Source organism: Leptolyngbya sp. FACHB-541, assembly GCF_014695875.1.
GTDB lineage: Bacteria > Cyanobacteriota > Cyanobacteriia > Elainellales > Elainellaceae > JAAUTN01.
In genome coordinates, this window is the sequence record NZ_JACJPC010000110.1 from 1 (window position 1) to 57671 (window position 57671).

Consider the following 57671-nt stretch of genomic DNA (forward strand, 5'->3'; position numbering starts at 1 on the left):
GAGGTCTAATCTACGTACAGGCTTGGTTATCCCTAGGGGCGAATCAGAGTACTTCACTCCTGACAGGGTCTATCAGCAGTCTCGCTGATGCTGGCGCTTACATACAAGGGGCGTAGCATTCGGTCACAAACTCTGCAACTTAATCACAATCCTCCTGCCGAATGCTTCGCCCGTACACCAAATAGTGCTTCTTTACAAAACCGATTCCGTGTTAGCTCAAGCAAGCTATGCCAGCATACTCACCATCTGCGTGATGACAGAGCTAAACTACCAAAGTTTGTAGTATGCTGTAGTTTGATGTAGCTCACGCCGTTAATTGGGGGTTCATAGGAGAATGCAAATTAAACCATATGCCCCTAATCAACTTGATGCGGTTATTCAGCTTTCGCTCCGAGCATAGGAGCCAGTCTTTGATTCGATTCAAAATGCTTTGGATTTTGATGTAGCTCACGCCGTTAATTGGGGGTTCATAGGAGAATGCAAATTGAACCATATGCCCCTAATCAACTTGATGCGGTTATTCAGCTTTCGCTTCGAGCGTGGGAGCCAGTCTTTGATTCGATTCAAAACGCTTTGGATGCTGAGGTGTACCAAGCGTTTTATCCCGTTGGTTGGGGTGTAAGTCAGCAAAAGGCTGTCGAGGATGTTTGCGCTGCCGAAGACACAAACGTGTGGGTTGCGGTCGATGCCGATTCCACTGTAGGTTTCGTAGCTGTGAAACTACACTCAGAGAACAACATGGGTGAAATCTACATGATTGCTGTCGATCCAGACTTTCAAAGTCAAGGCATTGGCACTGCTCTCATAGAATTTGCTCTTGCCTGGATGAAAGACGCTGGAATGGCGATCGACATGGTCGAAACGGGAGGCGATCCGGGTCATGCTCCAGCCCGTCACACCTACGAGAAAGTCGGCTTTAGGCAGTTACCGATCGCCAGATACTTCAAGAAGCTTTAGCCGGTAGATTAGGTGAAGCTTTCTACATGAGGCTAGATATTTTGAAAGGTGCCCCGTGTTCGCGGGGCACCTTTCAAAATATCTAGATTTAAAGATTGGTATTAGAAGAAAGCAGGCTGATGGCGGATCAGGCTGAGGAACTCTTCACGGGTTTTGTGATCATCCTGGAATACGCCAACCATTGCGCTGGTAACTGTCCAGGAACCTGGTTTTTGCACGCCGCGCATCACCATGCACATGTGGCTAGCTTCCATTACAACCGCTACGCCGCGTGGCTCCAGAATGATTTGAATGGCTTCAGCAATCTGCCGAGTCAAACGCTCCTGTACCTGCAAGCGGCGAGCATACATTTCGACAATTCGGGCAAGTTTACTCAAGCCCACAACCTTTTCGTTGGGAATGTAGGCGACATGAGCTTTCCCCATAAAAGGCAGCATGTGGTGTTCGCACAGGCTAAACACGTTGATGTCTCGCACCAACACCATTTCATTGTGCCCTTCATCAAAAATGGCACCATTGACCAATTCTTCTAAAGATTGATGGTAGCCACCAGTGAGAAACTGCATCGCTTCTGCAACCCGTTTGGGCGTCTTCAGCAGCCCTTCCCGCTCTGGATCTTCGCCTACACCTATCAACAAGTCCCGCACCGCTGACATCATTTGCTCTTGGGTGTCTGGCGCTGGCGGTTGGGGTTTAACCGTTTGCCCCCTGGCAGTGTTGCGGTCAGGACGAATTGGCAGCCGAGAGGCTGTATCTGCATCAGTTGAGGAATCGGGCTCGATCGGAGCGTCGTTACTGGTGTAACCGTTAGAAGAAACGATAGTCATAGTGGTTTGAGATGATCTTGGATGAACTGTAAATCAAGCAGTAGAGTCACTGTAGAAGGGGACTACAGCGCTCCAGCACTGGGCATCAGTGTCAGCTCTTCGATGACTGCCTGGGTAGGTAGCAAAACTGTGTGCAAAATAGACTCGGCGACCGTTTCAGGGGTGAGCATTTTGGAACGATCGAAATCAGCATGAACGAAGTCGGTATCCCACAGGGCAGTGTTGACTGCACCGGGGGAAACGGTGACTACTCGAATGCCATTCGATCGCTCTTCAGCCGCCAAGGTCTTAGAGAGAGCAAGCAATCCTGCCTTGCTGACGTTGTACGCACCCCAGTTGGGAAAAGCCTGATAGGCGGCAATTGAGGCAACGTTAACGATCGTTCCTGAGTGGCGATCGTGCATCCCTGGCAGAACCGCCTGAATGCACTGCAAAACGCTGGTTAAATTCAGCGTTAAGACCTGCTGCCAGTCTTCCAGGGAAGTTTCTAAAATGCCGCCGGTATAGCCTACTCCGGCGCTGTTGATCAAAATGTTGATTGGGCCATGGCGCTCTGCAATGCGGCTAATTTCGGCTTTGACCTGGGCGATCGCCGCCAAGTCCACAGGACAAACCTGTACCTCTACGCCTATCTGCCTCGCTTCTACGGCGACCGCGTCTAGCCTAGACTGATTGCGGCTGACCAAAACTAGATCGATTCCAGCTTTTGCAAAGGACAGGGCAGTAGCTTTGCCAATTCCACTGCTTGCCCCAGTAATTAGGGCACGGTGTTTTAGATCAAGAGTCATGAAATTTCCAAAATTCTCAGCCGATTGAGCCAGTGCGCCGACCTACGGGACTGATGGGACTGTTTGATGTCCCAAAGCAGTAAGGTGAAGGATTGGCGATCGCGTTAAAACCAACGCTACAAAGTTGAAACTAATACTAAAAACAAAAGGTTAAAGACAACAAGGCTGACCAAACAGCGTCAACTCTCTCCAAATCGTCGCCGAATCGGCACGTTTGAAGCGGCTACCTGCGGTTTCAACAGGGGAGCATACGCAAAAGAGCATAAGGTTAAAAAACCAATAACAACCAGTTCAAGCCCCAAGCAATCTAACGCTCTAAGCAGCGCAGCGATCGCCTGATGCAGTAAATGTGAACAAATGTTTCTTAAGAGATTATAACACTAGCGATCCCAGCAGGAGCGATCGCCTTCACCTCTATGCTGGAATCTCGGTAAACATACCGATACTGCGGAACTTTTGATAGCGTAAGTCTCGCCGCTGCTGTGGAGTCATCTGGCTTAGCTCCGCCAAATGACTGAGCAATGCTTGCTTGAGCGTTTCGGTAGTCTTCAATGGGTCGGCATGAGCTCCGCCAATAGGTTCTGGCAACAGCTCATCTAGAATGCCCAGATTCTTTAAGTCCAGTGCAGTGATTCGCAGTGCTTCAGCCGCTTGAGGCGCTTTTGCGGCATCTTTCCACAAAATTGCAGCGCACGCTTCGGGACTGGCAACGGTGTAAACAGAATGCTCAAACATCAGCAGGCGATCGCCCACACCCACACCCAATGCACCACCAGAACCACCTTCGCCAATCACTGTGCAGAGAATCGGCACATCTAAACGGAACATTTCCCGTAAGTTGTAGGCGATCGCTTCTCCCTGCCCCAGTCTTTCTCCCTCGGGTCCAGGAAATGCTCCGGGGGTGTCAATAAAGGTGATAATCGGCATCCCAAATCGGTTTGCGTGATTCATCAGCCGCATTGCCTTGCGGTAGCCACCCGGAGAAGCCATGCCAAAGTTTCGCATGACGTTGTCTTTGGTGTCTCTGCCCTTCTGATGCCCCAACATCACCACAGGACGACCATCTAGCCGAGCAACACCACCTACCAGAGCCGGATCATCTGTGCCTGTCAGGCGATCGCCATGCAACTCCAGCCAGTCATCGCTCATCGCTTGAATGTAGTCCAACGTACTGGGACGGCGAGGATGGCGAGCGACCTGAAGCCGCTGCGCTGGAGACAAACTATTAAAAATTTCTTGACGAAGCTGCACGGCACGGGACTCAAGCAGACGAATTTGATCAGAGAGATCGACGTTATTTTCCTCTGCTAGTTCACGCACACGGATAATATCTGCCTCTAACTTCACCAGAGGCTTCTCAAAATCAAGCAGGACAGGTCTACGTTCAGGAGTTGCCATAAGGGGGTTAGGAGTTAGGAACTGGGGGATTAGAGGTGAAGGGGCTGGGGACTGGGGTTAGGGGTTTGTTCCATCCCCAGTTTCCGGTTTGCTCGTTTTGCTCGTTCCCAAGCTAGAGCTAGGGAAACAAGAGGACATCCAAGAGGAAAAATTACTTTCCTACTTACCAACTTCCCCTTGCCCCTTGCCCCAACCCCTAGCCCCTCAAACTAGCAGAGGACGAAATCCGTGCTTGACCGATACCTGACCGATCAAGTCCATCTTTTCTAGCGTAATCTGATTGCGGCCCCAGGAGAAATTGGTATAGAGCTTTTCAAATTCCAGCAGCATAGATTCAGCAAAGCAGGCAAAGAGTTGGCGAGCCGGCACGTCCATGTTGACGATGCTCATGATTCGCCAGTCGATGTCCAGGGAGTGTTCGACGATGCCGCCATTCAAGACGTGTACGCCGGGATGCTGGAGCAAGTTTGCCAGGTTTTTGGGATAACCGCCGTCAATCAGCAAGCAAGGCTGCTTTAGCGTGGTGGGATCAATCTCCACGCCTTTGGGCATGCTGGCAACCCAAACGACAATGTCCGCCTGGGGCAACGCTTCATCCAGACTCATGATCTTGCCGCGCCCCAACTCTTCTTGAAGAACCTGTAATCGTTCCTGGTTGCGGGCGACTAACAGCAGCTCGGCTACGTCAGTACGGGCATCGAGCCAGCGGCAGATGGCGCTGCCGATGTCTCCTGTTGCCCCGCAAACCGCAACCGTTGCTTTGGAAAGTTCAATTCCTAGCTTTTGGGAAGCTTGCTCGACCTGACGGCAAATGATGTAGGCCGTGTGAGTGTTTCCGGTAGTAAAACGTTCAAACTCTAGCTTGACATTTCGCACCTGGCGAATCTGCTGGAGGTTGAAATTCTCGAAGATGATTGAGGAAAAGCCGCCCAGAGCCGTGATGTTGATGCCGTGCTTTTGGGCATGAGCCATCGCGTTGACGATTTTGCGAGTGGCGGCTTTGATGCGTCGAGTCGCTAGCATTTCTGGTAAAAAGCAGGATTCGACGTATCGACCTTCAATTTGTTGACCTGTGACGCTAGTGACTTTGATGGTGTCAACGATTTGAGGTGGGGCGCTGCACCAAAAATCTAATCCCTGGTCGGCATATTCGGGATATCCAAGTTCTCTAGCGACGGATTGGGCGTGTTCTAGGCTGGTGAGGTGACCGATTAAACCAAACATGAATGGCTCTACGCTATGCCTGCTATTTAGGCGAAATGGGGGATATGAAGGCGAAAACAGAAGTAAACACTCTTAAAAATACTACATGAAGCCATGAACCAGAAGAAAAACTTGCTGGCGATCGTCGATAGAACTTGAGCGAGTGTTAACCCAGTATTGCAATCCTATCGGAATCGTCTGTGGATTGCCATCAGACCGCCGAACTATCGAGACAATAAGGGCGCAGCCGCGAGGAGGGTTTTGGTGTAGGGGTGTTGAGGGTTAGAAAAGATTTTTGCAGTGGCTCCCAGTTCTACGATCTGCCCTGCGTTCATTACGGCGATGCGATCGCACAAAAACCTTGCCACCCAAAGGTCATGGGTAATGAACAGGTAGGTCAGGTCAAATTCGCGCTTAAGTTCTAGCATCAGTTCCAGCACCTGCGCCTGTACGCTGGCATCGAGCATACTCACGGGTTCATCGCAAATCAGCAGTTTGGGCTGGGTGATTAGGGCACGGGCGATCGCCACCCGCTGCTGTTGTCCGCCCGAAAGATCCCCCGGATAGCGATTGTAGAATTCTGTCGCTGGCGTTAACCCCACCCGCTCCAGCATTTGCAAAACTTTTTCCCTTGCAGCGGTGGCATCTGCCAAGCGGTGAATCAGGAGTGGATCAGCAATGCTCTGCCCCACAGTCATAGAAGGATTCAGGCAGGCGTGAGGGTCTTGAAAGATCATTTGAATCTGTCGTCGCTGCTGCCGCATAGAAGCACCAGAAAAAGCAGTCAAATCCTTTCCCAGGAACTCTACCCGCCCATCGGTCGGGCGAATCAGTTGCAGAATGGTGCGAGACAGCGTGCTTTTGCCACAGCCGGATTCCCCAACCAACCCTAAAATCTCACCCGGATAAAGCTCCAGATTGACCCCATCAACCGCTTTAATCGTGCGGTCTTCAGCCGGGAAGAACAGCTTGGCAACAAAATTTTGCTCAAGCGTGTAGTACTGCTTCAAATCCTGCAACCGCAGTAGCGGCTCACCTGACTTTGTTGCATTAGAGTGCTCCTTCTTACTCCCCAATTCCGCTATCCCCCCACTCCCCTCCGCCGGAACTGCCTGAACATGCAGCGCTGCCTTCAGCAACATCTGCGTGTACTCATGCTGAGGATTTTGCAAAACCGCTCGAGCGGCTCCGGTTTCGACAACCTTGCCTCGATACATCACGGCGATGCGATCGCAATATTCGCCAATCATCGCCAAGTCATGGGAAATCAGCAGCAGCCCCATCTGCCGTTCCTGACAAAGCCGGGTAAGTTCGCGCAAAATTTGAGCAGAAACGGTTACATCCAGACTGGTGGTCGGTTCATCCGCGACGATCAGTTTGGGGTTGAGCAACAGGGCCAGGGCGATCGCCACCCGCTGTCTCATGCCGCCGCTAAACTCGTGCGGATACTGATTCCAACGGCTTGCGGGAATTTTTACAGCTTCGAGGGTGGCGATCGCCTCTGCCTTTGCTGCCTGCTGGGAAAGTTGGGGACGATGGGCGCGGAGTGTTTCAACACAGTGATCGCCAATCGTCATCAGCGGATCAAGGCGAGTCATCGGGTCTTGGAAAATTAGCGCGACCGCTTCGCCTCGAAATCGCCGCAGTTCTTCCGGGGAAAAGTTGAAGAGCGATCGCCCCTCAAACGTAACTTTGCCCTCTATGCGAGTCGAGGCGGACAGCAGCCGCATTGCCGCTCGTCCCAAGGTTGACTTGCCACAGCCCGATTCACCCACCAAGCCCAGCCGCTCTCCCGGTTGAATCGTTAGCGACACGTCATCAACCGCCCAAGGGGTTGAGGAATAGTCTGGGGTACGCTCCGAAGTGGAATCTTGATCCGTCGCTGCTGCACCGTTTCCACTGCGATGACTGGGATAGGCAACTCGCAGATTTTCAATGCGGAATAGGGCTTCGGTCATGTTTAAAGGGCAGCGTCGCGGCTCTGACGTTTGATCGCTATTATCCTACAGCCGTTCTTGGTTAGCTGAGAGAATGCTTAAGGCTAACTCAGCTTACGAATTCACGAATCAGGTAAGTCATATTGCCCCACAATTTGCTTGGCGTAATCTGGGACGTGTGCCTCCAATTTCTCTGGGTGATTGCGCTTGACGTACAGGTAATTGCGGGTGAAGTGAGAGTCGATTGAGAAGCGGGCGTATTCCAATCCTTTTGGTCCGACTTTCTCGATTACGACACCCATCAGTTTGGCAGCCCACATTGGCAGGGTGACTCCCTTATCGTAGGCAGGAATGCTTTGCTGAACAGCATTGTGGCGATCGCCCTGACTCATCACAGGCTGCGTCTCGATTTGATCCCAAACCAGATCGAGCATCGTCTGTCCGCGATCGTTTCGCACAACAATCCACTGCCAACCAAAAGGTGCGCCCATGTAGCCAACCACTAAATCCGCCAACGAATTGACGTAATCAAAACAGCTCATACAGGACGGAGCAAACACATCCTTAAGCTGATTGGTTTTCAGTCCAAAAAAGGGCACCGTTTCGACCGAGCCATCTTCGTGCCTGAAATGCACCCGAAAGTCCTGCATGAATTCGTAATGCACAACAGTTTCGGGCGATCGGCTCGTCGTCTCCAGGAATTTCTGCAATCCGGCACGATTGACGTTATCCACGCAAGGTGTGCCCAACACATAAAGCTTTTCTAAGCCCAATTCTTTCTCAACTGCCCGGAGTGCTTGAATTTGACAGCCTACCCCAATTACCAGGAGTCGCTTCATCCCAGACTGCTCAATTTGCTCCAGTACCGATAGATTGGGCGACAGCGTCGGCTTATTTACCCGTGCTGCTAAAATCTCTTCTGGCGTTCGGGCAATTACGGGCATCGGCTGAAAGCGGTCTTCTTTCGTGTTTTGCACACAAACTACGCCTTCGACCATGCCCCGATTCAGCATTTGAATCGCGATCGAACTCACAATTCCCGTCCACTGCGCGCCTTCGATTGGCTCAGTTTTTCGCGCTGCCATCATGCCCTGACTTACGCCAAAGTACCAGTCATCAGGATTGTCGAGATCGCGCGATCGCCCGTGGGTCTGTTCTTCCAACTCGCCAATCTGCTGATTGAGAAAAGCGCAGGCTTCTTTTACATGCTGAATGTAGTAGGTATCACATAGCCCACACTCGCTACAAAGTTCTTTGGCAGGACGGATACTACTCGGCTTGAGGGCTTTGGCTTTGCGCTTTTGGGAATCTGTCAGCGTCATCGTAAATGCGGTTCATCAAACACAGCTTTTCTTAAAATACCGCCATGGCAGCGGATGTGGATGCGATCGCCCTACTCATGACACATTAATTATGGTTTCGCTTTCCTGCTGGGGCGATCGCCCAACTAATTCCCAATTCATTCAACGCGCCAAAACAGTTAGAGTTACGCAAGCGCTAGAAGAATTTGAAAAATCAATCAGGGCATGATGTCATTCAGGCTGAGATTTATCTCAGGCAAGAGGGGTGAGGCGATCGCTTGGCCTAAACGATATTGCTGTTGTTGATACTCACCATTCACCAACTGGCAGACTGTAAAAGTAGGCTGTTTTGGCTTTCTGATAAACGCAAGTCCACTTTTGGGAATCGTCCACTTCAAATTCAAGCGTAAAATCTCGGCAAATAACCTCCCAGCTAGTTTTCCTGAAGTGGATTCGTGAGGACCAGTTGGTTCCATGTCTCGGAGTTCGCCATCAATTAATTCGTAGCGCGGATCATTTCCGTATTAACTCCAGAATTCTTCAAAGGAAAGGAGTTTAGAGGGGGTATAGGTCATCATTCGCCTCTTTCCGCTTGACTCGGTTCACTTTACAATATTCGTAGCTAAAGTCTAACCGCAGCAGATTAGTGCTTTGAAAACAGAAACTGATCAGACTCAGATTGAACACATCATTCAAACGCTCAAGCAAGATTTGCCAATATTGTTTGAGCGTGATATTTCATACGATATTTATTCTCAAGATATTCTTTTCAAAGATCCGATTAGTCGATTTAAGGGAAAGTTTAACTATCGAATTATCTTTTGGACGCTGCGATTTCACGGTCAGCTATTTTTTACAGAGCTGTATTTTGATTTGCATGATGTGTATCAGTCTGAAGAAAACATCATCTTGGCAGATTGGACAGTACGCGGAACGCTACGACTGCCCTGGAAAGCAAAAATTTTCTTTAACGGTCAATCGTGCTATCGGCTAACTGAGGAAAAGCTGATTTACGAACATATTGATACCTGGGATCGCAAACCAAGTGAAATTCTGCGCCAGTTTTTTCGCAAGGGCATGTAGGGGCGTAGCATTCGGGTAAAAATCTCTGGTCTATTCCAGGAACTATCTGCCGAATGCTACGCTCTACGGGAGATTCGGCAGAGATACTATCTATATAGTTCCGGCAGGTAGATTTATGGCGGTCGCCCTTCTCAAGCGCTTCACCCTATCTGAATATCATCGCCTAACCGAGTTAGGGTTCTTTCAAGAAGATGACCGGGTTGAACTCATTCGAGGTCAAATTATTCAAATGGCGGCCAAAGGCACAGCCCACGAAGTTTGTTTAACTCGACTATTAAGAGAACTGCCAAAACTCCTACTTGAACAGGCACTTTTGCGATGCCAATCGCCTATCACTTTGATTGACGATAGTGAACCGGAACCTGATTTCTCGATTGTTCGTAACCGGGAAGATGACTATCTATCTGCTCATCCAAGTGCAGCTGATGTATTGCTCGTAATCGAAATCTCAGGTTCGTCACTAAGTTACGACCAAGAAACGAAATTACCGCTTTATGCTGAATCTGAAATTCCTGATTACTGGATATTAAACTTGCCTGAGAACTGTTTGGAAGCTTATAGCGAACCCTATCAAAAGCCAACAGGTGAGTTTGGCTATCGAGTGAAGCGGATTGTGTTAGCGGGAGAGGCGATCGCCCTTCCCCATTTCCCCGATCAGCAACTCAGTCTGACCAAAATCTTTCCGGGACAAACTAATATCCAAGGAGCTTCATAGTGTCTGGTGGTCTATGATACCGTTCACGTTGCTCAAGAAGCCTGAGAATATGCCCCATCTAAAAAACTATGAGATTCTCATAAAGGGGCTTGCCAGCTATGAGTGTGACGAACTCGCAGGATTCGCAAACGGTTGACCAATCGCAGGCAGAAGAAGATTATCCCTTAACTGCAGTGCCCCTATATGCGCGAAAGTCCTTCCTCTCAATGGCTTTCATGCTGCTGGGGTTTACCCTCTATTCAGGCACCTTCTTTGCTGGAGGGTTAGTGGGTCCAGCCTTTCGATTTTTCCCAGATTTGGTTGGTCTGCTGGTTGTTGGCAACCTGATCTTGGGTGGATATGCCGCTGCTCTGGCTTACATCGCCTCTAAAACAGGGCTTTCTACCGTCCTCATGGCGCGGTTTAGTTTTGGCAGTGTGGGTTCTCGCTGGGTCGATTTTCTCCTGGGGTTCACACAGGTGGGTTGGTACGCCTGGGGTTCAGGGCTCATTGCCGATTTGCTCAATCAGCTGGCAGGTGTACCAGAATCGTGGAACTGGCTAATCATTTTATTTTTCACCTATTTCTTTTGCATTACTGCTTACATTGGCTATCGAGCAATGGACTGGTATAGCCGCATTGCCGTCCCCGCCATCATCATTTTGATGCTGTGGAGTTTGACCATTTCAGCAAACCAGATCGGCGGCTTTGAGGGCTTGCAGGCGGTTCAGCCTTCAGGCGAGTTGGGTATTGGGGCAGCACTGACGATTATCGTCGGTACGTTTATCTCAGGCGGCACTCAAGCAACCAACTGGAGCCGATTTTCTGACTCTCCTCGCACAGCAACGCTCTCCACGCTGGCGGCTTTCTTTATTGCCAATGGCTTTGTGGTTTTTGGTGGTGCTTTTTCAGCTCTGGTCTATCAGAACTCTGACATGGTTATGGTGATGGCACGTCAGGGACTGCTGGTGGCTGGCTTCATTTTGCTGTTTCTCAACATGTGGAGTACGCAGGACAACACGATCTATGCATTTTCGATCGCCTTCTCTCACATGTTTCGCACCAAAAAACGCACTTTCTTTGTGTTGATCGGAGCCACAATCGCCCTTGCACTAGCTTGGGGCGGCATCTATGAAAGCTCTCAATTCATCAATTTCCTCATTCTGCTCGGTTCGTTTATCCCCCCAGTAGGCGGCGTAGTCATGGCAGATTATTGGCTCTATCGTCGCGGTCAGTTTCCCTCGTTGGATGAACCGCAGCCTGCCTTTAATTGGGCGGGAATTGCGGCTTATGTGGTGGCAGCGGCGATCGCCTACTTCACCGGCAAGGCAGGCATTGGCATTGCTCCAGTCAACGGCATCATCATTGCGGCAGTGCTGTACCCGATTCTGACCAAAGTGATTCCTCAGCCAACCGGCACGACAGCCCTCAAGTAGGGATACCCGCTTTCCACAGTCAAGAATGGCTATCCTAGACTAGAGACTGATGCTAGGAGAGTTTTTAGATGACCGAACAAACAGCACGTGAATTGTTTCAGGCTGCCTACGAAAATCGCTACACCTGGGATAAAAATTTCCCTGGTTTTACAGCCGACATCGAGCTAAAGCAAGGGGACCAAGTCTACAGAGGTAAAGCCCAGGTTAATCGCAATCTCAGCGTTGAGATAATCGATGTGGCAGATGAGCAGGCAAAGCAGGCGATCGAGGGGCAACTGCGCGAGGTGGCGATTCACCGGATTCGTAGAAGCTTTGATGAAACGCACGGCAAAAATACCTTCGCGTTTGGTGAAACAGACGACACGGGCGCGGTCGAAATTCTGGTGAGCGGCAAATCGGAGGGCGATCGCTACAAAGTTCGCAATAACGAAGTTTGTCTGGTTCATCGTCACATTCACGGCATTGTCGTCACCATCAACACTGCTAGCAGCCATCAGACCGAATCTGGCTATCTCTCCCACCGTTATGACTCGGTTTACAACGACCCTAAAACGGGTGAGCAAAAAGGCAGCGCTGAGCATGAAGATGAGTACGAAAAAGTTGGGGATTACTACATCCTGACTCGTCGCTTGCTCAAATCAGAGGATCAAGGCAAGCAGACCGTTGATGAGTTTAATTTCTCCAACGTCAAGCTGCTTCAGCCTGTTGCAGTTTGATTAGGCTGAATTTTGCAGTCTGATAGAATAGAACTAGTGCGAATCTCCGTAAGGTGAACTATGCCTCAAACAATGGAACTCACGCCTGAGAATGTGGAAAAGGTGCTGGATGAATTGCGCCCTTACCTCATCTCTGATGGCGGCAACGTAGAACTGGTCGAGTTAGATGGCCCAATCGTGCGGCTGCGGCTCCAGGGAGCCTGCGGTTCCTGCCCTAGCTCCACGATGACCCTGAAAATGGGCATCGAGCGCAGACTCCGCGAATATATTCCTGAGATTGCTGAGGTTGAGCAAGCTTTTTAAGTCAGGCTCATCCGGTTGTTTCTCGCGATCGCACCTTTCAAGTTGATATGTGAAATTGCGATCGCCAAAATTACAGTTACCGATTACTTTTAGAGCAGGGAAAATTTACGAACTTTCCCTGCTTATTTTTATTTCTGTGGGTCGCCTCCTGGTTTATGCCTTATCCTCTCTACGTCGCCTTCATTTGGCATCAGCATCAGCCGCTATACAAAAGCCGCACCGTAGGTCACTATCAGTTGCCCTGGGTGAGACTGCACGGCACAAAAGATTATTTAGATTTGATCCTGCTGTTAGAGCGCTATCCCAGGCTGCACCAAACCGTGAATTTGGTGCCTTCGCTGATTCTGCAAATCGAAGATTATGTAGCGGGAACAGCGTTTGATCCGTACCTGTCTCTGGCGCTGAAGCCCGTAGAGCAGCTTGAGGTAGACCAGCAGCAATTTATTATTGAGCATTTCTTTGACGCAAACCACCACACGCTGGTTGACCCGCATCCCCGCTATGCTGAGCTATTTTATCAGCGGCAGGATAAGGGACGTGCCTGGTGTCTAGATAACTGGGCCGCGCAAGACTACAGCGACCTGCTGGCATGGCATAACCTGGCGTGGATCGATCCGCTGTTTTGGGATGACCCCGAAATTGCCCAGTGGCTAGAGCAGGGGCGCAACTTTAGCCTGAGCGATCGCCAGCGAATCTATTCCAAACAGCGACAAATCCTCAGCCGCATCATTCCCCACCATCGGCAGATGCAGGAAAGCGGGCAGCTAGAAGTCATGACTACGCCCTATACGCACCCAATTTTGCCGCTGTTAGCGGATACCGATGCCGGACGAGTCGCCGTTCCAAACATGGCGCTGCCGCAACATCGGTTTCAGTGGGCAGAAGACATTCCGCGCCATCTGCGAAAAGCCAAGCAAATGTATAAAGAGCGCTTTGGTCGCGATCCGCGTGGACTATGGCCTTCAGAGCAATCTGTTAGCCCCGCAATCTTGCCCGATGTGGCGGCTCACGGGTTTGAATGGCTCTGCTCCGATGAGGCAGTGTTGGGCTGGACGCTAGGTCACTTCTTCCATCGCGATGGTTCAGGGACTCTATTTGAGCCGGAAGTTCTCTATCGCCCCTATCGCCTGGAAACTCCTCAGGGCGATTTATCGATCGTGTTTCGCGATCACCGTTTGTCTGACTTGATTGGCTTTACTTACGGGTCAATGGAGCCACGTCAGGCGGCTTCTGATCTAGCGGGACAGTTAGAGGCGATCGCCCGCTCCCTCAAAGCCCGTCAATCCGACGGTAGCACCACCCTAGAAAATCCCTGGCTGGTCACGATCGCCCTTGACGGCGAAAACTGCTGGGAATATTACCAGCAAGATGGCAAACCTTTCCTGGAAGCGCTCTACCAAACCCTGAGTGATGACCCCAATCTGCAACTCGTCACCGTCGCCGAATTCCTCGACAAATTCCCCGCTACCGAAACTATTCCTGCCAACAAACTGCACAGCGGCTCCTGGGTAGACGGCAGCTTCACCACCTGGATCGGCGACCCCGCCAAAAACCGCGCCTGGGACTTGCTCACCGAAGCCCGACAGGTGCTAGCCAACCACCCCGAAGCGACCGAAGAAAATAACCCCGAAGCCTGGGAAGCCCTCTACGCAGCGGAAGGCTCTGACTGGTTCTGGTGGTTTGGCGAAGGGCATTCCTCTAACCAGGATGCGATGTTTGACCAGCTTTTCCGAGAACATTTGGCGGCACTGTATCAAGCATTAAATGAGCCAGTTCCCTTCAACGTGCGCCAACAGGTTGAGGCTCATGCTGAGAATGGCGATCGCCAACCCCGCAGCTTCATTCACCCAACTGTAGATGGACGCGGAGACGAGCAAGATTGGGACAAAGCCGGACGCATTGAAATCGGCGGCGCACGCGGTACCATGCACCGCAGCAGCCTCGCCCAGCGGCTTTGGTATGGCGTTGATCACCTAAATTTCTATCTGCGTCTCGACTTCAAGGCAGCTACTCGCCCCGGAGTAGACATTCCCCCAGAGCTACACCTGCTCTGGTTCTATCCCGGTCGCACCATGCACAACAGCCCAGCACCCTTGGCAGAATTGCCGGATGAGCCACCCGCAAACTACCTGTTTCACCATCATTTAGGGGTAAATCTGCTTACACAATCGACCTGGTTTCAGGAAGCCGGAGAAAATTTCCAGTGGCATTCGCACCCCTGCCGCGCTAAAGCTGCTGTTGACTCTTGCCTGGAAATTGCTGTGCCTTGGGCAGACTTGCACACCGTTGAACCAGACTGGTCTTTGCAGCTAGTTTTGATCCTGGCGGAGGACGGCTGTTATCGAAACTATTTGCCAGAAAATACTCTGGTGCCGCTGCAAGTGCCTTAGGATCGTGGACTAAATAACCTGCACAACCGTCCTACTGTAGGGGCATGGCAATGCCATGCCCCTACTCAGGAATTACGTGGGATGGATGTCCCACCTGTCGGGACGGGCAAGATGCCCATCCTACAGTACTTAAACCATGATGCGATTGAGAACACACATCACCTTATCCGGGTAACGGGGAACTGGAATCGGTTTGCTCCAGGCGCTTGCTTCGGCAACGCCAAGGGTATGTTGCCGAAGAATGTGTGCTTTGACATTGTCTTCAGTGCCGATCACAAATGTAGTGAGAATGCGCGGATCGGGGTTAATTTGAATCAGAGCAGAATTATCAGTCATGGCAGTTTTACTCCACTAAGGAAACGGGTTGAAGAGATACCCAAAACCAAAGCCACCCTGCTGCTTTTTTGCCATAGCAAAGTCAGGGTGGCTAGTGGAGTGATAAACTGCCCTCTAGCCCTCCGAACTGTTGTCGCAGTTTTGAGGGTTAGTCGCCTGTTGTTGTTGGTCGCAACAGCAGGTGACGCTTTGATACTGAATATGTTTTTTGTACTGAGGAACCAGACTACTTGAGAATAGAGCTTTTCGCAAGTGGTTCTTGATACAGGTTTACAGGCTTGAAGTTTTGAATAGGGCGATCGCCTAGCTCTTCAAGAGAACTAACCTACCACTTAGAGATGGGTTCATACCAGGATGCTGTGAATGTGATTGGGCATGATCACAAATGCATCCAGATTAAGGTTTGAAAAATAGAAAGGTAAGCGTTGCCAACAGGCATCAACCCTTTGCCCCAATTGATTCAACCGCATCTCACTATTGATGATTTCACCAAACAAACAGTTCCGCTGGTAGGTACAAATGGTAATGAAATACATGCCTACGGCGGTGTAATCATATCCTTTCAGCCGAATCGATCGCCGATGATGTTTGTCTAGGTCATATTTCATGAAATCCACCAATGCATCTGATCGGTAAAATTCCCAATTAGGAGGGGCGATATATCGACAATAAATTGAAGTTATTTCAGTCTATTCTCTAACATCATGGGTTTGAAGTAACAGTAAAAAAGAATGCTTTGTTACCTGCTACATCCAATAATTTTAATGTTTATGCAGTGCGTCAGTCGTGAACTAACTGAGTTGATGTAATTAAATTGGTGAATACATAAGTTAACTTCTGATTGCATTGGAGTAACAGGCGATCGCAGCCCCAGCAAGGCTATCTGTAACCATCGAATCTCGTCGTTGAACTGCCTCATTTCTAGGCAGGGGCAAGTAGATGTAGGCTATAGCCCGCATGTGTCTCAGCTCTGTTGGGTCAAACATTCGCTCTACTCAAGCTACTACTTTTGTAAAGTATATTCAACGTAAGTATGAATATATATCAAAACTGATGCTGTTTTTTGATTGAATGTTTCACAATTAAAGCAAAAGATGGCTTTGAAATAGCCAACTTAAACTTAACTAGCGCGCTCTAGAAAAGCCGTTTTTCCTATGCTTTAAACCTGGAAGACGGCAGGTGTAGAGGAGTGTGAATGCGATCGCCCACAAACGACTGCTCACAGCAAAGATCACATCTGATTTTTAATTTCTTCAGCAAGAAAACATAGAACTTAACGTCAGCAGACTGTCGAATTGACGCTACAAGACTGGTTGACTGGCAAGCCTTTTAGGATGCCTATTTGCTCGAAAATTTACAGGACATAAAACGGCTTTTGACCGTTCTGGTGGAGGCAGAACGCTGTGCAATTCGCGTTTATCCGAAATCTGCAGCATGACTTTTGGCATTCATCGCACTTATGAACTGGCGCTAGCGATCATCACGTTCATCCAGTTCAACTAGGTCTGATGGTTGTGTTGTTTGTGGATGGAGGCGTTCTCACGGAGCATCTCTACTGTGGCTAGCATGAGCGATCGCTAAATCAACCAGATTAATGCATTCATTAAAAGAATTTTAGGTTAGAGGTAATAATATGGACGCTCATGAACTCCTGGAACGATACGCTGCTGGGGAGCGCAATTTTGACACTGTAGACTTGAGCGGAACCTACCTGAGCGGCGCAGATTTGCGCGGCGTAGATCTTAAAAAAGCAATCTTATGTGAGGCAGACTTAAGCGGTGCCTATCTCGTTGGGGCAGAGCTAAACGGAGTTGTTTTGCGAGAGGCGAATCTAAGCGGCGCTCGCTTGAGCGGTGCACATCTAAATGGAGCAGATTTATCCAAAGCCAATTTAGTAGGCGCAGATCTGAGCAGCACAACGCTGTGGAGAGCAGTCCTAAAACGGGCAAACCTCGCTGGCGCAAACCTCAACCGGGCTAGCCTCAACGAAGCAAACTTGGCAGAAGCAAACCTGGCTACGGCAGACCTAAGAGATGCAAAACTAACCGGGGCAAATTTGACTGGGGCAAACTTAAGCGAGGCAACGCTGGTAAAAGCTACCCTATGCAAGGCAAAGCTGGTGTTAGCCAGCCTGTGTGGGGCTAACCTGGAGCGGGCAGATTTAGCTGAAGCGAATTTGTCAGATTCAGATTTGAGTTGGGTGAATCTAGATGGTGCAAATTTGCGGGCGGCAAATCTAAGTCGGGTCAACCTGGGTGAAGCGGAGCTAACAGGAGCTAACCTATATCGAGCAAATTTAACTGCCGCAAAGCTAATTGTGGCGATCTTGCGCGGGGCTAACCTGGAGCGAGCAGAGCTAATTAGTGCAAACCTATCAAGTGCGGATCTGAGTTGGGCAAATCTGGATGACGCAAACTTGAGCGGGGCCAACCTGCATCGAGCTATTTTGGAAGATACGCGACTGAGTTCAACCATCTTGCGCGGCGCAGACTTGAATGAAGCAAAGCTAAATTCAGAAATTCACGCTCTCAATTTTTTGGATTTTAGCTGGGCCACTATGCCCGACGGTGCAGTTCACAGCTAAATTGGAGTCTAGGTGTCATTAGTCCTTTGTCCATAGGTTATTGGTAGCTTTACAAATCACCCATGACAAGGGACAAAGAACTAATGACAGAAGACAAACCGTTTAAGAAGCTGAGAAAAATCTGTGCTTGACCTGAAGCAAATCCGGGAAAAACCAGAGCAGATTCAGGAACGTCTGAATTTGCGAGGAGGTTATGATCTAAAGCCAATTTTGGAACTCGACCAGCAGCAGCGAGAGCTAGAAGTAAAGCGATCGCAGCTTCAGGCTCGAAGCAACGAAATTGGCAAACTGGTGGGTCAGAAACTGAAATCGGGTGCTGATCCCAAAGGCGAGGAAGTTCAGGCACTCCGAGATGAGGGAAACCAGGTTAAAGCCCACCTGAGCGAACTGGAACCTCAAGAAAGAGAGCTGAAAGCTCAGCTAGAAGCGTTACTGCTGACACTACCCAATTTGCCTAGCGAGTCTACCCCCCTTGGTAAAAGCGAGGATGAGAACGTCGAGATTCGGCGTTGGGGAGACGAATATTTACCCAAAAATCCAGACATCCTGCCTCACTGGGAAATTGGCGAAAAGCTGAAGATTCTTAACTTTGAGCGATCGACTAAGGTGGCTCAAAGCCGGTTTGTGACGCTGATTGGAGCAGGGGCAGCGTTAGAGCGGGCGCTGATTCAGTTCATGCTCGATCGCCAAATTCAGGCGGGCTACGTGGAAGTGATTCCCCCGTTTCTAATCAACAGCCAGTCACTCACAGCATCGGGTCAGTTGCCAAAATTCTCTGAGGAAAGCTTTAAGTGCGATCGCGACGACCTTTGGCTCACCCCAACTGCTGAAGTCCCCGTCACCAACCTCTACCGGGACGAAATCCTCTCTGCTGAAGAGTTGCCCATTCACCATTGCGCTTACACCCCTTGCTTTCGTCGTGAGGCAGGCAGCTACGGGCGAGACACTAGAGGCTTGATTCGCCTGCACCAGTTCAACAAGGTAGAGCTATTCAAGTTTGTTCACCCTGATACCTCCGAGCAAGAGCATCAGACCCTAACGCAGAACGCGGAAGCAATTTTGCAAGCGCTTCAGCTTCCCTATCGGGTCATTGAGCTATGTACGGGCGATCTGGGTTTCTCTGCCGGAAAAACCTATGACCTGGAAGTTTGGCTTCCCTCATCGGGCAAATACCGAGAAATTTCAAGCTGCTCCAACTGTTACGACTTTCAGGCGCGGCGCGGCAACATTCGGTTTAAGGAACCTGGTAAAAAGGGAACGCAGTTTGTCCACACGTTAAATGGCTCTGGGTTAGCGGTTGGTCGCACAATGGCAGCTATTCTGGAAAACTACCAGCAGCCCAATGGCACAATCCGCCTGCCGGAAGTACTACAGCCCTATCTGGGACGCGAAACGCTTTGAGCGAGTATCGGCCGTTGACGTGCGATGTTCAGCTCATTTTTTGCTCGTTCTGAAGCTGGAATCCCCGTCAGGGCGTAGCATTCGGGCAAGAACCTCGGTCTATTCTGGGGTCTATCTGCCGAATGCTGCGCCCCTACCCAGTACGAGACAACTCATTGAGTGAATGCCGCAAATATTAAGGCAAACTAAGCTTGTGATCGATCTGCTTTGCCCCAGACCCTCGATAGATCCGCTCAGATTGCTCTGGAGGTAGCCATCTCGCTCCAGGGAAGTGAACTTCAGGAGTCGCTTCATCCTCGACGTAAACCGTAAACTGACTTTGCGGCGGCACGTAGGCATGGTGAACCGGATCGTAAGCAAAGACTTCGCCTGTTTCAATGTGGTAAATCCAGGCGTGGAGGCTGAGCTTGTCCTGATAGAGCTTAGAGCGCACTACGGGGTAAGTCCGCAGGTTCTCAATCTGGGTGAGCACGTTTTCAGCGGTCGCCAGCTCCAGCAATTCCTCGCCGTGGTGATCGCTGTAATTTTCTTTTAGTACTCGCCGCGTTGCCTCAGCGTGTTTGAGCCAATCACAGACCAGCGGCATTTCTTCCTCAAGCTCGTTGAGCTTCAAAAGCCCCTTCATTGCGCCACAGTGAGAATGTCCGCAGACGATAATCTGCTCAATTCCCAGGGCATGGATCGCGTATTCGATCGCGGCTCCTTCGCCCCCATTTGCCGCTCCATAGGGAGGAATAATATTACCCGCATTGCGAACCACAAACAGTTCGCCCACTTGAGCCTGAGTAATCAGATTGGGATCAACCCGTGAATCAGAACAAGCGATGAACAGCACTCGCGGCTTCTGACCGTGCGCGAGTTGCTCAAACAATTCCTGGTGCTGGCTAAAATAGCTGGTCTGAAAATCACGCAGACCTTTAATCAGTTTTCTCATGGCCCTCATTCCCCGTAGGAGTCCATCCTACCGTTTTGGCACGGCATTTTTCCGTCTATGTAGCGAATTGTAGGAGTAGATTTTGTTCTACCTCCCATAACAAAAACGGATAATCCTCCGGTTGCCCTTTAACTAGGTTGCCAATATGGGGATGATTCACGGCTATTTATCCAAAAACTGTAGGGGCGTTTCACGAAACGCCCCTACGAGATTTATGCTTTTCCAAAAGGCTGTCTTGCGAGGAGGGGGATGTGGTTCTAGCCCACATCCCCCTCCCCACAAAATGGCTTGATTGAAGCTGTCCTAGCTGCGCTTAAGCAGGGACGAAACGCGGCTTTTAACCTGATCTAGGGCAGCCCCAATCCCGCTGGTCACGCTAGGTTGGGGTGGCACTGCTAGCTGAATCGGCTCATCCTTAAATTCTTTGAGGCGATAGCCATATTCCAAATGCTGCTGATGTTTCCGCAACACGGGATAGAGGCGGAAAGCTCCCTGAAGCAGGTCTGCTTGACTACCAAAAATAGCTTCGCTGATCTGACTGGAGCGCTTGACGGCGATCGCCCCCACGGGATACCAGCCTTTTTTGCCTTGAATACGAATATAAACCTCAAATTCTGGAATTCCGTCAGCCCGCATCCGGTCAAGCTCTTGAGATGCTTTAGCGCGTTCTTGCGATCGCTTAGAGACTTTAGCTTGAGACTGAGGCTGCGTTTTTCCAAACCCAAGATTGGATGTCATAAACTCTATGCTATAAACCTTAATAAAAGTTTACAGCCTTTTCAGAAAATTCGACGGACTTACATGAGGGGTTATTGGTAATTACCCCTCATACACCTTCCAGACCCTTTGGAATGAGTATTGCCGATTCATCTCAAGCAGGCAAACTGCTTGCCCCGCAAGAAATCAAGGTTTCCAGGTCTGTAGTTGCCTATGTCAAATCGCTCATCTCACAGTGAGTAATTGGCTGCTGACTGGTCAAAACCATTAACCATTGCAATTACCCCTGAAACCCGCTCTATATAAAAATTTCTGCGGAAAATGAGTCATTTCTGTACATTTGCACTACAATTCACTTCAAACAGTTGAAATGCTTGTGAGGGCTGTATTTCATGAATAAAGGTGACTTGATCGACGCGGTTGCAGAAAAAGCAGGTGTAACCAAAAAAGAGGCCGATCAGATTTTGACGGCTTTGTTTGAAACCATTCAGGACGCTGTAGCCGAAGGTGAAAAAGTGACACTAGTTGGCTTTGGCACCTTTGAACCTCGCGATCGCAAAGAGCGTGAGGGACGCAACCCTAAGAGTGGAGAAACAATCAAAATTCCAGCAACCCGTGTTCCTGCGTTCAGTGCAGGCAAACTATTCAAGGAGAAAATCTCCTCGAACGGAAAAGTTGCATAACATTCGCTGTTTTAGGATTACTCCAGTTGCCATTGCTTCAGAAAAGCAATCTTCCTAATCTGGAGTTTCCTAATGCAGCTTCAAAGCTAGTTTGTGAGAAGGGGGATGCTAGCTAAGCCAGCATCCCCCTTCTCACTTCAATGTCAAATTCGCTCAGGTATTTAACACACCAAACTTGGGCGACCAAAAGCCATCCTTCCCCTGAAAAAAGGCTACATCCTTACACTTGCCTCTGCGGTTCTCAATTAAGGAACAGCGTAACATTACTTTTGCTTGTCCTTCTCTGGTGTAGGTATAGCGCTCTAGTAATGCTCCACAAACCGGACAAGGATAGTCTGTAAAGGATTCTGGATCGGGAGTGCGTTGACTATAGGGCAACTCATATTTCTTAGCTTTTGAGTTCCAAAACATGACAGTGGCACAACCTGGTTTGATGCACTTGAGAAAGTGATTAGCCTTCAACTTTTTGGAGCGAGAAGGGACTTTATGCATTAGCTCACCACAGCCTGGACAGGCAACCTTAGAAACCTGCTGAGCTGTTTTCGTTTGGGCTGTTTTCGTTTGAGCTGTTTTCGTTAAAGATTTCTCAGGTTGAGCAGAAGAATTCTGCCCGGAGGGAGTCTGCTGTGCTTCTTTAAAGTGAGTTGCTTTAAGATGAGTCGCTTTAAAGTCATTTGACCCGATCGCCTGTCGTGCTTTCACGATTGCGGGTGCAAAGTAATCTCGATGCCAACTGGTGAGATAGGTTTGCCAGTCTTGCTGCCCAGAGGCGATCGCATCTAGCGCCGTTTCCATTTGCGCTGTAAACGCGGGTTGAATCAGGTCAGGCAAAAGCTTTTCTAAAGCAGCATCCAGATCTAAGCCCAATGCGGTTGGCTGGAGTTTGCCCTGCAAAAGCTGTACATAGTCTCGCTCTCGAAGTGTTTTGATGGTCGGTGCGTAGGTGCTGGGTCGTCCAATTCCCTGGCGCTCCATTAACTGCACCAGTTTTGGTTCGCTGTAGCGGGGTGGCGGTTGGGTTTGCTTTTGATCTGCTTGAGCTTTTTGAAGCTGTAACACTTGCCCAATCTGAAGTGGCGGCAGTTGAGCGTCAGCACTGAGGTTATTCCAATAGCGGGTATAGCCTGCAAACTCTAAAACTTGCCCTCTAGCTTCCCAAAAAGCGGTACCTGATTGCGTCACCACACGAGTTTTTTGTAAACGCGCCGGACAGCACTGAGAGGCGATCGCCCGATTCCAAATTAGCTCATACAGGTTCGCCTCATCTGCTGACGCGGCAAGCGGTGGAACGCGATTCACATCTGTTGGACGAATGGCTTCGTGGGCTTCTTGTGCGCCCTTAACAGCCCGATGTTTTGCGGTGCGTTGAGGCACGTTGGTGGGATCATGCTGCTCTAGGTACTGCCGCACTGCTTGACAAAAAGGTGCAGCAAGGACGACCGAATCGGTTCGCATGTAGGTGATGTAGCCCACTTCATAAAGTGACTGCGCCACTTTCATCGTTTTTTCGGGGCTAAATCGCAGCTTAGCGCCTGCTGCCTGCTGGAGAGTGGAAGTGATAAAAGGTGCAGGGGGTGATTGATAGACGACCTTTCCTTCTACCTTGACAACTTGGTGAGGCGTAGAGCGGGCGATCGCCACCAGTCGGTCTGCTTCCGCCTGAGTTGTGACTCGCTCCGACTCCTGTTTAGGCTTGCTGTCCTCATTGGTAGAAGCATCGTCTGAAGATTCTGCTGGAGGCTGACTTGAGGCTTGTCCAACTCTGCGCTGAGCCGTAGGCTTGCTGCGATAAAAAGCCTTGAACCCTTCTCGATAGCTCACCCAAACGCTCCAATAATCTTCAGGCTTAAAAGTTTGGATTTCTCGCTCTCGCACACAGAGCAGGTGCAGCGTCGCGCTTTGTACCCGCCCCATCGACTTCGCGCCGTTGTTAAGCTGCCACACCACATGCCTACTGCCCTTGTAGCCCACCAGCTTATCTAAACAGTCACGGGCCCGACCTGCGGCAATTAAGGCTTGATCTAAAGTGCGGGGATGGGCGATCGCCTGTTGCACTGCTGCTGGCGTAATTTCGCTGTATACGACTCGCCTGGGGTTCTTTAGCCGCAACTCTTGCTGGAGGTGCCAGCCAATTGTTTCTCCTTCGCGATCGGGGTCAGTCGCAATGTAAACGGCGTTCGCCTGCTTTACCGCTTGCCGTAGTTCAGTCAAGACTTTCTTTGCGCGGGCATCTCTCGGTTCATAGCGGCAGTGAATTTGAGTTCCCTCTAAATCAAACCCCAGCGCGTCCTCTCCGTCGTTTGCCAATTCTCGAATGTGCCCCATACTGGCTTTCACAATCCAGTTGGGACCCAATATCTGACCTAGCTTTTTCAACTTGCCAGGACTTTCGATTAGTAGCAGATTTGCCATCTTCTCAACCACTTAAACCTGTGGCCTGACTCACTTGCCTTCGTAAAGCCGCTTCTAGAGATGAAACGAATCACGTTCCTACGATTTGGGGACTTGCCCAATCGAAAAGCTAGTAAAAGTAAGTTCACCTGTACTATAGCATTCTGAACCTGATCAGGAATGAACTTGCAGAATGTTTCTTTGCAGCAGATCCAGTTGGGCGAGAGGCGAATTCTATTCGCCTCTTTCCCCAATCCCAAAACGCCCGCGATCGCCACTTGGATAGGTGTGATTTGTTGGGGAACAAGGCAGGATTAGAAGTAAAACTTAGTTGCAGCATATGAAAGCATCTTCATCCAATCACTCTGGAATGGGACTGGCGATCGCCACTCTCCTTGCCATTCTTGCCACACTCACCGTGAATGCTCTATCAAACTTCTTTCCACCTGAGGGGTTAAACATTGGTGAAATCGCCAATACTGTTTTGCAAGGGGTACAAATCACGCCAGCAAACTATGCTTTTGCAATTTGGGGACTCATTTACCTGGGATTAATTACTTATGGCGTTTACCAGCTTGGTCCGAGCCGCCGGAGTGAACCACGAATTCGTCGTGCCAGTGGTTTTCTGATCATTGCCTGCCTGGCTCAAATTATTTGGGTGTACCTGTTTACCACACAACTGTTTTGGTTATCTGTGGTTGCCATGCTGGGCATTTTGCTGTCACTCATTGCTGCCTATCTCCAGTTAGGAATTGGTCATATCAGAGCTTCCAGAAGCCAAAGATGGCAAGCGTTTGCACCTTTTAGTATTTACCTTGGCTGGATTTCGGTGGCAACGGTGGTGAATGTTGCGTCTGCGCTCTACAGCAACGGTTGGACAGGATGGGGCATCAGCGATGTGAGTTGGACAGTCATCATGCTGATCGTGAGTGCGATTATTGCTGCTATTGTTGCGGTTCAACGTGCAGATGTTGCTTTCACTTTAGTGTTTGTTTGGGCATACGTGGCGATCGCCATTCGTCAACTCAATACTCCTGCTATTTGGATTACCGCAGTAGTGGGAGCGATCGCCCTGATCGGGTTACTCACCTTTAGCAGAATGAATAGGCGTAAACTGGTGAATCACTAGTAAATAAATAGCCGCTGAGCAGCCCGTGTTACAGCAACATAGAGTAACTGATTGCGTTCTCTAATGTTGCGATTCCTCAAAGCGTTAGGCACATCCACAAACACGTTTTGAAAGGTCGAACCTTGTGACTTGTGAATCGTTAGACAGTAGGCATAACTCAAGTTTGCGAACAGTGCCTTCAAATCCCAAAACTCACGCCAGCGCTTTTCCTTGGCATAGAAATCTAGTTTTTGCACAAATTCAAGCTGACTCAACTCATGTAACACGGTTAGATTTCTCTCTTTGCCTTCATCCGTGATTACTTGCAGATACCAGACATGCCACGGGCCGTCCTTTCCTGCTGCAACCCCCTGTACCTCACATTCACCAGAGTTCTGTAGGAGCAGGCTGTCATAAAACATATAAGGCGCATTGGCAACCAGTCGTTCTCCTGGCACAAATCGTGCTGCATCCGCACCATAAATTGCTGCCCGAATCTTTTGGTTTAGCTGATCTACTCTGGCGTTGGTGTAAGCCACTGCCCGCACATAATCCGGGTCTTTGCGGTAAGACTCACTTTGAAAGGCTCGAATCAACAGTTTTTCCCACTCTCTCGCCTTCACCACAAACACACCTTCGGTGCGATCGCCATTGGTATCTGTCTCAAACCGGGGAAGCTGTCCACGAGTTAAGTCATTGCGAATCGTCTCAGCTAGAACGGCGATCGCACCACCATAGCGCACCACCTCAGTTAGTTCTGAACGCTCATAGATTTTGCTAAACACCAGTGATTCATGTTCATTGATGGGTGGCAACTGAGCAATGTCACCCACAAACAAAATTTGAGTCCGCTTATATAAATTGGTTACTGCCTCCATCAACAGCAGCCACATGTCCTCACTGATCATGGAGGCTTCATCCACAATCACCAAACGATACTTATCAAAATTATTTTCACCGTTGTAGTCCGGGCGAAAAATCTGTTTTCCTGTGTTCTGGTCAATATCTGGCTTTAACCCCAGCAGTTTGCAGCAGGTCATACAGTCAACGCCCAACCCCCACTGGTCAGACATTCGCTCCAATACCTTCGTCGCTTTGTTGCTAAAGGCTGTAAAGACGATGGTGTAGGGTTCACGCTGCTTTTTTTTTAGAGCGCCTTCCCGAATGCGTTTGATCAATGCCTGAAGCAGCGTTGTCTTTCCCGTTCCGGCATAGCCCGTCAGCAAATAGAGCTTTCGCTTACTGCACACAAAATCTTCCAGGTCTTGCAGCGCCTGCCACTGCTCCTGATTGAGCTTGACACCGGACAAAACTTCTGGAATCTCTGTCGATAGCTGCTCCGTTGGCTCAGACATTTCCCTGGCTTAGAACGTTCTTGACCGATGATGCTACTGACTCAGTTGAACAAGCTTGCTTGACGATAGCAAGCTATCCCAATTTAAAGCACAAACTGCTCAATGGACTTTTAAGCCATCACCAGAGCAATCCTGTCAAAAATCTAAGATTTGGGATGGCAATTAGATGAGGCGATCGCCCGCGTTAAATTTTTTGGGCGCAAACTCTTGCTAAGCATTGGCAAGTTTGTTACCCTAGTTAGGCGCTGAAGAACAGCTAGCCGGGATAGCTCAGTTGGTAGAGCAGAGGACTGAAAATCCTCGTGTCCGGGGTTCAAATCCCCGTCCTGGCATATTTAAGTGAATTAGAGCAGGTTGATTAGAGTAAACGAAGCGTTTTTTCGTCCCGTTCGCCTTGGAAAAATCTGTCAAGCAGTTGGTCAAACACCGATTTTTCAGTCGAAACATACGCAAACAGCGTTGCACAAGATTTTAGCTTCATATCGTCGGGAGAACCGAAGATCTCGTATGCAGTTCGTCCCTCTACACTCAGAACTGCCTCAACACATTCAATCAAGCGTGAGCCAAGAATAGGGTGGCTCAAGTATGCCTTGGCTTCCGCAACGCTTTTGATTGAGTATCTCTTGGAGGTTGGACTCGACCCTAACCCATCAAACTGGGGAAAAACGTACCACATCCAGTGCGATCGCTTTCGACCACTTTTGATTTCAGAGAGTGCCTGTTCGTAGTTGGCTTGCTGGGCTTGCAAAAAGCGGTTCAAATCATAAACATCATTCATTGCACCAAATTTAATATCTGTCATAAGCATCTCCTAGCATCTGATAACTAATCTTTCGCCAGCTTGCATGACGAAAGGAAAGAACAATAGACGGATTTAAGTTGTCAAATGTTTAAGCATAGTGACGCAACATGTTGAGAACAGTTTGTGGATTATTTATCATAACTCTTCCTCTAAATGACGAGTGTTTTAACACTTTCCGTCTTATACCAATTCTCCAGATTTAGATTACACATAGATACTTCTGTAGGGGCGTTTCGCGAAACGCCCCTACCCAATCTGTTGCTCTACTTTAGAGGATTGGTATTAGGAGAATGCGATCGCCCTCCACCCCTTACCTCTCAACCTCAAAACACAAATTTCCAACTTCAGAGCACGGAAGTTTGACTTCAAAGCCTGAAACTTTGACCTCTGAGCCCGAAGTTTTGACTTCTAAACACGGAACTTCGACTTCAAAGCATAGAATTCCGACTTCAAAGCCTGAAACTTTGACTTCAGAACCCGAAGCTTTGACCTCTGAACTTGAAATGCCGTGATCAGAACTGCGATCGCCGAGCTCAAAACTCCAAGCCTGTAAACCTGTATCAAGAACTACTTGCGAAAAGCTTCATTCTCAAGTAGCCTGGTTCCTCAGTACAAAAACATATCCGTTATCCAAGCGTCACCTGCTGTTGCGACCAACAACAACAGGCGACTAACCCTCAAAACTGCGGTAACAGTTCGGAGGGCTAGAGGGCAGTTTATCACTCCACTAGCCACCCTGACTTTGCTATGGCAAAAAAAGCAGCAGGGTGGCTTTGGTTTTCGGAGGCAAATCTCAGGAGTTAGGAACTGGGGGTTAGGGGTTAAAGATGTTCTCCCTGGCTCACGGTTCCTAGCTCCTAGTCCCTCAACCTGGAGTTTTACACTGCCATGACTGACCATTCTGCTTTGATTCAAATCAACCCCGATCCGCGCATTGTCACTACGCTTGTGATCGGCACTGAAGACAACGTGAAAGCACACATTCTTAGGCAACATACCCTGGGTGTTGCCTAAGAATGTGCATGGAGCAAACCCATTCCAGTTCCCCATTGCCCTGATAAGGTGATGTGTGTTCTCAGTCGCATCATGCTTTAAGGGATCCTATTGAAAGCTTGATGTCTCTTTATCCCTCTCCAGGCTTAACCCAATGAAGTTGGCTTTTAGTGAGCTATATCTACAGTGCTTTAGTTTGGGGCTTCACGCTTTCGATAGACGTAATTGAGGAAGCAGAATCATTAAGTTGTTGCTAGTTCCTCGTAATTCAATTGAGGTAATTTAATTAAGGTGAGATGATGAATTATCTTGTTGCTGTTTTATCCGATCGCATTCAAGCTGAGGCAGCTTATTCTGCTTTAGAGAACGAAGGTTTAGCCAATACTCAAGTTGATATTTTGGGTAATGGCTATAAAAGTGCAGACGAGTACGGACTCATTAACCCAAATCAGCAAGCCCGTAAAGGCGCAAAGCGATTGGCGTTCTGGTCAGTTCCGTTTGGATTTGTCGCAGGTTATGCATTTAATGTTCTAACAGGGATTGAGATCCTTTCAACGTCTCCTCTCTTGAACCACCTTATTGGGGGACTGTTGGGAGCCGGTTCCGGTGCGTTGGGAGCCTATTTTGTGGGGGGTGGAGTTGGCTTAACCGTGGGCAGCGGAGATGCATTGCCCTATCGCAATCGCCTTGATGCAGGCAAGTACCTGATTGTGGTGAAAGGAACGGAAGAGTTAACTCGTCAAGCTACTCGTATACTGCGCCAGTTTGAGCCTGAGAACATTCAAGGATACACTGAGCCAACTAGCGCATAGCCTGAGTGACTTAGATGAGGTTGTAGCAAGTTTGTACTGTCTGTCTAACACGTCTATCTAGCACGTTCAACAGTTGACTCAGTACCCCACTACCTGGTTTTCTTCAGGTAGCACTTAATCACAACCTTATGAGTCTCAATCCATCCCCTTCAGCATCTCCCCAACCCACCCCTGCTAAATGGTGGGTCATGTTAGGGGTTGGGTTGGGCGTTTTAATGTTTACCCTGGATACCAGTATTGTCAATATCGCCTTGCCGACACTGGTGCAAACCTTTCAGACCACGTTTGCCACCATTCAGTGGATTGTGTTGAGCTACCTGCTGGTGGTTACTACTCTGGTCTTGGGTGCAGCGCGGCTGGGAGATATGATTGGCAAAAAGGGACTCTATCTGGGCGGGCTAATTGTATTTACCATCAGTTCACTGTTGTGTGGGTTAGCTCCAGATGTAGGCTGGTTGATTGGTTTCCGGGCACTACAAGGGATGGGAGCCGTCATGATTTCTGCCCTCGGAGCGGCGATCGTTACAGAAGCATTTCCAAGTTCAGAGCGGGGGCGGGCGCTGGGTATTATTGGCGCGGTCGTATCCTTGGGCATTGCGCTTGGACCGACGGTTGGGGGTCTGCTGATTGGGCTGTTTGACTGGCGCATGATTTTTTTAGTCAACGTGCCAATTGGTATCTTTGCTAGTTTTGTGGTTGTCCGCTACGTTCCCGCCAACCCGCATCCCTTTGTTGGGCAACGGTTTGATTGGGTTGGGTCGATCGTGATGACAATCGCCCTAGTCGCCTTTGCACTAGGAATGACCCACGGACAGGAGGCTGGATTTGTTAACCCAGTGACTTTGGGGCTACTTGCGATCGCCGGCATCAGTCTGGCAATTTTCCTCTGGCTAGAATCCCATATTGCCTCACCCATATTAGATTTACACCTGTTCTACAATCGTCAATTCAGCCTCAGTTTGTTGACTGGCATTCTCGTATTTATTGTCATTGCCGGAACGATTTTTATCATTCCTTTCTTCCTAGAACTGGTGTTGAATTACTCTACAACTCATACTGGCGTGTTGCTGGCAGTTTCCCCCATATTAGGTGGCATCGTCGCCCCATTTTCTGGGAATCTGTCCGATCGCTTTGGCACCCGCATCATCAGTTTGGTGGGATTGGTGCTGATGGTACTGGGTTGTTTGTGCATCAGTACATTCAATGCTCAAATGACCGACCTGGATTACATTATCCGCGTCGCTCCATTTGGAATTGGGTTGGGGATGTTTCAGTCGCCCAACAACAGCGCTATTTTAGGGTCGGTGCCTGCTGAACGGCTTGGGATTGCGTCGGGCTTACTGTCCCTGACTCGCACACTGGGGCAAACGACAGGCGTTCCACTATTAGGAGCCATTTTTGCCGGAATGGTGTTGGCGCAATCTTCTACTGCAATGGTGACGGATGCTCCCGCTGAAGCATTAGTGTTTGGGGTGCAAAGCACATTCAGGATTGCTGCTGCTATTCTGGCGATCGCAGCTTGTTTAATGTTTGTGTTGTGGCGATCGCAATTCCAAAAGGCCGGATGATAGACCCAATCAGTGCTAGAGACCTGTAGGTCTAGAACATCACTGCTAAATCGTACGGGTTACAGTCGTTTTGTTTTGCTTGCACGGTCGCACCATTGTATCGAGGAGATGCTCAATCACATTGGGCAAGTTTGAGCAAAGCCCCGTATGAACTCGCGATGTCTGGATCACAGTGCTGCGAGGAGCCACAATCCAGTAAAAACGCTCCCTGTGAGGGAGTTGACCAATGGGGCCAGATAACTCTCCCCCCGCACAAATCAGTGGGATGGCTGCGAGATAGTCTCGAATGGTTTCAATATCAATGGTGGGGTCGAGTGCCATCAGCCGTTGCTCATCAAGCTCAATCCGAGATTCTAGGAATTTGTGGCTCGCGCATGAAACGACCACCCCAGCGTTGACAAACTCTTCCCGCTCGACTCTAGGAACCACGCGGATAATGGCGTAATCATACGTTAAGAGCTTGTGCACGAACTGCTTCCTCCAGAAAAACGCGCGGTGCTTCCAACCGCTTCATTAAGTACTCGATGTAAGCTTCTCGATATTGATCACTGTCAACAAATAGAGCGTCTCTCTCCAGCCAAGCCTCAGGAATCAGCTGCACGATCTGCTCGATAGTGCTTGATGTCAGCCGCTCAGTTATTTTCGCATCTACCTCTTGTAGAACGCTAGCGCCGTGCAGCAAAACATGATCCTTGATCGCAGGAAAAGGGGAACGGCTCCGTTCTAAATAATTGCTCCAGGTATGGTGGAAGTAGAGGGCAGCACCATGATCGATTAGCCACAGTCGTCGGTGCCACATCAGCATATTGGTGTTGCGCGCTGTCCGATCGATGTTCGTCACGTAAGCATCAAACCAGACAATTAAAGAGGCGAGAGCAGGGTCAGGTTTCGCAGCAATAGGGTCAAAGGTGATCGAGCCGGGCAGATAATCGAGTGCCAGATTCAGACCCACGCTTGCCCGAATCAAGTCCTGTATTTCTGGGTCCGGTTCAGTGCGGGCAAGCTCAGAGTCAAGGTTAACCAGGACGATCTCAGGAACAAGCAACCCTAGAGTGCGGGCAATTTCTCCTGCAACTAGCTCAGCAATCAGAGCTTTCGCGCCCTGTCCAGCCCCTCGGAACTTCAGCACATACATGCCATCATCATCAGCTTCCACAATGGCTGGCAGCGATCCACCTTCACGTAGGGGAGTGACATATCGGGTAGCAGTAATGGTTCGTAAACTCATCTTTTGTAACAACGCTCCAAGCTATCTTTAGTAGAGCAGTCAACTCATTAATGCAGCTTCAACAAGAGTGAAAGTATAAATTTCGTAGGGGCATGGCATTGCCATGCTCCCACGAGAGAATTGAGATGCGTGAATCATACCCGCATTCAGCAACGCCATCTCTACTATCTGCGATCGCGATCCCAGCGGTAAATCGCATTTTGTAAAAGCTGGAGCCGATTTGAATTTGAGTTGCGCTGCTGCTCGTATTGAATTAACCTTTCCACCAGCTTTTTATCCCCTTTTGCTCGCCTGAGAAGCTGCTGCTGGAGTTGTTTCTCCATCCCCCCGCTGCTGCTACGGCTCTGAGTTACAGCGTAAACAGCGCTAACCGCTAGAGCAATTAGAGGAATCACATACCAGCTCCAAGTAAACCCTTGAGCGGATAGAAAAGCTACCAGCAGAAAAATTGCAACAATGGCTATCAACCCTCTTTGCCAGGTCTTGGACTGAGAATTTTTATCCTCATCACCCCTGTCTGGAAGCAGATGCATGTAGCTTGCAGCTTCAGACCAACCTGTTTCCTTATCCGAACCACACTCAGGGCAAGCACGAGCCTTAAGTGGCACATCCGCTCCGCAGTTAGGACAGGTGAAGTATTTTGACACGCTTACTCGCGCTCCCTGATCAATTTCTGGTAAACGTTCATCTATTCCTTAGCATAATCTCCATTTGGTTCAAGGATTGCTATTGAGTAGGTTTCAAGAGCGATCGCCCTTCAATTACCTTTCAGATAGCGATCGCCGCTTCTTTCCACTCACTTTTGCAGCTTGGGGAATAGCTCTTGACTCTAGCGTGAATTCTGGAATGCTTTGCCGTTCAGACTCACTGAGGCTGTATTGTTCGCAAACTAGGCTAAGCCGATTTGTGGAACTGGTAACTGGATTAATGGAGTGCGTTAGGTCACCCTGAAACCATAGCAACATATTGGTTTGTGGCTGAATTTGGGCAACTTGACGTTTACCGTTTTGCAAAACTAACTCACCGCCCTGTAAATCCTGGGGCACTCGCACATACAAAACACTCACCAGTGCAGGTGGCTCAACCGTCTTGCAATAGGAGCGTAGCGATCGATCAATGTGTGGATCGACTCGTGAACCTGCTTTGAGTAGGAGTGGGTTGAGATAAAAGGCGTTGCATTCGGGCTGAAGGGCGATCGCCAAATATTGCTTAAAGAATGGAAACCGTTGCTCTACTTCCGCCAATCCAGAACGCTGAAACACGAGTGAGAATCCTTTGGTGTTGACGAAATCTCGGTTCAGGTTGTTAACTGCAAAGTAAGGACAGGCGCGAATTTGCCCCTCTAACTCACTCAGGTAGCTAACCGGAAAAACTGAGTACTGCTGACGATAGTAAGTGTTCATTCGATTAACTCAAGGCAGATGGGGCAGGGCAAGTGTAGCTTACAGGTTGACCTGTTGTGGGGTGAACAAATGATAACTGTAGCGCATGAAGATGATAGCCGCAGTCGCCAGGAATAGGTCTACTGTGTGTCGTCGAGCCTGAATCGGCTAACGCAGAGGATAGGGGAACACCACCAACACCGTATAGTGGGTCGCCTACCAACGGAAAGCCGCTTGCTGCTAAATGAATGCGAATTTGGTGGGGTCGCCCTGTAAGAATGGTGACTTCCAGGAGTGTATTGTTTTCGTTGCGTCTAAGGACACAGCACTCACTGTGAGCAGGCGGTCCATATGGGGTTGCGGCATAAAGATAGCCCAGCAGAGGGTAAGGAATTTTGCCAATCGGTTGGGTGATGGTGAAACGATCTGGCATGGTCGTTCCACTCGCCAGAGCACGATAGGTTTTACGAATTTGGCGATCGCGCATTTGCTGACTTAGACTGGCTCGTGCAGAGGGCGATCGCGCCAACAACATTAACCCTGAAGTTCCCCGTCCTAGGCGATGAATTGGTATGGGTGGCGAATCTGGATAGCGCTGCTGAAGCTGCCACAGGAGTGTGTTTTGCAGGAATCCGCCTCCAGGTAAAACGGGCAACCCCGATGGCTTGGCAATCACCAGTAAGTCTGCATTCTCATGCAGCACAGCAAATTCTAAAGGAACTTCCGGTTCCTGCCAGGGTGGACGATGATAAGTGAGTTGGTTTCCCGCTTGCAAAACGGCTGTAGCGGTTGCCAGCACTCCGTTGAGCAGCACTTGACCGGACTCAATTCGCTGTTCCCATTCGGCGCGGCTAGAGTGTTGGTAGCGCTGGGTGTAATAGTCCAACACCGATAGGCTTTCGGTGTTGCGGTTGATGCGATCGCAATAAGTCCAGCCTTCGTTCACCCAAACAACCTTCTAACGTTTACCCTGCTTCAACCATTTTTAACGCTCTGGACTACCTAATTTTACGCCTTGCCTATATTCTGATGATCAGTGCATCGGGCTAGTCACATTAAATACCGTCATTTTGAGGTTGCCAGAATGCGTCATAGCGCGAGTAAAAGAAACGGTAGACTAGAATTTGCGCGTGTTTTGGCGATCGCCACCAGCATTATTATCTCTGCCGGAGGGATAGTTGATGATCGCGTTCTGGCTCAAATTACACCCGATAGCAGCTTAGGTTCTGAAAATTCTCAGATTTTCCGCGATGCCTCTGGTCGGCTGATTAACATTGGTGGCGGAGCGGCTCGAGGCGCAAATCTATTTCACAGTTTTACAGAATTCAACGTGGGCGGACGGCAGCAGGTTTATTTCACCAACCCGGTTGGAATCGAAAATATTCTCAGTCGCGTCACCGGAAATGACCCTTCCGAGATTCTAGGTACACTGGGTGTCAGCGGCAACGCCAACCTGTTTTTGCTCAACCCCAACGGCATCCTGTTTGGACGAAATGCCCGTCTGGATATTGCAGGTTCTTTTGTTGCCACCACTGCCGATCGCTTCTCCTTCAACAACGGATTAGAGTTCAGCGCAGTTGATCCAGAATTGCCGCCACTCCTGACGGTCACAGTAAATCCAGGTGTGCAGTTGGGCAGAGGTGTTGCAGGCGGCACGATCACTAACCGAGGCAGCTTAACTGTCGGACAAGATCTGTCACTCATCGCAGAGACTCTAAACCTGAGCGGACAACTTCAGGCAGGTAAAACACTCACTTTGCGAGCGTTAGATACCGTATGGATACGCGATCGCCCCAGTCAACCCTTCCTTGCCTCAGCAGGGGGAAATTTGCAGGTACAGGGCGATCGCCGAGTCAACATCTTTGCACTCAATCACTCCAACAGCGGCTTTTTTGCAGGTGAAGATTTAGTGTTACGCTCTGCCAATTCCGTTCAGGGAGACGCTCACTATACCGCAGGCAATAACTTCCGCATTGAACAGTTAAATGGGCAGTTGGGCAGTTTATCTAGCCCCTACGATCCAGTCATTCGAGCCAATGGAAATGTAAGTTTTACCAGCTACACAGGTGCCTCTCTACACATCTTTGCAGGCGGCGCAGTAAACATCGGCAGGGTTGAAATTACGGGTGCAGATGCAACAAACTCGATTAATGAAACGGTAGTTCTCTCTGACGGCTCCACTTTACAGGTGAATGGCGCGGCGCAGCCTACGCTGGATATCCGTGCAGGCACCACGGCAGTTGGAACTCCTTTAGGTGTGACAGGAATACCCTCTCCTACAGGGTTAAACTCATCTACTGCTACATCAGCCAATATCACTATTGACGAAATTATCCTGAATCAACCTGACGGATTGATTTTTCTCACTAATCAATATCAGCCCAACAACTCACTCAATGGCACGATTGAGATCGGATTTATTAATGCGATCGCCCCAACCCTCGACAGTTCCGTCACTGTAGATGCTCGTAATGGAATTATTTTGAACGACATTGTAGATGTATCTGGAGTCGATCCAGCAACAAACTTGATCACGGGTGATGGTGGCAATGTGACATTTCTAGCTGATGGTAATATTCGCTTAAATGAAGGGGCTGCCATTTTTTCGGAGGGGCTATTAGGGGGAAATATTCAACTCAACAGTGAAGGCGCACTCACGATTCGTGGCACTGGCGACTCTACCACTTTTGCGATCGCCAGCAACACGTTTACAGATGTAGCTGGGGCAAACAGCGGTGATATCCAAATTACGGCTCAGTCCCTTTCTAGCACTAACGCTGGAAACATCGCCGCAATCACCTTTGGTGCTGGAGAAGCCGGAAACGTCACGATTAACACCGATGATTTTGTCTCCCTCAATAACAGTGAGATCGTTAGTGTTGTTGAACTAGGAGCAACAGGTAGCGGAGGTGATATCAATGTAATAACGCGATCGCTCTCCCTCAGCAACGTTTCAGGCTTAGTGGCAGTCACACTTGCGGATGGACAGGCCGGAAATGTTAATATCTTCACCAGCGAATCCACTTCGCTCAACGACAGCCAAATCGCCAGCTTTGTCAATCCTGAAGCAACCGGACAGGGAGGCAGCCTAAATCTCAACACCCAATCTCTTCTGGTCACCAATGGCGCTCAGGTCAACGCTAATACATTGGGGCTAGGAGATGCGGGGCAAGTCAGAATCAATGCGGCTGACTCCATTGTTTTAGATGGCATCAGTGCAAATGGAACCGTGAGTGGTGTGTTTAGCAATGTCTTTAATGAAAGGGATCAAGCTGGAAACATCGTTGGACTAACAGAGGGAAATGGCGGCAATATTGATATCACGACGCGATCGCTCTCCGTTCTGAATGGCGCTCAAATCAACGCCAGCACTGAAGGTAGAGGCGATGCAGGCAATATTAATCTTGATGCCAACTCCGTTCTCGTCACGGGAAGTGGGTTTGACAGTTTTCAAAACATTTTTTCTCCCAGTGCAATCGTGAGTGAAGTGTTGTTTGGCGCAGACGGCGCAGGCGGCGATATTGGAGTAAACGCAGCCAATCTTGAAGTGTCCGATAACGGTCGAATTAGCGCCAGTACCGATGGTTTTGGTAATGCTGGAAGTTTAGATCTAGATATTACCGATTCTGTTACCCTAACAGGTGCAACCAGCGGACTTTTTGCAGATACCATTGCAGGCTCTAGTGGCAATGGCGGCAGCATTTTTCTCACTAGTCGTCAGGTGCTGATTCGAGACGGGGCAAGCATCGCAGCTGGCAGTGAAGGATTTGGCGTTGGCGGCAATATTCAACTTGAAGGCAACTCGCTATTTCTCAACAGGGGCTTAATTTCTGCTCGAACTGCCAGCACTACAGGGGGCAACATCACCCTAAATTTGGCAGATACAGTCGTGTTGCGCCGTGAAAGTGAGATTTCCACTACCGCAGGTACGGCGCAGACAGGCGGAGATGGCGGCAACATCACAATCAACACAGACTTTTTGGCGGCGGTGGCTTCTGAGAACAGCGATATCACCGCCAATGCGTTTCAGGGACAAGGGGGCAACATCAACATCACAGCGATCGGCGTGTTTGGCATTGCTCCCCGCGAAGCGCAGACCGAACTTAGCGACATCACCGCCAGCTCAGAGTTTGGCGTAGACGGTGTAATCGAGATTAACCGTCCTGATGTAGATCCGAGTCGCGGCACCGCAGAACTGCCCGCTGATGTAGTAGATGCCTCTCGTCTCGTCGCCCAGGGTTGCTCAGCCGGAAATACAGCGATCGCCAGCCAGATCGGTGAATTTACGATCACTGGACGGGGTGGCTTACCTCCCAGCCCTACCGAGCAACTCAACAGCGACGCAATCCTGGCAGATTGGGAAACGCTGGAAGAACCCACCAACCTTTCAACCACAAGTTCACCCATTCCCCCAACCCATTCTGCGTCAGCCCCCACCGACCTGACAGAAGCTCAAGGCTGGGCGATCGCCCCCAACGGTCAACTCGTCCTCACCGCCCAAGCAACCGCAGTTCCTCATTCTCCCTGGGTTAATTCTGCAACCTGTCGGTCATAGGGATTTAGGATTTGGGAATTAGCAAAGACTTACCCAACCCCCAACCTCTAACTCATAAGCTTCAACGTTTACGAAAGCTTTAAAGGAACGAAGTGAATTGTAGTCTTTCGCTGAAGCTCAGTATTAATACTGGAACATGCTGTGAAAATGATGTAGAAATGCAATATGTGAATCCGTGTATACGGCAATAGGTTTCTGCATTTACCGCTTCAGTTTTTTAATTTTTCTGGCAGGCGATCGCCCAATTGCATCGTTTCGCCAAGCAAACGCAACCCCATACGAAAAACAGACTTTGACCTAAAGCGTTAACTGACAACGCTTTTTGATATCTATTGCTGCGATCGCCCTTCGTCTGGCTGATGGCATCGGATTAGTGCGTTTGCTCATCCACATTTTATCTCCTCTCTTCATCCTGTTAAGGAGTTTTACCGTGAGAAAACGCGACATGGTTAAAGTGGCGATCGCCACAACGGGGACAACGGTGGGACTCGTCGCACTCCCTACATCCGCCGAAGCAGTCACCTTTGACTTGAGCGATTTTTCCGATACCTCAAGCCTGACGTTTAATGGCAGTGCAACAGTAGTAGACAATGTTTTACAGCTAACCCCTGAACTTCAAAGCCAAAGAGGTAGTGCTTTCCTGTCCAATCCCTTTAGCATTACGGCAGATACTTCCTTCTCAACTCGCTTCGACTTCTCCATTACGGGCGAGGGAGACGATAATTTTGGCAGCGGCGATGGCTTTACCTTTATGGTTCACAACGACCCAAGGGGCAGCAACGCTTTGGGCGTAGGCGGAGGTGGGTTAGGTTATAGTGGCATCTCGCCCAGCGTGGCGGTAGAGTTTGATACTTATGTTAATTCTGCAGTGGGTGATCCAGGAAGTGTGCATGGTTCCTCATCTAACGATCATGTTGGCATAAACACCAATGGCTCGGTGAGATCTTTAAACCTGATTACCCTTCCAGAATCTTTTAATTTTGATCAGGCAGGAACATTTACAGCCAACATCAACTACAACGGACTCACTAACCTTCTTGATATCATCATTGCCAATGATGAGGCTCCTCTGCAACAGCTTAGTAGCACCATTGACCTGTTTGATCTAGTCGGTTCACAAGCCTACTTTGGCTTCAGCGCGGGAACTGGCTCAGCGACAAACACTCACAGCATTCTCAACTGGACACTAGATACCGATGTGTCACCCGTTCCGCAACCCACCGAACGCACATTTGAATTTTCAGGGACTTTTGGCGAAGATGTCTTCGACACCTTTGAAACTTTCAATGGTGACACTTTTGCTGGATCATTTTCCTTCTTCACCAATACGCCCGACTTAAATAATGCAGTTGGACGAGGCACCTACGCTTTAACGGATGTCAAACTCACCATATTTGATGATGAGAGCGGCGACGAAACAGATCTGATATTTGGCGAGACAACTGAGGCATTTATAGATTTAGACAGCTATATCCTTCGGGTACGTCCGGCAAGGGTAATTCGTCGTAGGGCTCCCAGGAGAACATCGTTTGCACTCCCACTCACAGCAAACGAAAATTCAAACTCTCAAACTTGTACAGCTGACACTGAGCCTGACTGGGCGAGTTTCGTGCTCACTTTTGATGATAATTTGGAAAACCCAGATGTGCCGCCTACCCGCCCCCCTCAAGGTAATTTAGTGCCGAGCCAGTCATTCTTCGAGTTTTTTGGAGAACTGTCTGGTCCAGACGATCTGTGCTTGATTGATCGAGTAGAAGTCGTTGAAGTGGACGTGACCGATCCAGACGCAGAGCCAGAACCCGTACCAGAGCCAGGAACCGCTTTGGGCTTAGGCGTGTTAGGTCTGGGCTGGGGTTTAAGGAAGCGGTTTGGACGCGCCAAGGGCTAATCAACAGCTATTGCCGTCGCTGCAGCTTAAGAACACCAAAATTCTTACCTCTTCCCTCTATACGAACTCTGCCTTCCGCGTTTATTCTGATAGCGATGGTACTGAGGTTCATTTAGATACTGGGAACCAGTGGGAGGAAAAATGCCTCGCAGCGGTTGGCAATGGCGATCGCACTACCTCAGCGGTCTGGCGTTTGTTGTAGTGGGAACCATTTCAATTGAGCTATCTGAAGCAGGTCATCCTGTTCGGCTAAATTTTGCTGCGCGGGCGATCGCCCAGGTAATTCCCGATACTTCAGCAAAGGCTGAGTTACCCAAAGCAAATTCATTCCCCACTCAAGAGGGGAAACCAGAATTTTGGCTTCCTTCTCTCAACGAAGAAGAGTTGGAGACGAGGGTAAATGATGCCCATCAGCCAATTGAGTTAGCCCAGGTTCCTGAGCCACCTTCCGTGGAACCGTTGCCCGAGCCTGAACCGCTTCCACTCCTGCCGCCGCCCGAAGAGTTACTGGAAACACCTCCCGCGCCTGCCCCGGACGAGCTACCGGGAGAATTGCCAGAAACAATCACGGTCAGTGCTTTTGAGGTGGTTGGTAGCACCGTTTTTGATGAAGAAACGCTAGCGGCTGCAACTGCGCCTTTCACCAATCACCCCATTTCCTTTGCCGAATTGCTTCAGGCGCGATCGGCAGTGACACAATTGTATATTGACGCGGGTTACGTCACCTCTGGGGCACTGATTCCACCTCAGACTTTGGAGGATGGAGTCGTAACCATTCAGGTGATTGAAGGCAGCCTCGAAGAGATTGTCGTAACCGGAAATCGCCGTCTTAACTCCAGCTACGTTAGAGAACGATTGGAGCTGGCGGCTGAGCCACCGCTCAACGTTCCTCGATTGCTAGAAGGACTGCAACTACTGCAACTTGACCCGCTGATTCAAAACATTTCAGCAGAGCTATCGGCGGGTTTGCGTCCGGGCACCAGTCTGCTCCAGGTGGAAGTAACAGAGGCAGACACCTTTGGGGTGCAGCTAGCGTTAGACAATGGGCGATCGCCCACCGTTGGCAGCGTTCGCCGTCGTATCCAGGTGAGTGAGGCAAATTTACTTGGCTTGGGCGATGGCTTGAGCATTGGCTACAGCAACACTGAAGGTAGCGATGGACTGGATGCCAACTACACATTGCCGCTAAATCCTCGTAACGGCACGCTCAACTTTAGCTATGGCACCACGTCGAGCGAAGTGATCGAAGATCCGTTTAACTTTCTCGATATTCAGTCAGAGTCGCGCTACTACGAAATTACCTATCGCCAACCGCTCACCCTCACACCAACTGAAGAATTTGCCCTGAGCCTGACCGCCTCTCGCCGCGAAAGTGAGAGCGAATTTTTGGAAGAACTAATCGGAGAACCACTTCCCTTTCCTTCTCTGGGGGCAGACGAGCAGGGAAGGACACGGGTTTCAGCTTTGCGATTTTCCCAGGAATGGACGCGCCAGGAGAGCCGCCAGGTGTGGGCAGCGCGATCGCAATTTAGCCTGGGACTGGATGCGCTTGACTCCACCATTAACGAAAATGCACCCGACAGCCGCTTTTTTTCCTGGCGGGGACAGGGGCAATATGTGCGGTTGCTGGCACCCGATACGCTGCTGCTGGTGCGGGCAGACATTCAGCTTGCGGATGAGGGTGTAGTGCCGCTGGAACAGTTTGGCATTGGTGGTCAGCAAACCGTGCGGGGCTATCGGCAAGATTTTCTACTCACTGACAACGGCGCGCTGTTGTCGGCGGAGGTGCGTCTGCCTATCTGGAGAGTCCGCGACATCGACGGACTGCTGCAAGTGGTGCCATTTTTCGACATCGGCACGGGTTGGAATTCGGGCAGTGAAGATCCCGATCCGAACACACTGATTGGCTTGGGTGCAGGTTTGCAGTGGCGGCAGGGCGATCGCTTTACCGCTCGGATTGATTTTGGGCTTCCGCTGGTTTCAGTTGACTCTAGGGACGTGACATGGCAGGAAAGCGGAATTTATTTTTCGATCGTTTACACGCCATTTTGAGCGGGGAAAGGGGAAAGGGCGATCGCATCCTCTCAATTGCCCCGATCGCCCGTTACTTTCTGCTGGCTATTCTGACGGCTCTTTGTGTCATTGTTCTCCCAATTGTCAAATTGCCGGGAACTGTTGCTGTTGGGCAGGATTTGCCCGGTCAGAGGCAAGGTTCTCCCACGGAGCTATTGCAGGCTGAAAGTCTGGTGCAGCAGGGGCAACGTCTATATGAAGCGGGGCAGTTGAGCGAAGCAGCGGCAGTGCTTCAGCAGGCGATCGCTGCCTACCAAACGGGAAATCCGCTGGGTCAAGCGATGGCGCTGCGAAATTTGTCGCTGGTCTATCAGCAGTTGGGAGACTGGGGAGCGGCAACGGAGGCGATCGCTTCCAGTCTCAGCTTGCTGGAGTCAAACGATGAGCCCAACTATCAGGCAGCATTGGCGCGATCGCTCGACATTCAAGGACGTTTGCAGTTGAGTCAGGGTCAGGCAGAAGCCGCCCTTGCCACCTGGGAGCAGTCAACGACAATCTATCAGGAGCTTGGGGATCAGGTTGCTGCGCTGCGGAGCCAAATCAATCAGTCCCAAGCCCTACAGTCGTTAGGATTTTATCGACGGGCGATCGCCCTACTCACGCCGCAGACGCAGACGCTGGAGGAACAGCCCGATTCCTTAACCAAAGCGGTTGGATTACGAAGCCTGGGCGATGCACTGCGAGTAGGCGGAAATTTGCCCGAATCCCGTGAGGTGTTGCAGTCCAGCCTGTCCGTTGCAGAACGATTGCAAGATTCAGAAGCGATCGCAGCGGCACAATTTAGTTTAGGTAACACTGCCCGCGCTCAGCAGGAATTAGAAGTTGCTCTGGAGTTTTATCGGCAGGCGATCGCCACTTCCCCTTCTGAACTGACTCGTACCCAGGCACAAATTAACCAGTTCAGTTTGCTCGTTGAAACCGACCAGATTCCAGCGGCACAAGCTCTGATCCCACTAATCCAATCTCAGTTAAATGAATTGCCTGCCAGCCGCGCCAAAATTTACGCTCAGGTTAACTTTGCTCAAAGTTTAAGTCGCCTGGGGCAAACGGAATCCGCACAGCCCAACACCTATCCCGCTCAACTTTTAAGTATTGCTCGCACTGAAGCCCGGAATTTAGCAGACACTAGAGCCGAATCTTTTGCCTTGGGCAGTTTGGGGGCACTGTATGAGCAGACTCAGCAGTGGACGATCGCCACCGACCTGACCGAGCAAGCATTAGGCTTGGCGCAAAATGCCTCAGCCTCAGACATTGCCTATCGCTGGCAGTGGCAGCTAGGACGAATTCTCAAAGCTCAGGCTGATACCGAAGGGACGGAAAGCCAGAAATATGCGGGGGCGATCGCCGCCTACAGCGAAGCCGTTAGCACCCTGCAAACGCTGCGAAATGACTTGGTTGCAATCAATCCAGAAGTGCAGCTTTCTTTCCAGGAGAGCATCGAACCGATTCACCGAGAACTGGTCGGCCTGCTGCTGAAACCGGGCAGCGGCGATGCCAATCCGGCAAATCTAGAGAAAGCCCGAACTGTAATCGAATCGCTGCAACTGGCAGAGCTGGACAACTTCTTGCGTGAAGCCTGCCTGGATGCCCAACCCATTCAAATCGACGAAATCGATCGCCGAGCCGCCGTAATCTACCCAATTCTGCTGGCAGATCGGCTAGAAGTTGTCATTAGCCTGCCAGGACAAACTTTACGCCACTACAGCACGCCCCTTTCCAACAGCGAAGTAGAAAGCGTCGTAGGACGGTTGCGCCAGGCGCTTGTCGTTCGCACCAGTCGCCAGTTTTTGCAGCTTTCCCAACAGGTTTACGACTGGTTGATTCGCCCCGTCGAGGCAGATCTAGCAGCTAGTGAGGTAAAAACCCTGGTGTTTGTCCCGGATGGCGTGCTGCGAAATATTCCAATGGCGGTGCTGAACGATGGTGAAAAATTTCTAATTGAGCAGTACAGCGTTGCCCTGACTCCGGGTTTGCAGTTGCTTGATCCGCGTCCAATTCAACTCCAGCAGCTCACCGTTCTCACCGCAGGGCTGTCTGAGTCACGGCAGGGATTCTCAGCATTGCCCAACGTTTTGCCGGAGCTAGAGCAGATTCAGTCGGAGGTTCCCAGCCGCATCCTGATCAATCAGGAGTTCACCAGCAGCGCATTTCAGCAGGCAATTAACTCGGCCCCAGCACCCGTGGTTCATCTGGCAACGCACGGCAAATTTAGCTCGGAGCTAACCGAAACTTTCATTCTCACCTGGGACGACCGAATTAATCTCAACCAGCTTAATAGTCTGCTGCAAGCCACTGACTTAGGCAACGCAAGACCGATTGAGCTACTCGTTCTCAGTGCTTGCCAAACGGCGGTGGGCGATCGCCAAGCCGCACTAGGACTAGCCGGAGTTGCCGTCAGAGCAGGCGCACGCAGCACCCTGGCAACCCTGTGGCAGGTTAGCGACGAAGCTACAGCCCTACTTATGAGCCGTTTTTACTCGGAACTGGCAAACAACACTGTCACCAAAGCCGAGGCTCTGCGCCGCGCCCAACTCTCCGTCCTAGAGATTGAGCGCTTCCGCCGACATCCTTTTTACTGGGCACCCTACGTGCTAGTCGGCAACTGGCTATGACGTGCCGTAACACTTCCTTACAATAGAATCAGTTACTTCACGAAAATGCTATGCACTTGACCTGGTTAGACAGCAATTCCTGGCTGATTGAGATGGGCGGAAAGCGAGTTTTGCTTGATCCCTGGCTAGTCGGACCGTTAGTGTTTGGCAATATGAATTGGCTATTTAAGGGAGAGCGGCGATCGCCCCGCCCCATTCCTGACTCCATTGACCTGATTTTGCTATCTCAGGGTTTGGAAGATCATGCTCACCCTGCTACGCTCAAGCAACTCGATCGTCAAATTCCCGTTGTGGCTTCTCCCAATGCCGCAAAGGTTGTGCAAGGTTTGGGCTATACCCAGGTAACAACCCTGGCGCACGGAGAAACCACAGCAGTCGAAAATCTGGAAATCCGCGCGACCCCCGGTTCACCCATCGGTCCTCTGCTAACTGAGAATGGCTACTTGCTGAAAGACTTAACCGCAGGCACCAAGCTTTACTACGAACCGCACGGATACCACTCCCCTTCGATCAAAGAATTTGCTCCCGTTGATGTAGTGATCACTCCCGTCGTCACTTTAGAAATACCGCTACTTGGCCCCGTTATTCAAGGCAAAAAGACTGTCTTAGAGGTTGTGCAATGGTTACAGCCCAAAGTGCTTTTACCCACAGCAGCAGGCGGAGATGTCGGATTTGAAGGCATTTTGCAGTCATTGTTACGAGCGAGTGGCAGTATTGAAGAGTTGCGATCGCTGCTAACACAGCATCAACTTTCGACTCAGGTGGTTGATTTGAAGCCAGGGGAGCGATACGAACCGTTGGCGATCGCCGCATAAAAACTAGTAGCCCCCTCCTCTCACCCATTCCAACCTATAGTTGCGTAAGCTCTAAGGGTGTGACTTTTTAACGGGCATGACTTCCAAAAGAAGAGTAGTTTTTGGCATTACCAAGGCATTGATTGCGATCTGTGTCAGCGTCTGTCTGATTGTCTTAACAGGTTGTGCAGCAGAAAATCCTGACGCAGATGGCGTAATTCACCTGACGCTTTGGCATGGGGTCAACCCACCACCAAACCGGGATGTGCTGCAAGAACTGGTAGACGAGTTTAACCAAACTCATTCAGACATTCAGGTGGAGTCGCTCTATGTTGGGCAGGGCGACCAGCAGATGCCTAAAATTTTGGCGGCTGTCGTGGGGAATGCATCGCCGGATATGCTGTGGTACGCCCCGACGATTACAGGTCAGTTAATTGAACTGGGAGCGATTCGTCCAATTGAGGAATGGTTGAAAGATTCCCCCATCAAGGAGCAGATCGATCCGGCGCTGTTTGAGTCGATGCAGCTTGAGGGACACACCTGGTCTGTGCCATTTGGGACGAATAACGTGGGAGTTTTCTACCGTCCTAGTTTGTTTGAAGCAGCAGGAATTACAGAGCTACCAACGACCTGGGAAGAATTTCGTGAAGTTGCCAAAACACTAACCCGTCAGGTAAACGGACAAACGCAGCACGGCATTTTGCTGCCTTTGGGCAAAGGCGAGTGGACAGTGTTTAACTGGCTGCCATTTATGTGGAGCGGCGGCGGTGACATTAGCGCTGACGATGCGACTGATTTAAATCTGGTGAATCCGGGGGCGATCGCCGCTCTCCAATTCTGGCGCGATCTGATCGATGACGGTTCAGCAATTCTCTCGCAGCCCGAACGCGGCTATGAGCTAGATGGCTTTTTGGCAGGACGAGTCGCCATGCAGTTGACTGGCCCGTGGACGCTGGGTCAGCTTCAAGCAACCGGAGTCGATTTTGCGGTGATGCCAATCCCAGTGCAGGAAAAGGCGGCAACCAGCGTCGGCGGAGAAAACCTGTTTACCTTTAACACCACGCCTGCCCACGAACGAGCCGCTTTTACCTTTGCTGAATTTGTTGCCAGTGAGCGATTCCAAACTCAGTGGGCAATTGGCACGGGCTACTTGCCCGTAAATTTGCGATCGCGCCAAAGTCAGCCCTACCAGGAGTTCATTGCTGAGCAACCTGCCGTTGACGTGTTTCTTAAGCAGGCTGAGAATGGGCGATCGCGCCCCATCTTTGCAGGCTACAGTCGGGTTTCCGAAAACTTAGGACGGGCGATCGAGGCAACGTTACTAGGACAAAGCACTCCCGAAGCTGCGTTAGAAACGGCACAGCGGCGACTAAATCTGCTTTACAGCAATTCTAGGTAGCATTGTGCAACTAATCTGACCAGGAGCGATCGCCTTTATTTCCCAAATTAGCGCTGGCATCATTACCCAAACAGCAGCCAAACCCCGCCCAAAGTGATCAAAACGCCCAAGATTGCTCGTGGACTGACGCGATCGCCCATCCACATCGCCACGGGGATCACAAACAGCGGACTAGTAGCACTGAGCGCTTGAGCGATCCCAGCGGCAGTAAATTTGAAAGCGGTTTGCTGAAGCCAAATTGCTAGATAGGTACTGAAGAATGCAGCAAGGGTCAGAATTGCTAGCAAACGGGGCGATCGCAGCGGTCGAAAACCCTGCTTGCCACGCTGCTGAATCACTGCCCAGACCAACAGCACCGCCACCCCCGCCACCAGCCGAATCAACGAACTCCAAAGCGGACTAATTTCCGTTCCTGCCAGAGCAGCTCTAGACATCACAGAACCGCCTGCCTGCCCCAAAGCTGCAATCATGCCAAACCCTACGCCTCGCAGCGGACGAAAGTTACCTTGCCCTCTGTCGGATGAACGTTCCACTCTATCGGGTACCCGTTCCACAATCACCCAGGAAACGCCTGCAACCGTCAGTCCGATCCCCAGATAAGACAAAGCGGTTAATTGTTCGCCTAAAAAGATCAGTGCCAGTAAAGCTGTGAGCGGGGGTGCCAGTGCCTCCATCAGTAAACAGCGTCTAGCTCCCAGGCAATTCAGCGCTTCAAAAAACGCTGTATCGCCAAACCCAATCCCGATCACCCCACTCAAAATCAACAATCCCACAGCCGCAAGAGTTGTATCGGGCAAAAAATCACCGCGCAGTCCTAGCGTCAGCAAAATCAGTACAACGGCGATCGCACTTTTGCTCAGATTCAGCACCAGCGGCGACAGTTGCTTGCCCAAGCTGATGTAAACGACGGAGGCGAGCGCCCAAATCAAGGCTGCACTGAGAGCAGCCAGTTCACCCCGAAAATCAACAATAAGCGAATTTAACACTGCAACCCTGACTGAATTAGTGAAGCAACTGTGCGGTTTGCTGCGGCTTGACCAGCGTGTTAGCGCAGAGAATCCCAGAAGCGGCTACCGCTGGAACGCCGATTCCAGGCATGGTGCTGTCACCGACACGATAAAGTCCAGGAATTGGGGTCTGATTGCTGGGAAACATCCCCTGTCCCGCAGCGATCGCCGGACCGTATGTCCCCTGATGCCGACGCAAAAACCGAGCATGGGTCAGCGGCGTACCGATTAGCTCTAGAGTAATTCGCGATCGCACATCGGGAATCACTCGCTCAATCGCCTGAAAGAGAGATTGCGATCGCGCCTGCTTTTGCGCCTCATAGCCTTCGCCCCGTTGCCAGTTCGCGTAAGGCTCCAAGGTGTAGGCATGAATTACATGATGTCCTGTTGGCGCAAGGCTAGCATCCCACACCGAGGGAATCGAAATCATACAGGTGTTTCCGGGGACGGTGATGTCCTGCTCAGCACTGTGGACAACCACATGGTGTCCCGTCAAGTCTTCCAATCCGTCTGCCCGAATTCCCAGGTGCAGGTGCATAAAGCTATCCACTGTTGGCGTCGCGAGTGCGGCACGACGGTAATCGGCGGGTAAGTGTTCGGGCTTCAATAGCCTGGTATAGGTGTCCCATAGAGTCGCGTTGGAGATCACGACGGGCGCTTTGAGCGTTTCCCCTTGCTTGAGCCGAATTCCGGCTGCCTTGCCCTGTTCAACTAAAATTTCTTCAACGTGAGCATTCAGGCGCAGTTTGCCGCCCCAGCGCTCTAGCCCGCGCACGAGTGCCTGCACGATCGCCCCACTGCCGCCCACTGGATAATCAATTACAGAGTGCGATCGCTCCCCAAACATAAAAGCAACTTCAGGTGCGATCGTGCCGTGCGCCTTTAGCCCCGACAGCAAAAAACATTCCAGGTCTATCAGTCGCCGCACCCAGGGATCGCGCACCGATTGATCCATCGGATCCCCAACCGATCCTTGAATTACGCCAAGCTGGGGCAATAGCTTCAGCAATGCCAACGGATAACGACTCAACAGCACCGGAATCAGGTTCAGATCTGCCCGTAGTGCCAAAGTAGGAATTTCGCGCAGCGCTTCATAGAGCGAAAGCAGCCGCTGTTCTAATTTGGCAAACTGCTGCGCCCCGGAAGGTGTGACCTGGGCGATCGCTGCTCGATAGCGCTCTGCATTGCCATACACCGGAAAGGTGCCATCAGGAAAATGGTAGTGACCGAGCGGGTCATAGGGAACAGCAGCAATCGATTCATCCAAGGCATCGAGTACCTGACGCAGAGGATTAAGAGAGTGGCGATCGCTCAGTCCACAGTAAAACGACGGCCCAGAATCAAACTGAAACCCCTGCCGCGAGAAACTGTGAGCCGCACCACCCGGAATTGAATGGCTCTCACACACCAAAACTTTTCGCCCATAGCGCGACAGCAACGCCCCAGCGACCAGTCCACCCACACCGCTGCCAATTACAATTACGTCCGCGTCCTGCATACTCCTCGGTGGTTTGTTTTCCTTTGGGATTGTAACGACATCGGCACACTGCCCGCACACAGGAATTTGTCAGTAACTTATCGGCAAAACCGGCTTGTAGTTCCTGGACAAGTCAAGGTTCGTGTAATTACCGCTAACTCTTTTCCTAGTTAACTCAACCTAAATCGAAGCCAGCTCAACAAATGGCAAAGCCAGCCTAGCTAGCGACGAAGCCAGCCCAATGAATCCTGAGGCTAGCTCAGTCAAAAGTGAAGCTAGCCTAGTCAGAAGTGAAGCCAGCTTAGTCAGAAGTGAAGTTAGCCTATCCAACGACGAAGCTAGCCTATCCAGAAGTGAGCTTAGCCTAATCAGAAGTGAAGCCAGCTCAATCAGAAGTGAAGCCAGCTCAGTCAGAAGTGAAGTTAGCCTGACCACAGATAAAGCTGGTTGACTGACAAATCTTCTGATGTAGGTTGAGTGAAACAACGTGAAACCCGACACCCAACTGGATTCTGTTGGGTTACGCATTCGCTTCACCCAACCTACGATATACCCGTAGTTTCGGGAGTTTTGTCAGTCAACCAGAATAAATCAGGCTCAGGGGTGGTCGATTTGGCAATGAGGCGACTCAACTCCCTTTGTTTCAAGCAAAGATGAGCAGTACCTCAAGAGATATCAGCGATCTTTTAAGACACTGTTAGCTACCCTTAACTCAAGCAGCATAAGCATTTCCAATTCTGCAGAAGCTCAGCCTTAGGATAGACTGATATGTCCGCCAAGTGAGAATAAGCACATCTAGCGACATTCAGACTACGCAACTCTTTAAATTGACATTAACGCAACTGGGAATTATTCACTTCCTTCGTTAAGGTGGTTGGAATGTTTCGACGTTCAAAAACTCCAGGACAAGGAGAAGAGTCCATGACACACGCAAAGCAAGGTGACACTGTAAAGGTTCACTACACAGGCAAGCTAGAGGACGGCACAGTTTTTGATTCTTCGGTCAATCGTGAGCCACTAGAGTTTTCCATCGGCACAGGTAGCCTCATTCCTGGATTTGAGCAGGCTGTCATTGGGATGACCCCTGGCGAATCCAAAACTGAGCACATTGCGGCGGAGCAAGCCTACGGAGAGCATCGCGAAGATATGGTCTTGGTTGTCGATCGGCAGCAGATGCCCGAAGATATGCAGGTTGGGGTCGGGCAACAGTTGCAAATCCGCCAGCAAACCGGACAAACCATTCCCGTTGTGGTAACTGACGTTTCTGATTCACAAATTACGCTGGACGCAAACCACCCGCTCGCTGGGGAAGATTTAACCTTTGACATCCAGTTGCTTGAGATCGCTTAAGAAACCAAGATTAAATAACTTGCGTAGGTTGAGTTGAAGAATGAAATTCAATGTCCTGAGGATGTTGGGTTCCACTTTGCTTCACCCAACCTACCAATTTTGTACGGTGGGGGCGAACGGCAGTTTGCCCTTACGTTTTTTAACGTTGACCGTTCGCCCCTAATTTTTTAGGCCGACCAAGGGGTACGGAAATCGGCGTAGAGAGTCAGCCCACCGTCTACAAACAGCGTTTGCCCAGTCACGTAGGCTGCTTCATCGGACGCTAAGAATGCCGTGATTGCTGCCATTTCTTCAGCGGTGCCTGCCCGTCCCATTGGGATGTGACTCTCTACGATCGCCCTTTCTTCAGAATCGTTAACCCAGGACTCGTTAATCGGAGTAATCGTTGCACCAGGAGCGATCGCATTCACCCGAATTCCGCGATCGGCGTATTCCAGCGCTAACGAACGGGTCATATTCTCCATGCCGCCTTTGCTGATCGAGTAGCTCAGATAGAGGGGACGAGGAATAATTTCGTGGACGCTGGAGACATTGATGATCACCCCAGGTCGTTCGTTTGCCAGAAAATGTTTCAAGGCTTGTCTGGCACAAAGATAAGCCCCACGCAGGTTCACATTTAGCACCCGATCAAAGTCAGCCGCTTCGATTTCATGGGAAGGTGACTCGGTTTGAATACCGGCATTATTGACGAGAATGTCGAGGCTGCCCAACTGCCCAACCACTTCGTCTACCATTTCGATGATGTCTTCCTCTTTGGAGACATCTCCCTGCACCGGAAAATCCTTGACTCCGCAGCCTTTGACCTGACTGCACACGTCGTCAATCATGGCTTGCGTTTGTTCTGTATCTTCTGGGCTTTTGCGGTAGTTGAGCGCGACGTTTGCCCCTTCCTGAGCAAACCGAACGGCGATCGCCTGCCCAATTCCAGACGTTGCCCCCGTTACCAAAACATTCTTGCCCTTCAATCCCTTCATAAAACGGCTCCTCAAATGGTTGGCCACAAGGTACTTTGACGTACCTCGGCAGAGTAGCCTTTTTGTATAGGGCTGCCATCTTTCGCAGGGGCAAGTTAGATAGGGCAAGTTAGAAACCCTCTTTAGAGATCCACCATTGCCATCAGCGTCACCTCCCAAACCAGACGCGGCTGGACGCTGTTTAAGAGGTGACGACGGGCTGTTTCTAGCTGCTGCAACAAACCTGGCTTGGCTTGAGCCTGCCAGTAGCGATGCTGAAGATAGGTAATCAGCCAAAGCTGGGTTTCAGTATCTAACGTTTTGTCAATTTGCCGCGCCAGTTCTAAAGCTGCCCGCACCGAACGAGGAATCTGGGTGGCTGCGTCGAGCAATTCTGAGGGAATAGCTTGGAGCTGCTGCCAACTGGCGATCGCCTCTCCGGGGCTGCCTTGGGCGATCGCCAACACCTGTGGCTGCTGCAAAATTTCTGCTTGTCCCGCTTGAGTCAACACCTGAGCCAGATTTTCCTCGCTCAGGCGGTAAAACGGAATCCTCTGACAGCGAGACACCAGCGTCGGTAACAAAGCATCAATGCTGGGCGCAAGCAAAATCAGCGTTGCTTGTCCTGGCTCCTCCAGCGTTTTCAGCAACCCGTTTGCCGCAGCTTCTGCCATCGTTTCTGCCTGATTTAGCACCACCACTGAGCGAGGCGCTTCTAAAGGCGGACGACCCAGAAATTGGGCAATTTGCCGCACCTGCTCCAGCCGAATCACCGGAGGGCTCTTGCGCTTGAGTCCCGCTTCGGCTGCCTCTGCCGGACTCAGCAGCTTACCCTGATGCAGATAGGTCGGCTCGACCCAGAGCAAATCTGGGTGGTTGCCCTGCTGAATGCGATGGCGCAGGGAAGCAGTAGACTTCTGCGGATGAAACAATAGCAATTCAGCAAAGCATCGTGCCGCCAAACTGCGCCCGACCCCCTGTGAGCCAGCAAATAAGTATGCGGGAGCAATGCGGTTCTGCACCACCGCACGGGTCAGTAGCTCAACTGCTGGAACCTGACCTATGAGTGGAGCAAAAGCGCTGGATACCACTGCATTAACCATCTCTGTAACACTGCCTGAACTTGTTCACTGACTTCCGCTTCGCTGCGACTCGCATCAATCCGCACAATTCGGTTGGGGTTGGCACGAGCTAGTTCGGTGAAGCCCTGCTGCACCCGTTGATGAAATGCCAGACTGTCTTGCTCGATCCGGTCGGCAGTACCCCGCAGTTTAGTACGCGCTAACCCTTGCTCTACATCCAGATCAAACCACAGGGTTAGATTGCTCTCTAAGCCCCCTGTGGCAACTTGATTAAGCTGCTGAATCAGGTTTAAGTCCAATCCCCGCCCATAGCCCTGGTAAGCCACTGTGGAATCAGTGTAGCGATCGCATAGAATCAGCGCTCCCTGCTGAAGCTGAGGTCTCAGTGACTCTTCTACGTGCTGAGCACGATCGGCTGCATAGAGCAATAGCTCAGCCCGATCTTGAATCGGGGATTGGGCTGAATGCAACAAAAGTTGGCGAATTGCCTGCCCCAAATCAGTACCGCCCGGTTGCCGAGTGACAACCAGGTGAGAAATATAACCCTGAGTTTGTAGCCGGTTGAACCAAGGGCTATCCAGCAACCAGGACTGCGATCGCTGCAGTTGCGTTGTTTTTCCACTCCCTTCCACTCCCTCAAACACGATTAGTTTGCCTTGCATTTGATCATCAGCACTTGTTTAAATTCATCAGCCCTCAGTCCACTAGCTTCAGCAACTAGACAGAAGCGTAGTTAAACAATTTTCGCTAAGGTCATACAGAAGTAGTAGCTTAACCGATCGAAAGAACCTAAATTCTTTAGAAACTTGCTGCTAATTAAATTAATTAGTAGCCTGAAGAGCAAGCCTGATGAATGTAAGTTTCTTATAGCCCTTGAATTGTCTCTAGAGCAGCCAGACAATTTGCAAGGCGAATCTCCCCCAAAAGGGGGATGTCCAGTAGAGTTTGTTCGCCTGTTTTCCACATCCCTATTCATAAGGATCAGGGGCTAGTATGCTATAAGTGGCTTCAAGCCATTCAGCAAATATCGGGGAAAACCTGATTTTGCTTTTGTTATGTCTGACTCTTGACTATAATCTTGAATTCAGGCTCGTATGAGTTGTTTACGTTGTCGCACGCCCGGGGTTTCCTATGGCTCGCTACACAAGTCTATTTACAATCGAAGTTCCCTTTGAGCACCTTCGGCAGTTGCTGACCGACATCCTAACCTCGTGTAACTTGGATGTGATCTATGACACAGGAGACTATCTGATGGCACGTGAAGTGCCGGGTGGTGTTTCCTTTGCCAAATTAGTGACGGTAGAAGTGCTGATCGACAGATTTCCGACCACTGAGGAAGAGGTGCGGATGAGTTTTGTGGTCAAAAACGAGGAATTGCCTTTACAGACAAACAATCACTGTCGGCAGATGTTTGACCTGGTCAACCAGGCGATCGCCAATAACGGAAAGTGGCACTTAGTTGAAAGTGCCGCAAGCTAAATGCATCAATTAAAGTGCATTAATCTAAGTCAAAAAACAGGCAAGCTTTAATACCGCTGTTAAACATTGCCTCAAGTTGTTCTAAAAACAAGCATAAAAATAGTTCAGGCATTAATGCCTGAACTCGCTTAGTTTTAATTTTTAATCCTTAGTCCTCGGGATCTCCAACCATGCCCGGGCTGATCAAAGTAATGTCATACTCATCGGGCGGCACCGTAGAAATTGCGTCTCGCTTAAGCAAGTAATAGATGGCATGAACATTTGGACCAAACACGATCTTATCTTCGTCTGTTAAATCATGCGCCTGTAGCTTTCGACCATTGATCAGTAAGCCATTAGCGCTTGGCTTGCCCTTAAGATTGCCATCCACAATTCGGTAATAGTAGCTACCATCTTCATTGGGAAGCTGCACAAGCGTGGCATGACGACGAGAGACAAACTGAGAAACCAATCGAATATCGCACTTGGGATCTCGACCAATCGAGTAGACGGGGCTGTCTAGAGTAAACTCCCGGCGACCCTTGTCGTCTTCAATAATCAGTAAATGGTTTTGGTGCGGTTCTGAAGCCATTGAAAAATCGGTAGTGCGACTAAATATATTTCAGGAACACAGAATTTGCCAAGTAGGTAGACCTGTAATAAACGGCTGAACCGAAAAGTAAAGAACTTTTATCCTGACTTATCGATTACTTGTAACTACCAGCCCAGTTTAAACGGTCAAACCCCTTTCAAGCCAATGTTTAGGCTAAGTAGTGTAAACAAGCAATGAAATTCCCCTTAATTTGACCCAAGGGTGAATGCAAAGTAGAACTACTTCAGGGAAGGTGAATGGTCGAAAATTGTTGAAATTAGACCGTCAAGATTGAACTGTCTGAAGTTTGCGGGTCTATCGTTAACGAGCAGCATCTTCAAGCTCACCTGCCGTGCGCGGGTTGATCAAGGTAATGTCATCAAACTCGCCCGGAGGAATCGTCATAATCGCATCCCGCTTCAGTAAATAGTAAATTGCATAGACTTGTGGACCGAAAACGATTTTGTCTTCGTGCTGCAAGTCTCGCTTGGGTAGCCTGCGCCCATTGATAAAAATACCGTTAGAGCTAGGCTTTCCCTTGAAGTTACCGTCCACGATTTGGTAGGAGCAGGTGTCATCGTCATGCATCACCCGTTTAAGGGTGGCATGATGACGCGATACAAAATGCGAAACAAGCCGAATATCACAACTTGGATCTCTGCCAATCGAGTAAGTCGAGCCATCTAGATGATATTCTTGACGACCCTTATCATCCTCAATGATTAACAGATGGATTTGTCGCGGTTTTGAAGCCATTGAGAAATTGCTAGCGTGACTAACGAGTTAGGACAGAAAACCAGGGAAAGAGGTGCCAGGTTGGAAGTTGATATTTATGAAGCTAGATGCCGTTCTTCTGTTACAACCCAGTTAAGCTTGCTGAATTAGCTTACTTTCTCTACTCAATTCGTGCTATGGATTCCGCAGAGGGACAAACTTCAGGGTTTCTGAAATTGTTTAACCGTAGTTATATCCATTTCTGATTTAGAGTTCAAGTCTCTCAGCCGGATTGCCCTTGATTCTCAGATTAGTCTAACTGCCAGACGCTTAAATTAGAGTCAACCCCTATTAACGTCATTTGCATTTTCAAAAGCTGCTAGATATTGCGGGTAGTGCGGCGTAGCAACAGAGAGTTGGTGACTACGCTAACAGAACTAAACGCCATGAACGCTCCCGCTGTAGCAGGACTAAGAATTACTCCTAAAGAGGGTAACAAAACCCCTGCCGCAATCGGAATACCCAGAGTGTTGTAGGCGAACGCCCAAAACAAATTCTGACGAATTTTATTGAAGGTAGCACGGCTGAGCTGGATTGACTCGACGACATCTATCAGGCGATCGCGCATCAGCACAATTTCAGCCGCCTCAATCGCCACATCGGTCGCTGAGTTGAGCGAGATTCCTACATCTGCCTGAGCTAGGGCTGGAGCATCGTTAATGCCATCACCCACCATTGCGACAAATTGTCCTTCAGCCTGAATTTGGGCGATCGCCGCTGCTTTACCGTCGGGTCGTACCTCTGCCAGCACATCTTCAGCTACCAGTCCAAGGGGAATGGCGATCGCCTCAGCCACCGCCCGCTGATCGCCCGTTAACAGCACCACCCGCAACCCCATTCGCCGAAGCCGCTCGACCGTTGCTTTTGCATCAGGACGCAGCGTATCTTGAACGCCAATTAGCCCCGCTAATTGGCCCTCTATCGCTACATACACAACCGTCTTGCCTGCTGCTGCCAAGACTTGCGATCGCTGTTGAGCCGCATCAGTCACCTCAACCGACTGCTGAGTCAGCCAACTTTGAGTACCTAAAACAACCTGTTGTCCCGCCACTTGAGCAGACACCCCAAATCCTGGCTCAGTATAAAAGTTTTGGGCAGGCAAAGATGCAACTCCTTGCTGCTGTGCCTGCTGCTGAATCGCCTCAGCCAGAGGATGTCGTGCGCCGCGCTCAACTGCTGCTGCAACCTCCAGTAGCCCAGCCTCCGAAATCTCTGATAGCGGCAAACAGTCTGTCACGATTGGCTGCCCAGTGGTCAGGGTGCCAGTCTTGTCGAATACAACGGTCTGCAACTGATGCACCTTTTCCAGCACATCACCGCCTCGAATCAGTAAGCCTCGCTCAGCCCCAATTCCCGAACCGACTAAGATTGCCGTCGGTGTAGCCAATCCCAACGCACAGGGGCAGGCAATTACCAGAACCGCGATCGCCAGCTTTAAGCTCAACAGCAGCGGAGATGCCGCCGACACAGCCTGAGCCATCGACGAATGCGCCATTCCACCATGTCCACCCATGACCCATTGCCCATTCCCCATTCCCCATTCCCCACCCCATAGGGGAATGCCAACGAAATACCAGAACAAGAAGGTCAACAGCGCGATCGCCATCACACCGTAGGTAAAATATCCAGCAACGGTATCAGCTAATCGCTGAATCGGGGCTTTACGGGTTTGAGCTGCTTCAACCAGGGCAATGATTTGCGATAGCGTCGTGTCTTTGCCTGTACGAGTTGCTTTCAGGGCGATCGCACCCGATTGATTCAAGCTGCCAGCTATTACTGGATTACCCGGTTGCTTTAATACGGGCATTGCTTCACCCGTCAACATCGCTTCATTGACCGTCGTCTGCCCCGCCACAACCTCGCCATCGACCGGAATTTTTTCGCCCGGCAAAACCTGTAGCCATGCACCAACCTGCACCTGCTCAGCGGGAATTTCGACACTATTTTCAGGGTGCAAAGCAAAAACAGCAGAAGATTCGGGTGCAGGCTCAGAGATTTGCGTTGTCCGTTCGCCTGTGTCCTTAATCAACCTCGCCAAGGTCGGCTTCAACGCCAGTAGAGACTGAAAGGCGATCGCCGCTCGACTTCTAGCCTGCTGCTCTAGCGTCCGCCCCAGCAAAATGAAGCCCAGCAGCATCACTGGCTCATCAAAAAAGCACTCCCAACCCAACTGCGGAAAAAACAGCGCCACCGTGCTAGCCGTATAAGCCGTAAGAGTGCCCAAGCTAACCAGCGTATTCATGTTAGGAATATTGTGCCGCAGCCCTTTCCAGCCATCTATCAGAATTGGCCGACCGGGAAAGATCAGCGTTAGGGTTGCCAGCCCAAAA

50 protein-coding genes, 1 tRNA gene and 1 pseudogene (1 of these 52 running past the window's edge) are annotated in these 57671 nt (G+C 50.2%); 24 read left to right on the forward strand and 28 right to left on the reverse strand.

Annotation, left to right across the window (positions count from 1 at the left end):
* Nucleotides 1-477: 477 nt before the first annotated feature.
* Nucleotides 478-957: a GNAT family N-acetyltransferase gene (locus tag H6G00_RS22585; RefSeq protein WP_190798486.1), complete on the forward strand. Its 480-nt coding sequence runs from the start codon at nucleotides 478-480 to the stop codon at nucleotides 955-957.
* Nucleotides 958-1058: 101 nt separating this feature from the next.
* Here H6G00_RS22585 and folE read toward each other — a convergent pair whose 3' ends face one another.
* The 7 genes and pseudogenes from folE to H6G00_RS36790 all read right to left on the reverse strand — a co-directional run bounded on the left by folE (nucleotide 1059) and on the right by H6G00_RS36790 (nucleotide 8986).
* Nucleotides 1059-1784: a GTP cyclohydrolase I FolE gene (gene folE / locus H6G00_RS22590; RefSeq protein ID WP_190798487.1), complete on the reverse strand. Its 726-nt coding sequence runs from the start codon at nucleotides 1782-1784 to the stop codon at nucleotides 1059-1061.
* Nucleotides 1785-1846: 62 nt separating this feature from the next.
* Entirely contained in the window at nucleotides 1847-2572 is a 726-nt protein-coding gene (locus H6G00_RS22595; protein WP_190798488.1) for an SDR family oxidoreductase, read from the reverse strand.
* Nucleotides 2573-2986: 414 nt separating this feature from the next.
* Nucleotides 2987-3970, reverse strand: a complete 984-nt coding sequence (gene accA, locus H6G00_RS22600) for an acetyl-CoA carboxylase carboxyl transferase subunit alpha (protein WP_190681336.1) — start codon at nucleotides 3968-3970, stop codon at nucleotides 2987-2989.
* A gap of 204 nt (nucleotides 3971-4174) precedes the next feature.
* Nucleotides 4175-5194, reverse strand: coding sequence for a long-chain acyl-[acyl-carrier-protein] reductase (locus H6G00_RS22605; RefSeq protein WP_190646320.1), 1020 nt, complete (start codon nucleotides 5192-5194; stop codon nucleotides 4175-4177).
* 203 nt (nucleotides 5195-5397) lie between these two features.
* Nucleotides 5398-7131, reverse strand: a complete 1734-nt coding sequence (locus H6G00_RS22610; RefSeq protein ID WP_190798489.1) for an ABC transporter ATP-binding protein — start codon at nucleotides 7129-7131, stop codon at nucleotides 5398-5400.
* A gap of 101 nt (nucleotides 7132-7232) precedes the next feature.
* Nucleotides 7233-8432 carry a Coenzyme F420 hydrogenase/dehydrogenase, beta subunit C-terminal domain gene (locus tag H6G00_RS22615; protein ID WP_190798490.1) on the reverse strand — a complete coding sequence of 400 codons (1200 nt, stop codon included), beginning with the start codon at nucleotides 8430-8432 and terminating at the stop codon, nucleotides 7233-7235.
* A gap of 197 nt (nucleotides 8433-8629) precedes the next feature.
* A pseudogene (locus tag H6G00_RS36790) lies at nucleotides 8630-8986 on the reverse strand (hypothetical protein).
* A gap of 76 nt (nucleotides 8987-9062) precedes the next feature.
* On the opposite strand from H6G00_RS36790, the gene H6G00_RS22625 reads away from it, so the two are divergent.
* The 6 genes from H6G00_RS22625 (at nucleotide 9063) to H6G00_RS22650 (ending at nucleotide 15033) form a co-directional block, all read left to right on the forward strand.
* A complete protein-coding gene (locus tag H6G00_RS22625) occupies nucleotides 9063-9494 on the forward strand; it encodes a DUF2358 domain-containing protein (RefSeq protein ID WP_190798491.1) in 432 nt (143 codons plus the stop codon).
* 115 nt (nucleotides 9495-9609) lie between these two features.
* On the forward strand, nucleotides 9610-10209 hold the full coding sequence (locus H6G00_RS22630) for a Uma2 family endonuclease (protein ID WP_190798492.1): 600 nt from the start codon (nucleotides 9610-9612) through the stop codon (nucleotides 10207-10209).
* 98 nt (nucleotides 10210-10307) lie between these two features.
* Entirely contained in the window at nucleotides 10308-11624 is a 1317-nt protein-coding gene (codB, locus tag H6G00_RS22635; protein ID WP_190798493.1) for a cytosine permease, read from the forward strand.
* A gap of 68 nt (nucleotides 11625-11692) precedes the next feature.
* A complete protein-coding gene (locus tag H6G00_RS22640) occupies nucleotides 11693-12340 on the forward strand; it encodes a DUF3386 domain-containing protein (protein WP_190646314.1) in 648 nt (215 codons plus the stop codon).
* Between the two features lie 60 nt (nucleotides 12341-12400).
* Nucleotides 12401-12643, forward strand: a complete 243-nt coding sequence (locus tag H6G00_RS22645) for a NifU family protein (protein ID WP_190646313.1) — start codon at nucleotides 12401-12403, stop codon at nucleotides 12641-12643.
* Nucleotides 12644-12798: 155 nt separating this feature from the next.
* Nucleotides 12799-15033 carry a glycoside hydrolase gene (locus tag H6G00_RS22650; protein WP_190798494.1) on the forward strand — a complete coding sequence of 745 codons (2235 nt, stop codon included), beginning with the start codon at nucleotides 12799-12801 and terminating at the stop codon, nucleotides 15031-15033.
* 129 nt (nucleotides 15034-15162) lie between these two features.
* Here the strand turns inward: H6G00_RS22650 and H6G00_RS22655 are convergent, their stop codons facing one another.
* The 3 genes from H6G00_RS22655 to H6G00_RS22665 all read right to left on the reverse strand — a co-directional run bounded on the left by H6G00_RS22655 (nucleotide 15163) and on the right by H6G00_RS22665 (nucleotide 16355).
* A complete protein-coding gene (locus H6G00_RS22655; protein WP_190798495.1) occupies nucleotides 15163-15369 on the reverse strand; it encodes a hypothetical protein in 207 nt (68 codons plus the stop codon).
* A gap of 344 nt (nucleotides 15370-15713) precedes the next feature.
* Entirely contained in the window at nucleotides 15714-15977 is a 264-nt protein-coding gene (locus H6G00_RS22660; RefSeq protein ID WP_190798496.1) for a transposase, read from the reverse strand.
* A gap of 222 nt (nucleotides 15978-16199) precedes the next feature.
* The gene (locus H6G00_RS22665; RefSeq protein ID WP_190798497.1) at nucleotides 16200-16355 is read right to left on the reverse strand and encodes a hypothetical protein; all 156 of its coding nucleotides are present in this window, start codon (nucleotides 16353-16355) and stop codon (nucleotides 16200-16202) included.
* Between the two features lie 647 nt (nucleotides 16356-17002).
* Here H6G00_RS22665 and H6G00_RS22670 point away from each other — a divergent pair.
* Complete coding sequence (locus H6G00_RS22670; RefSeq protein WP_190681349.1) at nucleotides 17003-17953, forward strand: pentapeptide repeat-containing protein; 951 nt, start codon at nucleotides 17003-17005, stop codon at nucleotides 17951-17953.
* A gap of 123 nt (nucleotides 17954-18076) precedes the next feature.
* Nucleotides 18077-19354: a serine--tRNA ligase gene (gene serS / locus H6G00_RS22675; protein WP_190798498.1), complete on the forward strand. Its 1278-nt coding sequence runs from the start codon at nucleotides 18077-18079 to the stop codon at nucleotides 19352-19354.
* A gap of 175 nt (nucleotides 19355-19529) precedes the next feature.
* On the opposite strand, the gene H6G00_RS22680 is transcribed toward serS, so the two are convergent.
* Both H6G00_RS22680 and H6G00_RS22685 read right to left on the reverse strand, forming a co-directional pair.
* Nucleotides 19530-20288 (reverse strand): carbonic anhydrase, encoded by a 759-nt coding sequence (locus H6G00_RS22680; protein ID WP_190798499.1) that lies wholly within the window; start codon nucleotides 20286-20288, stop codon nucleotides 19530-19532.
* A gap of 303 nt (nucleotides 20289-20591) precedes the next feature.
* A complete protein-coding gene (locus H6G00_RS22685) occupies nucleotides 20592-21026 on the reverse strand; it encodes an HHL1-like protein (protein ID WP_190798500.1) in 435 nt (144 codons plus the stop codon).
* A 371-nt stretch (nucleotides 21027-21397) separates the two neighbouring features.
* On the opposite strand from H6G00_RS22685, the gene H6G00_RS22690 reads away from it, so the two are divergent.
* On the forward strand, nucleotides 21398-21688 hold the full coding sequence (locus H6G00_RS22690; RefSeq protein WP_190646305.1) for an HU family DNA-binding protein: 291 nt from the start codon (nucleotides 21398-21400) through the stop codon (nucleotides 21686-21688).
* A 153-nt stretch (nucleotides 21689-21841) separates the two neighbouring features.
* Here H6G00_RS22690 and topA read toward each other — a convergent pair whose 3' ends face one another.
* On the reverse strand, nucleotides 21842-24100 hold the full coding sequence (gene topA / locus H6G00_RS22695) for a type I DNA topoisomerase (RefSeq protein WP_190798501.1): 2259 nt from the start codon (nucleotides 24098-24100) through the stop codon (nucleotides 21842-21844).
* 319 nt (nucleotides 24101-24419) lie between these two features.
* Here topA and H6G00_RS22700 point away from each other — a divergent pair, with 319 nt between their 5' ends.
* A complete protein-coding gene (locus H6G00_RS22700) occupies nucleotides 24420-25208 on the forward strand; it encodes a tryptophan-rich sensory protein (protein ID WP_190798502.1) in 789 nt (262 codons plus the stop codon).
* On the opposite strand, the gene H6G00_RS22705 is transcribed toward H6G00_RS22700, so the two are convergent.
* Complete coding sequence (locus tag H6G00_RS22705) at nucleotides 25205-26542, reverse strand: AAA family ATPase (protein WP_190798503.1); 1338 nt, start codon at nucleotides 26540-26542, stop codon at nucleotides 25205-25207. The genes H6G00_RS22700 and H6G00_RS22705 overlap by 4 nt on opposite strands.
* A gap of 259 nt (nucleotides 26543-26801) precedes the next feature.
* Here H6G00_RS22705 and H6G00_RS22710 point away from each other — a divergent pair.
* Nucleotides 26802-26874: transfer RNA gene (locus H6G00_RS22710), tRNA-Phe, on the forward strand.
* 26 nt (nucleotides 26875-26900) lie between these two features.
* On the opposite strand, the gene H6G00_RS22715 is transcribed toward H6G00_RS22710, so the two are convergent.
* Entirely contained in the window at nucleotides 26901-27344 is a 444-nt protein-coding gene (locus tag H6G00_RS22715) for a DUF1810 domain-containing protein (RefSeq protein WP_199318657.1), read from the reverse strand.
* Nucleotides 27345-28232: 888 nt separating this feature from the next.
* Between H6G00_RS22715 and H6G00_RS36225 the strand changes: the two genes are divergently transcribed.
* The 3 genes from H6G00_RS36225 (at nucleotide 28233) to H6G00_RS22725 (ending at nucleotide 30717) form a co-directional block, all read left to right on the forward strand.
* Nucleotides 28233-28358, forward strand: coding sequence for a hypothetical protein (locus H6G00_RS36225; RefSeq protein WP_277881940.1), 126 nt, complete (start codon nucleotides 28233-28235; stop codon nucleotides 28356-28358).
* Nucleotides 28359-28636: 278 nt separating this feature from the next.
* Nucleotides 28637-29149, forward strand: a complete 513-nt coding sequence (locus tag H6G00_RS22720; RefSeq protein ID WP_190798711.1) for a hypothetical protein — start codon at nucleotides 28637-28639, stop codon at nucleotides 29147-29149.
* A gap of 128 nt (nucleotides 29150-29277) precedes the next feature.
* Nucleotides 29278-30717 (forward strand): DHA2 family efflux MFS transporter permease subunit, encoded by a 1440-nt coding sequence (locus tag H6G00_RS22725; protein WP_242042443.1) that lies wholly within the window; start codon nucleotides 29278-29280, stop codon nucleotides 30715-30717.
* A gap of 45 nt (nucleotides 30718-30762) precedes the next feature.
* On the opposite strand, the gene H6G00_RS22730 is transcribed toward H6G00_RS22725, so the two are convergent.
* The 5 genes from H6G00_RS22730 to H6G00_RS22750 all read right to left on the reverse strand — a co-directional run bounded on the left by H6G00_RS22730 (nucleotide 30763) and on the right by H6G00_RS22750 (nucleotide 34273).
* Complete coding sequence (locus tag H6G00_RS22730) at nucleotides 30763-31185, reverse strand: DUF3037 domain-containing protein (protein ID WP_190646300.1); 423 nt, start codon at nucleotides 31183-31185, stop codon at nucleotides 30763-30765.
* Nucleotides 31163-31945, reverse strand: a complete 783-nt coding sequence (locus H6G00_RS22735) for a HipA family kinase (RefSeq protein ID WP_190798504.1) — start codon at nucleotides 31943-31945, stop codon at nucleotides 31163-31165. Before H6G00_RS22735 ends, H6G00_RS22730 begins: the two co-directional genes overlap by 23 nt.
* Before the next feature lie 164 nt (nucleotides 31946-32109).
* A complete protein-coding gene (locus H6G00_RS22740; RefSeq protein WP_190798505.1) occupies nucleotides 32110-32592 on the reverse strand; it encodes a zinc ribbon domain-containing protein in 483 nt (160 codons plus the stop codon).
* 114 nt (nucleotides 32593-32706) lie between these two features.
* Nucleotides 32707-33348, reverse strand: a complete 642-nt coding sequence (locus tag H6G00_RS22745; protein WP_190798506.1) for a 2OG-Fe(II) oxygenase — start codon at nucleotides 33346-33348, stop codon at nucleotides 32707-32709.
* A gap of 4 nt (nucleotides 33349-33352) precedes the next feature.
* On the reverse strand, nucleotides 33353-34273 hold the full coding sequence (locus H6G00_RS22750; protein WP_190798507.1) for an RluA family pseudouridine synthase: 921 nt from the start codon (nucleotides 34271-34273) through the stop codon (nucleotides 33353-33355).
* A 138-nt stretch (nucleotides 34274-34411) separates the two neighbouring features.
* Between H6G00_RS22750 and H6G00_RS22755 the strand changes: the two genes are divergently transcribed.
* The 7 genes from H6G00_RS22755 to H6G00_RS22785 all read left to right on the forward strand — a co-directional run bounded on the left by H6G00_RS22755 (nucleotide 34412) and on the right by H6G00_RS22785 (nucleotide 46648).
* On the forward strand, nucleotides 34412-37882 hold the full coding sequence (locus tag H6G00_RS22755; protein WP_190798508.1) for a filamentous hemagglutinin N-terminal domain-containing protein: 3471 nt from the start codon (nucleotides 34412-34414) through the stop codon (nucleotides 37880-37882).
* Nucleotides 37883-38204: 322 nt separating this feature from the next.
* The gene (locus H6G00_RS22760) at nucleotides 38205-39770 is read left to right on the forward strand and encodes an L-type lectin-domain containing protein (RefSeq protein WP_190798509.1); all 1566 of its coding nucleotides are present in this window, start codon (nucleotides 38205-38207) and stop codon (nucleotides 39768-39770) included.
* Nucleotides 39751-39972, forward strand: a complete 222-nt coding sequence (locus H6G00_RS22765) for a hypothetical protein (RefSeq protein WP_190798510.1) — start codon at nucleotides 39751-39753, stop codon at nucleotides 39970-39972. The genes H6G00_RS22760 and H6G00_RS22765 overlap by 20 nt, the downstream gene beginning before the upstream one ends.
* Entirely contained in the window at nucleotides 39912-41822 is a 1911-nt protein-coding gene (locus H6G00_RS22770) for a ShlB/FhaC/HecB family hemolysin secretion/activation protein (protein WP_190798511.1), read from the forward strand. The genes H6G00_RS22765 and H6G00_RS22770 overlap by 61 nt, the downstream gene beginning before the upstream one ends.
* Complete coding sequence (locus H6G00_RS22775) at nucleotides 41774-44455, forward strand: CHAT domain-containing protein (RefSeq protein WP_190798512.1); 2682 nt, start codon at nucleotides 41774-41776, stop codon at nucleotides 44453-44455. Before H6G00_RS22770 ends, H6G00_RS22775 begins: the two co-directional genes overlap by 49 nt.
* A gap of 50 nt (nucleotides 44456-44505) precedes the next feature.
* Nucleotides 44506-45270, forward strand: a complete 765-nt coding sequence (locus H6G00_RS22780) for an MBL fold metallo-hydrolase (RefSeq protein ID WP_190798513.1) — start codon at nucleotides 44506-44508, stop codon at nucleotides 45268-45270.
* Nucleotides 45271-45346: 76 nt separating this feature from the next.
* Nucleotides 45347-46648: an ABC transporter substrate-binding protein gene (locus tag H6G00_RS22785; protein WP_190798514.1), complete on the forward strand. Its 1302-nt coding sequence runs from the start codon at nucleotides 45347-45349 to the stop codon at nucleotides 46646-46648.
* Between the two features lie 62 nt (nucleotides 46649-46710).
* Here the strand turns inward: H6G00_RS22785 and H6G00_RS22790 are convergent, their stop codons facing one another.
* Nucleotides 46711-47634 carry an EamA family transporter gene (locus H6G00_RS22790; protein ID WP_190798515.1) on the reverse strand — a complete coding sequence of 308 codons (924 nt, stop codon included), beginning with the start codon at nucleotides 47632-47634 and terminating at the stop codon, nucleotides 46711-46713.
* Between the two features lie 16 nt (nucleotides 47635-47650).
* Entirely contained in the window at nucleotides 47651-49153 is a 1503-nt protein-coding gene (locus H6G00_RS22795; RefSeq protein WP_190798516.1) for an NAD(P)/FAD-dependent oxidoreductase, read from the reverse strand.
* Between the two features lie 900 nt (nucleotides 49154-50053).
* Between H6G00_RS22795 and H6G00_RS22800 the strand changes: the two genes are divergently transcribed.
* Nucleotides 50054-50482, forward strand: a complete 429-nt coding sequence (locus H6G00_RS22800; RefSeq protein WP_190646285.1) for a peptidylprolyl isomerase — start codon at nucleotides 50054-50056, stop codon at nucleotides 50480-50482.
* Nucleotides 50483-50649: 167 nt separating this feature from the next.
* Here the strand turns inward: H6G00_RS22800 and H6G00_RS22805 are convergent, their stop codons facing one another.
* The 3 genes from H6G00_RS22805 to tmk all read right to left on the reverse strand — a co-directional run bounded on the left by H6G00_RS22805 (nucleotide 50650) and on the right by tmk (nucleotide 53179).
* Complete coding sequence (locus H6G00_RS22805; RefSeq protein WP_190798517.1) at nucleotides 50650-51456, reverse strand: glucose 1-dehydrogenase; 807 nt, start codon at nucleotides 51454-51456, stop codon at nucleotides 50650-50652.
* Nucleotides 51457-51578: 122 nt separating this feature from the next.
* On the reverse strand, nucleotides 51579-52538 hold the full coding sequence (gene holB / locus H6G00_RS22810; protein ID WP_190798518.1) for a DNA polymerase III subunit delta': 960 nt from the start codon (nucleotides 52536-52538) through the stop codon (nucleotides 51579-51581).
* On the reverse strand, nucleotides 52496-53179 hold the full coding sequence (gene tmk / locus H6G00_RS22815) for a dTMP kinase (RefSeq protein WP_190798519.1): 684 nt from the start codon (nucleotides 53177-53179) through the stop codon (nucleotides 52496-52498). Before tmk ends, holB begins: the two co-directional genes overlap by 43 nt.
* A gap of 469 nt (nucleotides 53180-53648) precedes the next feature.
* Here tmk and H6G00_RS22820 point away from each other — a divergent pair, with 469 nt between their 5' ends.
* Complete coding sequence (locus tag H6G00_RS22820; RefSeq protein WP_190646281.1) at nucleotides 53649-53996, forward strand: hypothetical protein; 348 nt, start codon at nucleotides 53649-53651, stop codon at nucleotides 53994-53996.
* Between the two features lie 148 nt (nucleotides 53997-54144).
* Here the strand turns inward: H6G00_RS22820 and H6G00_RS22825 are convergent, their stop codons facing one another.
* The 3 genes from H6G00_RS22825 to H6G00_RS22835 all read right to left on the reverse strand — a co-directional run.
* Nucleotides 54145-54567, reverse strand: a complete 423-nt coding sequence (locus tag H6G00_RS22825; protein WP_190646280.1) for an FHA domain-containing protein — start codon at nucleotides 54565-54567, stop codon at nucleotides 54145-54147.
* Between the two features lie 321 nt (nucleotides 54568-54888).
* Entirely contained in the window at nucleotides 54889-55323 is a 435-nt protein-coding gene (locus tag H6G00_RS22830; protein ID WP_190646279.1) for an FHA domain-containing protein, read from the reverse strand.
* A 337-nt stretch (nucleotides 55324-55660) separates the two neighbouring features.
* Nucleotides 55661-57671: the 3' portion of a heavy metal translocating P-type ATPase gene (locus tag H6G00_RS22835; RefSeq protein ID WP_190798520.1), read on the reverse strand. It continues 446 nt past the right edge of the window; only the last 2011 of its 2457 coding nucleotides appear in the window; its start codon lies off the right edge, out of view; it ends in the stop codon at nucleotides 55661-55663.

Bases quoted from the DNA above. Each gene is read 5' to 3' on its own strand.
- H6G00_RS22700 (WP_190798502.1), top strand. From the start codon at position 24,420: ATGAAAGCATCTTCATCCAATCACTCTGGAATGGGACTGGCGATCGCC.
- H6G00_RS22655 (WP_190798495.1), bottom strand. From the start codon at position 15,369: ATGACTGATAATTCTGCTCTGATTCAAATTAACCCCGATCCGCGCATT.
- H6G00_RS22615 (WP_190798490.1), bottom strand. From the start codon at position 8,432: ATGACGCTGACAGATTCCCAAAAGCGCAAAGCCAAAGCCCTCAAGCCG.
- H6G00_RS22745 (WP_190798506.1), bottom strand. From the start codon at position 33,348: ATGAACACTTACTATCGTCAGCAGTACTCAGTTTTTCCGGTTAGCTAC.
- H6G00_RS22780 (WP_190798513.1), top strand. From the start codon at position 44,506: ATGCACTTGACCTGGTTAGACAGCAATTCCTGGCTGATTGAGATGGGC.
- folE (WP_190798487.1), bottom strand. From the start codon at position 1,784: ATGACTATCGTTTCTTCTAACGGTTACACCAGTAACGACGCTCCGATC.
- H6G00_RS22660 (WP_190798496.1), bottom strand. From the start codon at position 15,977: ATGAAATATGACCTAGACAAACATCATCGGCGATCGATTCGGCTGAAA.
- H6G00_RS22705 (WP_190798503.1), bottom strand. From the start codon at position 26,542: ATGTCTGAGCCAACGGAGCAGCTATCGACAGAGATTCCAGAAGTTTTG.
- H6G00_RS22685 (WP_190798500.1), bottom strand. From the start codon at position 21,026: ATGACATCCAATCTTGGGTTTGGAAAAACGCAGCCTCAGTCTCAAGCT.
- accA (WP_190681336.1), bottom strand. From the start codon at position 3,970: ATGGCAACTCCTGAACGTAGACCTGTCCTGCTTGATTTTGAGAAGCCT.
- H6G00_RS22595 (WP_190798488.1), bottom strand. From the start codon at position 2,572: ATGACTCTTGATCTAAAACACCGTGCCCTAATTACTGGGGCAAGCAGT.
- H6G00_RS22690 (WP_190646305.1), top strand. From the start codon at position 21,398: ATGAATAAAGGTGACTTGATCGACGCGGTTGCAGAAAAAGCAGGTGTA.
- H6G00_RS22820 (WP_190646281.1), top strand. From the start codon at position 53,649: ATGGCTCGCTACACAAGTCTATTTACAATCGAAGTTCCCTTTGAGCAC.
- H6G00_RS22715 (WP_199318657.1), bottom strand. From the start codon at position 27,344: ATGACAGATATTAAATTTGGTGCAATGAATGATGTTTATGATTTGAAC.
- H6G00_RS22665 (WP_190798497.1), bottom strand. From the start codon at position 16,355: ATGTTTGACCCAACAGAGCTGAGACACATGCGGGCTATAGCCTACATC.
- H6G00_RS22755 (WP_190798508.1), top strand. From the start codon at position 34,412: ATGCGTCATAGCGCGAGTAAAAGAAACGGTAGACTAGAATTTGCGCGT.
- topA (WP_190798501.1), bottom strand. From the start codon at position 24,100: ATGGCAAATCTGCTACTAATCGAAAGTCCTGGCAAGTTGAAAAAGCTA.
- holB (WP_190798518.1), bottom strand. From the start codon at position 52,538: ATGGTTAATGCAGTGGTATCCAGCGCTTTTGCTCCACTCATAGGTCAG.
- codB (WP_190798493.1), top strand. From the start codon at position 10,308: ATGAGTGTGACGAACTCGCAGGATTCGCAAACGGTTGACCAATCGCAG.
- H6G00_RS22645 (WP_190646313.1), top strand. From the start codon at position 12,401: ATGCCTCAAACAATGGAACTCACGCCTGAGAATGTGGAAAAGGTGCTG.
- tmk (WP_190798519.1), bottom strand. From the start codon at position 53,179: ATGCAAGGCAAACTAATCGTGTTTGAGGGAGTGGAAGGGAGTGGAAAA.
- H6G00_RS22680 (WP_190798499.1), bottom strand. From the start codon at position 20,288: ATGAGAAAACTGATTAAAGGTCTGCGTGATTTTCAGACCAGCTATTTT.
- H6G00_RS22650 (WP_190798494.1), top strand. From the start codon at position 12,799: ATGCCTTATCCTCTCTACGTCGCCTTCATTTGGCATCAGCATCAGCCG.
- H6G00_RS22735 (WP_190798504.1), bottom strand. From the start codon at position 31,945: ATGAGTTTACGAACCATTACTGCTACCCGATATGTCACTCCCCTACGT.
- H6G00_RS22800 (WP_190646285.1), top strand. From the start codon at position 50,054: ATGACACACGCAAAGCAAGGTGACACTGTAAAGGTTCACTACACAGGC.
- H6G00_RS22720 (WP_190798711.1), top strand. From the start codon at position 28,637: ATGAATTATCTTGTTGCTGTTTTATCCGATCGCATTCAAGCTGAGGCA.
- H6G00_RS22605 (WP_190646320.1), bottom strand. From the start codon at position 5,194: ATGTTTGGTTTAATCGGTCACCTCACCAGCCTAGAACACGCCCAATCC.
- H6G00_RS22805 (WP_190798517.1), bottom strand. From the start codon at position 51,456: ATGAAGGGATTGAAGGGCAAGAATGTTTTGGTAACGGGGGCAACGTCT.
- H6G00_RS22825 (WP_190646280.1), bottom strand. From the start codon at position 54,567: ATGGCTTCAGAACCGCACCAAAACCATTTACTGATTATTGAAGACGAC.
- H6G00_RS22830 (WP_190646279.1), bottom strand. From the start codon at position 55,323: ATGGCTTCAAAACCGCGACAAATCCATCTGTTAATCATTGAGGATGAT.
- H6G00_RS22670 (WP_190681349.1), top strand. From the start codon at position 17,003: ATGGACGCTCATGAACTCCTGGAACGATACGCTGCTGGGGAGCGCAAT.
- H6G00_RS36225 (WP_277881940.1), top strand. From the start codon at position 28,233: ATGACTGACCATTCTGCTTTGATTCAAATCAACCCCGATCCGCGCATT.
- H6G00_RS22785 (WP_190798514.1), top strand. From the start codon at position 45,347: ATGACTTCCAAAAGAAGAGTAGTTTTTGGCATTACCAAGGCATTGATT.
- H6G00_RS22725 (WP_242042443.1), top strand. From the start codon at position 29,278: ATGAGTCTCAATCCATCCCCTTCAGCATCTCCCCAACCCACCCCTGCT.
- H6G00_RS22630 (WP_190798492.1), top strand. From the start codon at position 9,610: ATGGCGGTCGCCCTTCTCAAGCGCTTCACCCTATCTGAATATCATCGC.
- H6G00_RS22640 (WP_190646314.1), top strand. From the start codon at position 11,693: ATGACCGAACAAACAGCACGTGAATTGTTTCAGGCTGCCTACGAAAAT.
- H6G00_RS22770 (WP_190798511.1), top strand. From the start codon at position 39,912: ATGCCTCGCAGCGGTTGGCAATGGCGATCGCACTACCTCAGCGGTCTG.
- H6G00_RS22795 (WP_190798516.1), bottom strand. From the start codon at position 49,153: ATGCAGGACGCGGACGTAATTGTAATTGGCAGCGGTGTGGGTGGACTG.
- H6G00_RS22775 (WP_190798512.1), top strand. From the start codon at position 41,774: ATGGCAGGAAAGCGGAATTTATTTTTCGATCGTTTACACGCCATTTTG.
- H6G00_RS22585 (WP_190798486.1), top strand. From the start codon at position 478: ATGCAAATTGAACCATATGCCCCTAATCAACTTGATGCGGTTATTCAG.
- H6G00_RS22610 (WP_190798489.1), bottom strand. From the start codon at position 7,131: ATGACCGAAGCCCTATTCCGCATTGAAAATCTGCGAGTTGCCTATCCC.